This window comes from Nocardiopsis prasina DSM 43845, assembly GCF_000341265.1.
Classification (GTDB): domain Bacteria; phylum Actinomycetota; class Actinomycetes; order Streptosporangiales; family Streptosporangiaceae; genus Nocardiopsis; species Nocardiopsis prasina.
Genome location: NZ_ANAE01000205.1, coordinates 1 through 57671 on the forward strand (window position 1 = coordinate 1; position 57671 = coordinate 57671).

The 57671-nt window shown below is 70.8% G+C and carries 47 protein-coding genes (1 of these 47 running past the window's edge); 27 read left to right on the forward strand and 20 right to left on the reverse strand.

The genetic code is table 11. The features are described from left to right. The coding region (locus D452_RS0124875; RefSeq protein ID WP_026129658.1) for a fumarate hydratase at positions 1–898 on the reverse strand (898 nt) is incomplete at its 3' end. A gap of 53 nt (positions 899–951) precedes the next feature. Beyond that, positions 952–2142: a CaiB/BaiF CoA transferase family protein gene (locus D452_RS0124880; RefSeq protein ID WP_017546845.1), complete on the reverse strand. Its 1191-nt coding sequence runs from the start codon at positions 2140–2142 to the stop codon at positions 952–954. 183 nt (positions 2143–2325) lie between these two features. Here D452_RS0124880 and D452_RS0124885 point away from each other — a divergent pair, with 183 nt between their 5' ends. Further along, positions 2326–2988: a GntR family transcriptional regulator gene (locus D452_RS0124885; protein WP_017546846.1), complete on the forward strand. Its 663-nt coding sequence runs from the start codon at positions 2326–2328 to the stop codon at positions 2986–2988. A 346-nt stretch (positions 2989–3334) separates the two neighbouring features. On the opposite strand, the gene D452_RS0124890 is transcribed toward D452_RS0124885, so the two are convergent. After that, a complete protein-coding gene (locus D452_RS0124890; protein WP_017546847.1) occupies positions 3335–5671 on the reverse strand; it encodes a molybdopterin-dependent oxidoreductase in 2337 nt (778 codons plus the stop codon). 164 nt (positions 5672–5835) lie between these two features. Here D452_RS0124890 and D452_RS0124895 point away from each other — a divergent pair, with 164 nt between their 5' ends. The 3 genes from D452_RS0124895 (at position 5836) to D452_RS28955 (ending at position 9177) form a co-directional block, all read left to right on the forward strand. Continuing rightward, complete coding sequence (locus D452_RS0124895) at positions 5836–6783, forward strand: HpcH/HpaI aldolase/citrate lyase family protein (protein ID WP_017546848.1); 948 nt, start codon at positions 5836–5838, stop codon at positions 6781–6783. A gap of 76 nt (positions 6784–6859) precedes the next feature. Then, a complete protein-coding gene (locus D452_RS0124900) occupies positions 6860–7558 on the forward strand; it encodes a response regulator transcription factor (protein ID WP_026129659.1) in 699 nt (232 codons plus the stop codon). Positions 7559–7620: 62 nt separating this feature from the next. Further along, positions 7621–9177 carry a sensor histidine kinase gene (locus D452_RS28955; RefSeq protein ID WP_017546850.1) on the forward strand — a complete coding sequence of 519 codons (1557 nt, stop codon included), beginning with the start codon at positions 7621–7623 and terminating at the stop codon, positions 9175–9177. Here the strand turns inward: D452_RS28955 and D452_RS0124910 are convergent. From D452_RS0124910 to D452_RS0124920, 3 genes are all read right to left on the reverse strand, one after another. Continuing rightward, positions 9174–9560, reverse strand: a complete 387-nt coding sequence (locus D452_RS0124910; RefSeq protein WP_017546851.1) for a hypothetical protein — start codon at positions 9558–9560, stop codon at positions 9174–9176. The two genes, D452_RS28955 and D452_RS0124910, sit on opposite strands and share 4 nt — an antisense overlap. Before the next feature lie 127 nt (positions 9561–9687). Then, on the reverse strand, positions 9688–10947 hold the full coding sequence (locus D452_RS0124915; protein ID WP_017546852.1) for a glycosyltransferase: 1260 nt from the start codon (positions 10945–10947) through the stop codon (positions 9688–9690). A 302-nt stretch (positions 10948–11249) separates the two neighbouring features. Next, a complete protein-coding gene (locus tag D452_RS0124920; RefSeq protein ID WP_017546853.1) occupies positions 11250–12983 on the reverse strand; it encodes a S1C family serine protease in 1734 nt (577 codons plus the stop codon). Between the two features lie 230 nt (positions 12984–13213). Between D452_RS0124920 and D452_RS0124925 the strand changes: the two genes are divergently transcribed. Next, positions 13214–13819 (forward strand): response regulator transcription factor, encoded by a 606-nt coding sequence (locus D452_RS0124925; RefSeq protein ID WP_017546854.1) that lies wholly within the window; start codon positions 13214–13216, stop codon positions 13817–13819. A 117-nt stretch (positions 13820–13936) separates the two neighbouring features. Here D452_RS0124925 and D452_RS0124930 read toward each other — a convergent pair whose 3' ends face one another. Further along, the gene (locus tag D452_RS0124930) at positions 13937–16102 is read right to left on the reverse strand and encodes a SpoIIE family protein phosphatase (protein ID WP_017546855.1); all 2166 of its coding nucleotides are present in this window, start codon (positions 16100–16102) and stop codon (positions 13937–13939) included. A gap of 418 nt (positions 16103–16520) precedes the next feature. On the opposite strand from D452_RS0124930, the gene D452_RS0124935 reads away from it, so the two are divergent. Both D452_RS0124935 and D452_RS0124940 read left to right on the forward strand, forming a co-directional pair. Then, the gene (locus D452_RS0124935; protein ID WP_017546856.1) at positions 16521–20945 is read left to right on the forward strand and encodes a HAMP domain-containing protein; all 4425 of its coding nucleotides are present in this window, start codon (positions 16521–16523) and stop codon (positions 20943–20945) included. Positions 20946–20951: 6 nt separating this feature from the next. After that, positions 20952–21590, forward strand: coding sequence for a response regulator (locus D452_RS0124940; RefSeq protein ID WP_017546857.1), 639 nt, complete (start codon positions 20952–20954; stop codon positions 21588–21590). Positions 21591–22222: 632 nt separating this feature from the next. On the opposite strand, the gene D452_RS0124945 is transcribed toward D452_RS0124940, so the two are convergent. Further along, positions 22223–23380, reverse strand: coding sequence for a PAS domain-containing protein (locus D452_RS0124945; protein ID WP_026129660.1), 1158 nt, complete (start codon positions 23378–23380; stop codon positions 22223–22225). A gap of 147 nt (positions 23381–23527) precedes the next feature. On the opposite strand from D452_RS0124945, the gene D452_RS0124950 reads away from it, so the two are divergent. Next, positions 23528–24295, forward strand: a complete 768-nt coding sequence (locus D452_RS0124950; RefSeq protein WP_017546859.1) for a GAF and ANTAR domain-containing protein — start codon at positions 23528–23530, stop codon at positions 24293–24295. Between the two features lie 163 nt (positions 24296–24458). After that, positions 24459–24806 (forward strand): STAS domain-containing protein, encoded by a 348-nt coding sequence (locus tag D452_RS0124955; RefSeq protein ID WP_017546860.1) that lies wholly within the window; start codon positions 24459–24461, stop codon positions 24804–24806. Here the strand turns inward: D452_RS0124955 and D452_RS0124960 are convergent. Then, positions 24796–25794: an anti-sigma factor RsbA family regulatory protein gene (locus tag D452_RS0124960; RefSeq protein WP_017546861.1), complete on the reverse strand. Its 999-nt coding sequence runs from the start codon at positions 25792–25794 to the stop codon at positions 24796–24798. The two genes, D452_RS0124955 and D452_RS0124960, sit on opposite strands and share 11 nt — an antisense overlap. A gap of 17 nt (positions 25795–25811) precedes the next feature. Further along, positions 25812–27086, reverse strand: coding sequence for a glycosyltransferase (locus D452_RS0124965; RefSeq protein ID WP_017546862.1), 1275 nt, complete (start codon positions 27084–27086; stop codon positions 25812–25814). Between the two features lie 851 nt (positions 27087–27937). Here D452_RS0124965 and D452_RS0124970 point away from each other — a divergent pair. After that, positions 27938–28699: a PP2C family protein-serine/threonine phosphatase gene (locus D452_RS0124970; protein ID WP_017590331.1), complete on the forward strand. Its 762-nt coding sequence runs from the start codon at positions 27938–27940 to the stop codon at positions 28697–28699. 63 nt (positions 28700–28762) lie between these two features. On the opposite strand, the gene D452_RS0124975 is transcribed toward D452_RS0124970, so the two are convergent. From D452_RS0124975 to D452_RS0124985, 3 genes are all read right to left on the reverse strand, one after another. Beyond that, a complete protein-coding gene (locus D452_RS0124975; RefSeq protein ID WP_017546864.1) occupies positions 28763–29359 on the reverse strand; it encodes a copper resistance CopC family protein in 597 nt (198 codons plus the stop codon). Between the two features lie 111 nt (positions 29360–29470). Next, positions 29471–30037 (reverse strand): hypothetical protein, encoded by a 567-nt coding sequence (locus tag D452_RS0124980; protein ID WP_026129661.1) that lies wholly within the window; start codon positions 30035–30037, stop codon positions 29471–29473. A gap of 138 nt (positions 30038–30175) precedes the next feature. After that, positions 30176–30439 carry a WhiB family transcriptional regulator gene (locus tag D452_RS0124985; protein ID WP_017546866.1) on the reverse strand — a complete coding sequence of 88 codons (264 nt, stop codon included), beginning with the start codon at positions 30437–30439 and terminating at the stop codon, positions 30176–30178. A gap of 780 nt (positions 30440–31219) precedes the next feature. Between D452_RS0124985 and ectA the strand changes: the two genes are divergently transcribed. The 7 genes from ectA to ehuA all read left to right on the forward strand — a co-directional run bounded on the left by ectA (position 31220) and on the right by ehuA (position 37191). Beyond that, positions 31220–31726 carry a diaminobutyrate acetyltransferase gene (gene ectA, locus D452_RS0124990; RefSeq protein WP_110052003.1) on the forward strand — a complete coding sequence of 169 codons (507 nt, stop codon included), beginning with the start codon at positions 31220–31222 and terminating at the stop codon, positions 31724–31726. A 91-nt stretch (positions 31727–31817) separates the two neighbouring features. After that, positions 31818–33086, forward strand: coding sequence for a diaminobutyrate--2-oxoglutarate transaminase (ectB, locus tag D452_RS0124995; RefSeq protein WP_017546868.1), 1269 nt, complete (start codon positions 31818–31820; stop codon positions 33084–33086). 147 nt (positions 33087–33233) lie between these two features. Further along, complete coding sequence (locus D452_RS0125000) at positions 33234–33635, forward strand: ectoine synthase (RefSeq protein ID WP_026129663.1); 402 nt, start codon at positions 33234–33236, stop codon at positions 33633–33635. A 460-nt stretch (positions 33636–34095) separates the two neighbouring features. Beyond that, positions 34096–34944 carry an ectoine/hydroxyectoine ABC transporter substrate-binding protein EhuB gene (gene ehuB, locus D452_RS0125005; protein WP_370446549.1) on the forward strand — a complete coding sequence of 283 codons (849 nt, stop codon included), beginning with the start codon at positions 34096–34098 and terminating at the stop codon, positions 34942–34944. A gap of 6 nt (positions 34945–34950) precedes the next feature. Continuing rightward, a complete protein-coding gene (gene ehuC, locus D452_RS0125010; RefSeq protein ID WP_017546871.1) occupies positions 34951–35679 on the forward strand; it encodes an ectoine/hydroxyectoine ABC transporter permease subunit EhuC in 729 nt (242 codons plus the stop codon). Between the two features lie 20 nt (positions 35680–35699). Next, complete coding sequence (ehuD, locus tag D452_RS0125015; protein WP_026129664.1) at positions 35700–36368, forward strand: ectoine/hydroxyectoine ABC transporter permease subunit EhuD; 669 nt, start codon at positions 35700–35702, stop codon at positions 36366–36368. Further along, positions 36355–37191 carry an ectoine/hydroxyectoine ABC transporter ATP-binding protein EhuA gene (ehuA, locus tag D452_RS0125020; RefSeq protein ID WP_017546873.1) on the forward strand — a complete coding sequence of 279 codons (837 nt, stop codon included), beginning with the start codon at positions 36355–36357 and terminating at the stop codon, positions 37189–37191. The genes ehuD and ehuA overlap by 14 nt, the downstream gene beginning before the upstream one ends. Before the next feature lie 94 nt (positions 37192–37285). On the opposite strand, the gene D452_RS0125025 is transcribed toward ehuA, so the two are convergent. Beyond that, a complete protein-coding gene (locus D452_RS0125025; protein WP_017546874.1) occupies positions 37286–37984 on the reverse strand; it encodes a class I SAM-dependent methyltransferase in 699 nt (232 codons plus the stop codon). A 240-nt stretch (positions 37985–38224) separates the two neighbouring features. Here D452_RS0125025 and D452_RS0125030 point away from each other — a divergent pair, with 240 nt between their 5' ends. The 5 genes from D452_RS0125030 (at position 38225) to D452_RS0125050 (ending at position 43887) form a co-directional block, all read left to right on the forward strand. Then, on the forward strand, positions 38225–39166 hold the full coding sequence (locus tag D452_RS0125030; protein ID WP_193374280.1) for a CPBP family intramembrane glutamic endopeptidase: 942 nt from the start codon (positions 38225–38227) through the stop codon (positions 39164–39166). 196 nt (positions 39167–39362) lie between these two features. After that, positions 39363–41465, forward strand: coding sequence for an RNA degradosome polyphosphate kinase (locus D452_RS0125035; protein WP_083927619.1), 2103 nt, complete (start codon positions 39363–39365; stop codon positions 41463–41465). A 74-nt stretch (positions 41466–41539) separates the two neighbouring features. Continuing rightward, entirely contained in the window at positions 41540–42484 is a 945-nt protein-coding gene (locus D452_RS0125040) for an NUDIX hydrolase (RefSeq protein ID WP_017546877.1), read from the forward strand. Positions 42485–42539: 55 nt separating this feature from the next. After that, positions 42540–42983 carry an SRPBCC family protein gene (locus D452_RS0125045; protein ID WP_017546878.1) on the forward strand — a complete coding sequence of 148 codons (444 nt, stop codon included), beginning with the start codon at positions 42540–42542 and terminating at the stop codon, positions 42981–42983. Between the two features lie 172 nt (positions 42984–43155). Continuing rightward, positions 43156–43887, forward strand: a complete 732-nt coding sequence (locus D452_RS0125050) for a M50 family metallopeptidase (protein WP_193374281.1) — start codon at positions 43156–43158, stop codon at positions 43885–43887. Between the two features lie 80 nt (positions 43888–43967). On the opposite strand, the gene D452_RS0125055 is transcribed toward D452_RS0125050, so the two are convergent. The 3 genes from D452_RS0125055 to D452_RS0125065 form a co-directional block, all read right to left on the reverse strand. After that, a complete protein-coding gene (locus D452_RS0125055; RefSeq protein ID WP_017546880.1) occupies positions 43968–44324 on the reverse strand; it encodes an STAS domain-containing protein in 357 nt (118 codons plus the stop codon). Between the two features lie 599 nt (positions 44325–44923). Then, positions 44924–47122 carry a hypothetical protein gene (locus D452_RS0125060; RefSeq protein ID WP_017546881.1) on the reverse strand — a complete coding sequence of 733 codons (2199 nt, stop codon included), beginning with the start codon at positions 47120–47122 and terminating at the stop codon, positions 44924–44926. Positions 47123–47451: 329 nt separating this feature from the next. Beyond that, positions 47452–48549, reverse strand: a complete 1098-nt coding sequence (locus D452_RS0125065; RefSeq protein ID WP_017546882.1) for a CaiB/BaiF CoA transferase family protein — start codon at positions 48547–48549, stop codon at positions 47452–47454. A gap of 268 nt (positions 48550–48817) precedes the next feature. On the opposite strand from D452_RS0125065, the gene D452_RS0125070 reads away from it, so the two are divergent. After that, complete coding sequence (locus tag D452_RS0125070) at positions 48818–49999, forward strand: resuscitation-promoting factor (RefSeq protein WP_110052004.1); 1182 nt, start codon at positions 48818–48820, stop codon at positions 49997–49999. Between the two features lie 79 nt (positions 50000–50078). After that, positions 50079–50963, forward strand: a complete 885-nt coding sequence (gene rsmA, locus D452_RS0125075; RefSeq protein ID WP_017546884.1) for a 16S rRNA (adenine(1518)-N(6)/adenine(1519)-N(6))-dimethyltransferase RsmA — start codon at positions 50079–50081, stop codon at positions 50961–50963. Positions 50964–51212: 249 nt separating this feature from the next. Here the strand turns inward: rsmA and D452_RS0125080 are convergent, their stop codons facing one another. Further along, complete coding sequence (locus D452_RS0125080) at positions 51213–51437, reverse strand: hypothetical protein (RefSeq protein ID WP_017546885.1); 225 nt, start codon at positions 51435–51437, stop codon at positions 51213–51215. Continuing rightward, positions 51418–53088, reverse strand: a complete 1671-nt coding sequence (locus D452_RS28960) for a PspC domain-containing protein (protein WP_083927620.1) — start codon at positions 53086–53088, stop codon at positions 51418–51420. The genes D452_RS0125080 and D452_RS28960 overlap by 20 nt, the downstream gene beginning before the upstream one ends. Positions 53089–53311: 223 nt before the next feature. On the opposite strand from D452_RS28960, the gene D452_RS0125090 reads away from it, so the two are divergent. Next, complete coding sequence (locus D452_RS0125090; RefSeq protein ID WP_040694852.1) at positions 53312–54517, forward strand: ATP-binding protein; 1206 nt, start codon at positions 53312–53314, stop codon at positions 54515–54517. 200 nt (positions 54518–54717) lie between these two features. Next, a complete protein-coding gene (locus tag D452_RS0125095) occupies positions 54718–55389 on the forward strand; it encodes a response regulator (protein WP_017546887.1) in 672 nt (223 codons plus the stop codon). Between the two features lie 66 nt (positions 55390–55455). Here D452_RS0125095 and D452_RS0125100 read toward each other — a convergent pair whose 3' ends face one another. Continuing rightward, entirely contained in the window at positions 55456–56385 is a 930-nt protein-coding gene (locus D452_RS0125100; RefSeq protein WP_017546888.1) for a nucleoside hydrolase, read from the reverse strand. Positions 56386–56871: 486 nt separating this feature from the next. Here D452_RS0125100 and pcrA point away from each other — a divergent pair, with 486 nt between their 5' ends. Next, positions 56872–57671 carry the beginning of a DNA helicase PcrA gene (gene pcrA / locus D452_RS0125105; RefSeq protein WP_017546889.1) on the forward strand. 1534 nt of this gene lie beyond the right edge of the window, so 800 of the gene's 2334 nt are visible here — the first part of the coding sequence; its start codon is at positions 56872–56874; its stop codon lies off the right edge, out of view.

The window sequence follows — 57671 nt, forward strand, 5'->3', positions numbered from 1 at the left end:
CGCGGACGTCGTGGCAGAAGTACTTGCCGCCGAACTGGGCTCCGTAACCGATCCGGCGGGTCAGCTCGTGCACGCGCCGCTCGAAGGCGTGGTCGCGGAAGCCGTGGCCCAGGGGCGATCCCCGTTCGGGCAGCGCGTCGAGCTGGCGCGTGGACGCGAGCTTGGCGACGGTGAGCGCCTGGTCGGCGCTCGAACCGCCGACGACGATCGCCAGGTGGTAGGGCGGGCAGGCCGCGGTGCCCAGGGAGCGGAGCCGCTCCTCCAGGAAGGCGAGCATGCGCTCCTCCTCGAGCACGGCCTTGCTCTCCTGGTACAGGAAGGTCTTGTTCGCGCTCCCGCCGCCCTTGGCCATGAACAGCAGTTCGTACCGGGGCTCGTTGCCCGGCAGGAGCTTGATGTCGATCTGCGCAGGCAGGTTGGTGCCGGTGTTGACCTCGTCCCACATGGTCAGCGGCGCCATCTGGGAGTAGCGCAGGTTGAGGCGGGAGTAGGCGTCGTACACCCCGGCCGAGATCTGACGGTGGTCGTCCCCGTCGGTCAGCACCGCGTTGCTCCGCTGCCCGATGACCACGGCCGTGCCGGTGTCCTGGCACATCGGAAGCACGCCCCCGGCGGCGACCGCCGCGTTGCGCAGCAGGTCGGAGGCGACGAAGCGGTCGTTGCCGCTGGCCTCGGGGTCGTCGACGATCGAGCGCAGCTGCGCGAGGTGGGACGGGCGCAGCAGATGGGCCATGTCCTCCATGGCCTGCCGGGTCAGGGTCCGCAGCACCCGGGGCTCGACCTCAAGGAAGGGGCGACCGGCGACGGAGCGCGACCGGAGGCCCTCGGTGCCGACGAGGCGGTACTCGGTGGTGTCCGGGCCCAGGGGGAGCGGTCCGGTGTAGGGGATCTCCGACACGGGGGTGTCCGACAGAGGTGCCTCCGAGACGCCCTCCTCGGGCAGGGGGTTCGTCACGAGGCCCTCCCGGTTCCGGCGGAACCTGCCGGAGAGGCGCCGCCGGGCGGGGACTCGGCGAGTTCGGCGCGGATGGCGTCGGTGTGTTCCCCCAGAGCCGGGACCGGTCCCATCACGGGCTCGACGCCACCCGGCGTCACCGGTGGGAGCAGCGCCCTGACGGGTCCCTGCGGTGTGTCGACCTCGCGCCAACGGTTGCGGGCCGCGAGCTGCGGGTGGTCGGCGAACTCGGCCATGGTGCGCAGGCGCGCGTTGGCGATCCCCGCAGCGTCCAGCCGTGTGGTCGCGCCGTCCGCGGTGAGGTCGGCGAAGGACGCCTCCACGGCCTCGGCGACCCGCTCCTGGTTGCGCACGCGGTCACTGTTGGTCGCCAGCTCGGGGGCGGAGGCGAGTTCGGGGCGGCCCAGCACACGCGTGCACAGGGCCTGCCACTCGCGGTCGTTCTGCACCGCGAGGAACACCTCGGCGCCGTCCCCGGTCCGGAAGGGGCCGTAGGGGGAGATGGAGGCGTGGCGGGCCCCGGTGCGCCGGGGGGCCGTACCCCCGTAGTTCGCGTAGTAGTACGGGTAGCCCATCCACTCGCCGAGGGCGTCCAGCATGGCGACGTCCACGTGGGTGCCCACACCGGTGGCCTCGCGTTCGTACAGGGCCGCCAGGATCCCGGAGTAGGCGTACATTCCGGCGGAGATGTCGGCGATCGACACCCCGGCCTTGGCGGGTTCCTCCTCGGAGCCGGTGATCGACAAGAGCCCGGCCTCGCACTGGATGAGCAGGTCGTAGGCCTTCTTGTCGCGGTAGGGGCCCTCGGTGCCGTAACCGGAGATCTGGCAGGTGATCAGCCGCGGGTTGCGCGCCCGGAGCGCGTCGGCGCCGAACCCGGCCCGCTCGGCGGCGCCGGGCGCCAGGTTCTGCACGAACACGTCGGCGCGGTCGATGAGCTTGCCGAGCAGCTCCGCGTCGTCGGGGTCCTTGATGTCCAGGGCGAGGCTCTCCTTGCCCCGGTTGATCCAGACGAAGTGGCTCGACATCCCCTGGACGGTGGTGTCGTAGCCGCGTGCGAAGTCGCCCGAGCCGGGGCGCTCCACCTTGATCACCCGGGCGCCGAGGTCGGCGAGCTGACGGGTGGCGAAGGGGGCCGCGACCGCCTGCTCGATGGAGACGACGGTGACACCGTCCAGAGAGGGCATGGGTAACTCCTTCGGCGCCTCCTGGCGGGGAGGCGCGGTTGGGGGTCGGGCGGATCGGACCACCGCTCACGGTGGCCGCGTGCGCCGCGCGTCACTGGTGGATGTGACGCGCGGCACGAACGGCGACGGAAGTGACAATAATTTATAAATGACAAAATGCCAAGGTGCGATAGTCTGATCCCCATGTCGATCGAGCGCGCGGAAGCCCCGACCAAATCCGAGGTGGCCTACCGCGCACTGCGTGACGCCATCCGCTCGGGAGAGCTGCCCCCGGGGGAGCGGCTACGGCTCCAGGACCTCGCGCGCAGGCTCGGGATGAGCTTGACCCCCGTGCGGGACGCCCTCCGGATGCTCGCGGCCCACGGCCTCATCGAGCAGAAGGCCAACCTCGGGGCAGTCGTCGCCCAGTGCACCCCCGAGCGGGCGGAGGACGTGTACCGGCTCCGCCTCGTCCTCGAACCCATGGCGGCCCGGCTGGCCGCGGAGCAGGCCACGGACGCGCAGCTGGAGGAGATGGCGGAGGCCCTGAAGGTCCTCGACCGGGCCGTCGAGGACGGGCGCAACGAGGACATCACCGGACTCAACGTCCGCTTCCACCGGACGGTCTACGGCGCGGCCCGCTCCGACTACCTCATGGACTTCATCGACCGGCTGTGGAACGGGGTCCCCTACCAGGCGATCAGCCTCGTGGGGCGTGCCCACGCGTCGTCGGAACAGCACCACGCGATCATGGCCGCGCTCCGGGACCGGGACGGCGAGCTGGCCGCCGAACTCATGCGCGCGCACATCGACGAGGCGGCCGAGCACACGATGCGCCAGCTCACCGCGGAGACCGCCGCCGACTGAGATGGTTCGCCGGTGCGACCGACGGGGCCGGGATGGTGTGCCCGAGCCCTCCGGCCCGGGTTGAACATGCCAGGTGGACCCGGGGCCCGGATTCGGGCTTGGGGAGGGTCCGACAGAGACCCCGCTGGTGGGCCGACACGGGGCCGGGACCGTGCTCGGACCCCCACGCTCCGGCCCGAGGCCGAACGCCCCAGGGAACGCGGGGCTCGGATTCCGGTCCAGTGCGTGGTCCGACTGAGAACGCTGCCAGTGGGGCCGAACCGGGGCGGCCCGGGGCGGCCCGGCGACGAACGCCCCAGGGAACGCGCGGGTCCCACCCATGGTCGGTACTCCGCCGTGCCCCCGGTCAGCCCTCGAACGGCTCCACGCCCAGCGGCGGGTCGAAGGCGCGGACGCGTGGCGGAGCACCCTCGTACGGCTCCACCCGAACCCGCACCAGCTGACCTGTGCACCCCTGGGACAGCGACGAGGTGCCCACGTCCTCGGTGAGCGCGTTCGGGTTGCCGTGCACGCAGGTGACGTCGGTCCCCGAGGGGTCGTACCAGGCGCCGGTCGAGAGCTGGACCACCCCGGGCCGCAGGGCGTCGCTCACCACCAGACCGGCAAGGCACGAACCCCGCGCACCCGACACACGCACCACGTCGCCGTCCCGGACCCCGGCCCGCTCGGCGTCGTCGGGGTGCATCCGCATCGGGTCGCGGCCGTCGACCTTCCGTGAGGCGCTGTAGGCGCCCATGTCCTGCTGACTGTGCAGCCGGGTGGCGGGTTGGTTGGCGACCAGCACCAGCGGCAGATCCGCGTCGTCGACACCGGTGACCACCGGACCGGGCAGCCAGACCGGGTGCCCGGGGCAGTCCGCGTAGCCGAAGGACGCGATGGTCTCCGAGTACAGCTCGATCCGCCCGCTCGGCGTCCGCAGCGCGTTGGCCTCAGGATCCTCGCGGAACTCGCCCAGGTGGGTCTCGTCCTCGACCCGGCCGGGCATCTCGATCCGCCCCCGCTCCCAGAACTCGTCGAAGCCGGGGATCTCCAGGTCACGGCGGGCCAGCAGCGACCGCCACCGCTCGTAGGCCACCCGCGCCCACTCGCCGCTGGTCCGCCCCTCGGTGAACTCCTCCCGCACACCCAGACGTTCGGCCAGGTCGGTGTAGGTGTCGTACTCGTCGCGGGCCTGCCCGTGCGGCGCGACCAGGCGCGGCATCGCGCGCAGCGCCAGATCACCGTGGCTGGCGGCCATGTCGTCCCGCTCCAGCACGGTGGTCGAGGGGATCACGATGTCGGCGTGCCGGGCGGTGGCGGTCCAGTGCGTCTCGTGCACCACCACGGTGTCAGGACGGCCGAAAGCCCTGGTCAGCCGGGCCAGGTCCTGATGGTGGTGGAAGGGGTTGCCGCCCGCCCAGTACACGAGCCGGATGTCCGGGAAGACGCGGCGCTCGCCGTTGAAGTCGTAGGCCTGCCCGGGACGCAGCAGCATGTCGGAGACCTGAGCGACCGGGATGAAGGCGGTCACGGCGTTGTTCCCCTGGGGCATGCGCGGCAGCCCCAACGGGGTGGCCCCGCCCCCGTAGTTGCCCATGGAGCCGTACCCCGACGCGAACCCCGCCCCGGGAAGCCCCACCTGGCCCAGGACGCAGGCCAGCGCGAACCCCGCCCACAGCGGCTGCTCGCCGTACCTCGCCCGCTGGAGCGACCAGCCCACGTTCACCAGGGTGCGCTTCTCGGCCATCCGCCGGGCCAGGGCGCGCAGGTCCGCGGCGGGCACCCCGCTCACCCGCTCGGCCCACTCGGGGGAGCGCTCCACCCCTCCGGGGTTCCCGCGCTCGTCCCGCTCACCCATGACGTAGGCGCGCACGCGGTCCGCGCCCTCCGTGTAGCGGTCGAGGAAGGCGGTGTCGGCCAGCCCCTCGGAGAACAGCACGTGCATGAGGGCCAGCATCACGGCGGTGTCCGTCCCCGGCCGGAGCGAGACCCACGCCGACTTCACCCCGGCGTCGGTGTCGTCGCGCAACGGCGACACCGAGACGAACTCCACCCCGGCGTCCGAGGCCGCGCGCATCGCCTGGGCGGCGGTCTGCGAGTCCCGTCCTCCCGAGGTCGTCCACGTGTTGCTCACCCGCAGCCCGCCGAAGCTCACCAGGAGCTCCGTGTGCTCGCGGATGCGTTTCCAGGACGGCACCCGCCGGAACAGGCGGTTGGCCGCCCGCGTGCCGATCAGGTGCGGGAACAGCACCTCCAGGGCGGCGTGGCTGTAGGTGTTCACCGACCGCGTGTAGCCGCCGATGGTGTTGAGGAACCGGTGCAGCTGGCTCTGCGCGTGGTGGACGCGGCCCGCACTGCCCCAGCCGTAGGAACCCCCGAAGATCGCCTCGTTGCCGTGCTCCGAACGCACCCTGTCCAGCTCCCCGGCCAGCAGGTCCAGGACGGTGGACCACTCCACCTCCACGTAGGAGTCCTCGGGGTCGCCCCGGAGGGAGTCGGGTCCGGGTCCGTGCTCCAGCCAGCGGCGGCGCACCGCTGGGCGGGCCACCCTGGTGCGGTGGTGCTGCGCCACGGGGGTGTTGCCGATGACCGGCGACGCCTCCGGGTCCTCTGGATTGGCGCGCACGCCGACCACCCGGTCGTCGTGGACCTCGACCTGGTAGCTGCCCCAGTGGGCGCTGGTCGGGCGAAGCGTCGCGGACATGTGCACTCCCGTGTTCCCCTGCGTGACCCCGGACGGGGATACGACCCCCTCCCAGGTCACACTCTACGCAGCGCGGGGGACGCGCCTCCTGCGGCGACCGGTCGCGGTGCGATGATGATCCGCGCAGCCAACACCAGGACACACGCGCAAGGGAGCAGGCGAAGATGGGCGAACTCAGGTCACGGCGGTCGGTACTCGCGGTCCCGGGGTCCAACCCCCGGTTCGTGGAGAAGGCCCGGGGACTGGAAACCGACGCCTTCTTCCTGGACCTGGAGGACGCCGTAGCGCCGACGGAGAAGGAGGCCGCCCGCGCCACCGTGGTCCGCGCGCTCAACGACGGCGGCTGGGAGGGCCGGGTCCGGTCGGTGCGCGTCAACGACGTCGCCACCGAGTGGGCCTACCGCGACGTCATCGCCGTCGTCGAGGGTGCCGGGGCGCACCTGGACACCCTCGTCCTGCCCAAGGTCACCGAGGCCCGGGACGTCCACTGGCTGGACACCCTCCTCACCCAGATCGAACGCGCCTCGGACCTGCCGGTCGGCCGGATCGGGATCGAGGCGCAGATCGAGGACGCCAAGGGCCTGGTCGAGGTGGACCGGATCGCCGCCGCCTCGCCCCGCCTGGAGACGCTGGTCTACGGACCCGCCGACTTCATGGCCTCGGTCAACATGAAGAGCCTGGTCGTGGGGGAGCAGCCGCCCGGCTACGACACCGGTGACGCCTACCACCACGTCCTCATGCGCATCCTCGTGGCCGCCCGCGCCCACGGCCTCCAGGCCATCGACGGCCCCTACCTCCAGATCCGCGACGTCGACGCCTTCCGCAGGGCGGCCGGGCGCACCGCCGCGCTCGGGTTCGACGGCAAGTGGGTCCTGCACCCGCTCCAGGTGGAGGCGGCCAACGAGGCCTACGCGCCGACCCAGGAGGACTACGACCACGCCGAGCTGATCCTGGACGCCTACCAGCACGCCACCACCGTCGACCGGCGCGGCGCCGTCATGCTCGGCGAGGAGATGCTCGACGAGGCCTCCCGCAAGATGGCTCTGGTCGTGGCGGGCAAGGGCCGCGCCGCCGGACTCACCCGTACCCGCGCGTTCGAACCCGGCGCCTGACCCGCGACCACCGGTCTCGCACCCTTCCGGCCCGCCTCTTACCGACCTCTCACCAAGGTGGGAGAGCATGTCCCCCATGGAAAGCACCGCCACCGTCCTGATCGCCGACGATGACCGGGCCATCAGGGAGTCCCTGGAACGCGCCCTCCAACTGGAGGGGTACACGGTGCGGACGGCGGCGGACGGCGTCCAGGCGCTGGCCGCCGTCCACGCCGACCCCGTGGACCTGCTCGTCCTGGACGTGATGATGCCCGGGGTCGACGGGCTCGGAGTGGCCCGCGTGCTGCGCGCCGAACAGGACAGGACCCCCATCCTCATGCTCACCGCCAGGGTGGAGACCCCGGAGCGGGTGGCGGGGCTGGACGCCGGGGCCGACGACTACCTCGCCAAGCCCTTCGAGCTCGACGAACTCCTGGCGCGACTGCGCGCACTGCTGCGCCGCGCCGCACCCGTGCCCGAGGAGGTCGACGGGGACGCTCCTCTGCGGGTGGGCGAGCTGCGGCTGGACGCCCGGGCCCGCCGGGTCTGGCGGGGCGAACGCGAGATCGAGCTGTCCAAGACCGAGTTCGACCTGCTCGAACTGCTCATGCGCAACTCGGGGATCGTGCTCGACCACGCCACCATCTACGACCGCATCTGGGGCTACGACTTCGGTCCGGAGTCCAAGAACCTCGCGGTCTACATCAGCTACCTGCGCCGCAAGCTGGAGGACGGCGGTCCGCCGCTGATCCAGACGGTCCGGGGCGTCGGGTACACGCTGCGTCCCCAGGGGTGAGGCCCGTGTCCGCTCCCGAACCCGCACCGACGCCCGCTTCCCCGGGGCCCTCGCGCGCCAGCATGGTCCTGCACCCGAGGGAGTGGCGCCTCGGCACCCGGTTCGCCGTGCTCTTCGCCCTGGTCGCGGCGTTCACCATCGCCCTCGTCGGCACTCTGGCCTACAGCACCGCCGCCGCGCTCATCCGGGCCGACGCCGAGAGCGAGTTCGACGAGGCCGTGCAGAACCTGTCCCGGCAGCTCGTGGTCTCCGCGCAGAACAACCAGGACGCCCCGGACGGCAACACCTTCACCTTCCTGGCGCCCGGCAGCCTGGACGCGCAGATCCTCACCCCGGACGGCACCTGGGCGCGGCTGCTCGCCAACCGGCACGAACTCTCCTCCTTCCACCCCACCTCCGCGGACCTGGAGGTGGCCCGGGCCGAGGGCGCCGGGGTCGTGGACACCAGGGAGACCCGGATCCAGGGCCAGGAGTACCGGGTGGGCACCGTGTCCCTGGGGGAGGGGCGCGGCGCGATCCAGCTCCTGCAACGGCTCTCCCCCGTGGAGCAGATGATCGGGCGGCTGGCCACCCAGATCCTGTGGGTGGGCCTGCTGGTCGCCCTGTGCGCGGCCTCGGTGGGCTGGCTGGCGGGCCACCGCATCACCGGCCGCCTGGTCCGGCTCACCAACGCCGCCGAGTACGTCAGCTCCACCGGACGCCTGGACCCGGTCACCCCGAACCGGAACGCCCACGGAGAGCAGGGCGATCCGGCCGGAGGACCCGTCGCCCCGGAGGAGCCGGGCAACGACGAGGTGGGGCGGCTGAGCACGGCGTTCAACGCCATGCTGGCCCGCCTGGCACGCTCCAAGGACGAACAGCGCCGTCTGGTGCAGGACGCCGCGCACGAGCTGCGGACCCCGCTCACCAGCCTGCACACCAACGTGCAGGTGCTGGGCCGGGTGGACCGGCTCAGCCCGGAGGGGCGCCAACGGCTCATCGACGACCTCCAGGGGGAGACCCGCGAGCTGACCGGGCTGGTCAACGAACTGGTCGGGCTGGCCACCGGCAACCACGAGGACGAGTCCCCGAGCCCGGTCGCGCTCGCCGACGTCGCCAGGCGGGTGGCGGCGCGCAGCCACCGCCGCACCGGCAGGGAGATCCTGGTGGACGCGGACGACAGCGTGGTGTGGGGACGGCCCGGCTCCCTGGAACGGGCCCTGGCCAATCCGGTGGAGAACTCCGCCAAGTTCGACCCCGAGGGGAGCGAGCCGATCGTCATCCGGGTCCGCCAGGGCGTGGTGGAGGTCCTGGACCGCGGTCCGGGCGTGGACCCGGCCGAGATCGGTCACCTCTTCGAACGCTTCTTCCGGGCCACCGTCGCGCGCGGCCTGCCCGGCTCCGGACTGGGGCTGTCCATGGTCAAGGAGATCGCGCACACGCACGGCGGTCAGGTGTTCGCCCGCAACCGGGAGGGCGGGGGCATGGTGATCGGCCTCCAGCTGCCGCTCCACCGGCCGCCGCAGGACGGACCGCCGCCCGCACCCCCGGGGCCTCCGGCCACACCGCCCGGACCTGCGGGCGCGCCTCCGGGGCCGCCGCCAGGGGTTCCGCCAGCGCCTCCGGGGCCAACCGCCTAGCCGGTCAGGGAGGGGGCGTCGGGGGCGGCCGCGACGGCCAGCCGGTCGAAGGTGCGGTGCAGCACGGCCCGGCGCTCCTCCCTGAACTCCGGGGAGGGTTCGAGCCCGTCGATGCTCCGCTCCCAGGCCGCCATGTAGATCCGGCGCCAACCGAGCACGACCTCGGGTGCGGGCAGCCGCCCGCCCGAATAGCCCTCACGCGCGAGGACGTACAGCAGTTCCAGGTGGCACGGGACGGCGTCGCCCCAGTACTCGTCGGCCTCCAGTTCGACCGGGTCGCCGGCCATCGCCGCGGCGACCTCCCCGACGAGCCGGTCGATGACGGCCGACAGGTGGTCGGCGGCCGTGTCGTTGTCGAGGTTCCCGCTGCCCCAGGTACCCATGGAGTCCTCCCGGTCATGTGTCCGACTGGGGACATCGAACCAGGCGGCACCGACACTTCCGGGTCGGAGCGGTTCCGGGGCGAACTCCGGGCCGAACCCCAGGTCGACCCCGGGCGGCTCGGGGCCCTCACCAGGGGCGGGCGCCGACCGTCGCCTCCCGGTAGATCCGCTCGAAGCGCTCCAGGGAGTCCTCCAGACGGTGCCGGGACGCCATCGACCTGCTGTGCGCGCCCATCCGCTTCCGCGTGGCCTCGTCCTCCACCACCAGGCGCATCCGTGCGGCCAACTCGATCGGGTGGCCCGGCTGGTACAGGTAGCCGTTGCGGCCCTCCTCCACCAGGTGGGGCAGGGCCATGGCGTCGGCGGCCACCAGGGGCAGTCCGCTGGCCATGGCCTCCAGAGTGGCGATGCTCTGGAGCTCGGCGGTGCCCGCGATGGTGAACACGTCCGCGCACCGGTACACGTCGGGCAGGTCCTCGTGGGCGACGAACCCGAGGAACACCACCCGGTCGGCGACCCCCTCCGCGCGGGCCAGCTCCTCCAACCTGTCCCGGTGGGCGCCGTGCCCGGCCAGCACCAGCTGGACGCCGGGCAGGAGCCCCACGGCCCGGACCAGCTCGTCGGCGTTCTTCTCCTCGTCCAGACGGCCCACGAACAGCATGGTCGTGCGGTCGGGGACGCCGAAACGCTCGCGCAGGCGCCGACGTTCGGCCGCCGGTGCCTTGGCGGGCAGCGGCTGGAACCGGGACAGATCGATGCCGCAGGAGACGGGCTCCACCGGACGGGCGAACCCCTGCTGCGTCAGGAGACCCGCGGCGGCCGGGGTCGGCGTGGTCACGTGCTCGACCTTCGACAGCACGCGGCCCAGATCCCACCAGGCCAGGCGGGCCGCGTACGGGCGCAGGGGCTCGGGTATGCGCATGGGGTCGAAGAGGTTCTCGGGCATGAAGTGATTGGTGGCCACCACCGGGATGCCGTGGGCGCGCGCGGCGTGGGTGAGGATCCTGCCGACCACGAAGTGGTTCTGGATGTGCACGGTGTCCGGGCGCAGCCGGTCCAGGAGTCGGTTCAGGTGCCCGCGCACCCCCGGCGGCAGGGCCAGGCGCACGCTCTCGTGCGCCAGGGACGGCATGGACCGCAGGCGGTGTTCCACCACTCCGTCGCGCTCGGCCACGAAGGGGCGGCCGGTGGGCGAGGGGCCCAGGACGTGCACCTCGGCGCCGCGCTCGGCCAGTCCGTGGGCCAGGCGGGCGGTGAAGTAGGCGGCGCCGTTCACGTCGGGCGGGTAGGTGTCGGTGCCGATGAGGACCCGGACGCGGCGCCCCCCGCGACCCTTCTCCGGCGACCGGGGAACGGTGGGGGACTGCGGCACGAAGGACGTGGACATACCGGTTCTCCTGGAGGCGTCGAGCGGCTGGGCCGTGCTCTGGTCCGGTGCGGTGTACGACGAGTGTGGTCCACCGGTATGGACCGTCGCCGACCTTCCGGTGACGCCGAGGCGACCGGCGACGTAGCAGAAGGCGCAGGGAAGAATACTCTCCGTGGTCGCCTTTGTGTGTCAAGGCACAATGGCCGCGTCTCGGACACCGGTTCGCAACCCCCACCCCGCGCAGCGGACGGGGGCGGACCGGCCTCCTGGCCAGTCCGCCCCCGTCCCGGGATCGGAGAAAGAAAAGGAAGACGCCCCCGTCAGTCCTCCTCGATCTCCGAGGCCTCCTCCTCAGCCGCGGCCGCGCTCTGCTCGCCCAGCGTCACCGTGACCTCCTGCTCGGTGCCGCTGCCACCGGGCAGCACGCCCAGGGTGACCTCGTCACCGGGCCGCAGGGCGCGGATGAGCGCGATCAGCTGGTCCGGAGAGGAAACGGCCTCCCCGTCCACGGACACGATCACGTCCTCGACCTTCAGGCCCGCCTCCTCGGCGGCCCCGCCCTCGGTCAGCTCCATGATCTGCGCGCCGCCGACCGGGCTGGGCGCGATGGTGGCCTGGATGGCCGGGTAGCTCGCGCTGCCGGTCTCGACCAGCTGCTCGGTGATCGGCCGGACCTGGTTGATGGGGATGGCGAAGCCCAGACCCACCGAACCGCTCTCCTGGGAGAGCCCGGCGATCGCGGTGTTGATCCCGATCACCTCACCGGCCATGTTCACCAGCGGGCCGCCGGAGTTGCCGGGGTTGATCGCGGCGTCGGTCTGGATCGCGTTGATCACCGTCGCGGTCTGGCTGCCGCCGCTCTCGGTGGCACCGGTGTTCACCGGGCGGTTGAGCGCGCTCACCACGCCCGTGGTCACCGTGCCGGACAGCCCGAGCGGCGAACCGATCGCCACCACGTCGCCGCCGACGCCGACCTGGTCGGAGTCGCCGAGTTTCGCGGGGGTGAGGTCGTTACGGCCCTGGGCCTGGAGCACGGCGATGTCGGAGACCGGGTCGGCCCCGAGCAGCTCCGCCTCCGCCGAGGTGCCGTCGTTGAACCGCACCAGCAGGGGGCCCTCACCGGCGGCCTCCACCACGTGCGCGTTGGTCAGGATCTGGCCGTCCGAGGAGATGACGACACCGCTGCCGCCGCCCGCGCTGGTCTGGATGGAGACCACGCTGGGCAGGACCTCGTCGGCGACGTCGCCGACGGCGCCCTCGGTCGCGGTCGTCCCCTGCTCGCCGGTGAGCGAACTGATCGGGGAGCTGCCCCCGCCGGGCATCAGGTAGGCGGTTCCCAGGGCGGCGGCCGGGCCGACGATCAGGCTGGTGACGAGGGCGGTAGCCGCCGCCACGCCCACGATGCGGCCGGTGCCGCGCTTCTTGCGGGCCTCCTGCGGCTGGCCGGGGAAGGGTCCCTGGCCGAACTGCGGGTAGTGGGACGGTCCGAACTGACTCGTCTGGTGCGGCCCCTGGGAGTGCGGACCACCCTGGGGGTGCGGACCCTGGGGGTGTGCTCCGCCGAAGCCACCCGGCCCCTGCGGGCCGCCGTGACCCCCGGCCATGAAGGCCGCCGTGTGCGGCCCCTGGGGCGGCGGCGCCCCTGGAGGCTGGTGGCCCGCGATCCGCGGGCCCTGGGGCGGGTCGAACGGGCCGCCGAAGCCCCCGGGCCGCTCGGGGCCGTCACCGGGCCGCGGGCCCTCCGGCGCCGGACCGGGAGCGGAGCCCGCGTGGCCGTCGGGGCCGGGGAAGACGTAGGAGGCCCGGTCGGTGTCGTTGGGGCCGGTCGCCCAGCCGGGCTGGGAGCCCTCGGGCGCGGAGAAGCGCGGGGCGGACGGACCGGGCCCGCCCGGCTGCTCGTTCGCGGCGTCGTCGGGGAGGGAACCCTCGAAGGGGCGCGCCTCACCGGTCTCGGGCTGGTCCGTGGCACCGGACCCGGTGTGACCGTGCTCGGCGTCGCCGCGCTCGGCTCCAGCACCGGTCTCCGGACCTTCACTCGGGTCGTTCGGGTGCAACTCATCCTCCGGCTGACGGGACGATGTACTGACTTGCTTCATCTTGGGGGGCGTGGGTTAGAACAGGGTGAGAGCCCCATACATCGTGGTTTCGAGTTGGCTCCGGCCCTGGTCGGCGGTGTGACCCGGTGTGTGTTTCCGTGCGAACGCATTGACTTATGCACCACAATGTCCGAAACGATACCGCGCCCCCGCTTCCGGAACCCGGTACGACAGGGAAGGCCCCACCCGTGATCAAGCTCGTTCTCGCCGACGACGAACACCTCGTGCGAGGAGCGATCGCCGCGCTCCTCGGACTGGAGGACGACCTGGAGGTCGTCGCCGAGGTGGGGCGCGGAGACCAGGTGGTCGACACCGTCCTCGAACACGGGGCCGCCGTCGCCGTCCTGGACATCGAGATGCCGGGCGCCACCGGGCTGGAGGCCGCCGCCGAACTGAAGGAGCGCGCCCCCGGCTGCGGGGTCGTCATCCTCACGAGCTTCGGCCGCCCCGGTTACCTGCGCCGCGCCCTGACCTCCGGGGCCCGGGGCTTCCTCGCCAAGGACGCCCCCGTCGAACAGCTCGCCGGGGCCATCCGCAGGGTGCACGAGGGCGGCCGCTACATCGACACCGAACTGGCCGCCGCCGCGATGGTCGGCGGGGAGAGCCCGCTCACCGACCGCGAGGCCGAGGTGCTCCGCGCCGCCGCCGACGGCGCCACCGTCGCCCGCATCGCCAAGGCCCTGCACCTCACCGAGGGCACCGTCCGCAACTACCTGTCCAACGCCATCGGCAAGACGGGCGCGGACAACCGCATGGCCGCCATTCGCACCGCCCAGGACATGGGCTGGCTCTGACCGGCTCGTGAACCCGGCCGATCCGGCCGACCCGGCCGATCCGGCGTGCCCGGTCCGGCTCGGGACCGGCAGGGCCGAGGGGACCGACGGAACCGGCGGGACGGGAGGGCGGCCGGGCTACAGGAAGCGCAGGACGAGCATCGCGGTGTCGTCGGAGTTGCCGCCCGGGGCGTACTCCTCCAGCTCACGGTCGATCCGGCTGATCACGGCCTGCGCGGTGAGCCCGGCGGCGCCGGAGAAGATCTTCATCAGACCCTCGTCGCCGAGCATGTCCGAACCGCTGCGGCGCTCGGTGACGCCGTCGGTCACCGCGAGCACCACCTCGCCCGGGCGGATGTCCACGCTCTCCGTGCTGAAGCCCACGTCCTCGAAGGCGCCCAACAGCGGCTGGGACGTGCCGAACGGCTCGACCTCGCCCTTCTGGTTCAGGCGCAGCGGCAACGGGTGCCCGGCCGAGACCATGCGCACCCGCATCCCGCCGGCCTCGTCCGTGGCCGGGGTCATCTCCCCGTAGAGCATCGTCAGGAACCGGGTCGACGTGTTCTCGTCCAGGATCGCCAGGTTCAGCCGCTGCATGATGTGCGCCGGGGTGAACCCCTCCCGGGCCAGGGCGCGCAGCGTGTGCCGGGCCAGGCCCGTGACCGCCGCCGCCTCCGGTCCGGTGCCGCACACGTCACCGATGGCGAAGCACCAGCGGCCGCTCGCGGAGAACACGTCGTAGAAGTCCCCGCCCACCTCGCTGCGCTCGTCCGAGGGCCGGTAGTAGACCGCGTGGTCCACGCCGGGGATCACCGGCTCCTTGTCCTTGGGCGGCAGCAGACTGCGCTGGAGCGCGGTGCTCATGGCCGTGTGCCGCTCGTGCAGACGCGCGTTCTCCATCGCCGACGCCACCCGGCGGCTGAGGTCGTCCGCGACGTCGGCCTCCTCGCGGGTGAAGTCGTCCGAATCGTTCTTGCCGATGGTCATCCGGCCGAGCGCGCGCCCGTGGGCCACCAGCGGGATGCTGATCGCCGGACCGCGCGCGATCGCCCCGGTCATCTGCTCGTCCAGACCCTCGTCGGCCAGGTCCTTGTTCGACCACAGCGGGCCCGGCTCGCGCTGTTCGCGCGGCGGCAGCGCGGTCAGCAGGGACCGCAGGACGTCGTTGAGGTTCTCGTCCCCGTGCACCACGTGGGTGAGCCGGGAGATCCCCAGCTCGTTGATGGTGTGGATGGCGCACCACCGGCCCAGCCGCGAGGTGATCAGCTGCGCGGCCAGTGCCCCCGTCATCCGCTCGTCCAGTGTGCCCGCGAGCAGGTCGCTGGCCTCGGCCAGGAAGCTCAGCGAGGCACGGCGGCTCAGCTCGACCTCGGCCAGCCGGGACCGCTCCACCGGCAGGGCGATCAGGTCCGCGCCCTCCTGGAGCCGCTTGGCCGCCGCCGGACCGAAGTGCCGGGCCCGTGTGGAGGCCACGCCGAGCAGTCCGGTCACCCGGCCGTCGACGATCAGCGGAGCCGTCACCAGCGAACGCATCCCGGCCCTGGCCAGGGCGCCCCGGGTGGTGCGGGCGATCATCAGGTCGTCGTTGATCACCGGGCCGGGTTCGGGCGCGGCGGACGGGAAGATCTCCTCTGAGCGCACCCGCAGCGGACGCCACGGCGCACCGCCGGTGAGCCCCACCGCCGAGCGCACCTCCCACATGGTCTCGTCCGAGGTGGCCAGCGCGACGTAGGCGGCGTCCCCGCTCAACGCCGTGGTCGAGTACTCCACGGTGCGTTCCAGCAGCTGGGGCAGGGACAGCCGGGAGCCCAGCGCCGAGTCCAGCGCCGACCACGCGGGCGGGCGCACCGGACGGGTCGGCCCCCTGCGCACCGGAGGGGACTCCAGCGACGGGTGGTCCCCGGGCCGGTCCTCGATCCGGAACCACACGGCCTTGTCGTTGCGCCCGTAGCTCACGCCCCAGCTGGAGGCGATCGCCGACGCCAGGGCCAGCCCCAGACCGCCGCTGCGCTCGTCACCGGTGGAGGGAGAGGTGTCCACGGCCAGCGGCCCGGCCTGCGGGACGGCGCGCTCGGGCGCGGAGTCGGTGACCATCACCTCGGTCGACCCCTCCGCGCGGCGCACCGTCACCTCCAGCGCCGAGTCCGCGTGGATGACGGCGTTGGTGACCAGTTCGCTCACCAGCAGGATGATGTCGTCGAAGGGATCGGGCACGCCCCAACTGAGCAGGGTGTCGTGCACGAACTCTCGGGCGGCCGCCGCGGTCTCGGGAGCAGGGGGGAACTCTCGTCGTGCGACCTTCAACGCGTCTTGTGCTGCCAAGCCGTCGGTGTCCTTCGTCACTGGGCGCGGGTGTGGGAGGGGTGGCCACTGCCACGATACGCGTGCCGTCCTCCCTGGGAACCCCGAACCACCCCGAACCTCACGCGACCCCGCGCGGGAACGGCTCTCACGGACGGGAACCCGAGGCGGGTCAGCCACGAGCGAAAGGGGAACATGCCCAACACTCCTGTGCGCTTTGGCTCCGCCAGTTAGTGTAAGACGACACATCCGCTTCTTTCGGGTGGTATTCCGCGACGATAACGTGACGGGGTGTCACCAGGGGTGCTCGTGAGGCACGTGCACCTCCGTGTCCCGTGCGTGCGATTCGTGCGGGGCCCGTTCACCGTGGGCCGATACGCGGTCGGTGGCCGAGAAGACGTGCGGGATTGAGGAGGGGTTCATGCCCGAGGCGGTCACGGAACTGGCCGACGACCAGCTCGACGAGATCCTGAGTGCCCTGTACCGGATGCGTGACGGCGACTTCAGTGTCCGGCTCAGGTCGCGCGGCAGCGGCAAACTCCGCGAGATCACCTCCGTCTTCAACGAGGTGATCGACCACAGCGAGCAGCTCAGCACCGAACTCCAGCGGGTCGGCGACGTCGTGCGCGACGAGGGCCGGCTCAACGAGCGGGTCAACGTCCACCCGGCACGCGGCGCTTGGGGCAACAGCGCCCGCGCCCTCAACGTCCTCCTCGACGAGGTCGCCGAACCCGTCACCGACGTCGCGCGGGTCCTGGACTCGGTCGCCGAGGGCGAACTGAACCGCCGGGCGTCCACCGAGGGCCGCCGGGGCGAGCTCAAGGGCGACCTCCTGCGCCTGGCCAACACCGTGAACCGGATGGCCGACCAGATGAGCGGCTTCACCGAGGAGGTCACCCGGGTCGCCCGCGAGGTGGGCACCGAGGGCAAGCTCGGCGGCAGCGCTCGCGTCGAGGACGTCTCCGGCGCCTGGCGCGAGGTCACCGAGTCGGTCAACCAGATGGCCTCCCGCCTCACCCTCCAGGTCCGTGACATCTCCACCGTCACGACCGCCGTCGCCCGAGGTGACCTCAGCAAGAAGATCACCATCGACGTCCAGGGCGAGATGCTGGAGCTCAAGGACACCTTCAACACGATGGTGGACCAGCTCTCCACGTTCGCCGACGAGGTCACCCGAGTCGCGCGCGAGGTGGGCACCGAGGGCAAGCTCGGCGGCCGCGCCAACGTCCGAGGGGTCCAGGGCATCTGGAAGAACCTCACGGACAACGTGAACTCCATGGCGGACAACCTGACCAACCAGGTCCGCGACATCTCCAAGGTGACCACCGCGGTGGCCCGGGGCGACCTCACCCGCAAGGTCGAGGTGGACGTCCAGGGCGAGATGCTGGCCCTGAAGAACACCGTGAACACCATGGTCGACCAGCTCGACTCCCTGGCGGACGAGGTCACGAGGGTGGCCCGCGAGGTGGGTACCGAGGGCAAGCTGGGCGGTCGCGCCAACGTCAAGGGCGTGTCGGGCATCTGGAAGGACCTGACCGACAACGTCAACTCGATGGCCAACAGCCTCACCTACCAGGTCCGCAACATCTCCCAGGTGACGACGGCGGTCGCCAAGGGCGACCTGAGCAAGAAGATCACCGTCGACGCCCAGGGCGAGATGCTCGACATGAAGGACACCATCAACAAGATGGTGGACCAGCTGTCGACATTCGCCGACGAGGTCACCAGGGTGGCCCGCGAAGTGGGCACCGAGGGCAAACTGGCCGGGCAGGCCCACGTGCGCGACGTGTCCGGGGTCTGGAAGGACCTCACGGACAACGTGAACTCCATGGCCAACAACCTGACCTACCAGGTGCGGCAGATCTCCATGGTCACGCGGGCGGTCGCCGCCGGTGACCTGACCAAGAAGGTCACCGTCAACGCCAAGGGCGAGATGCTGGAGCTGAAGGACACCATCAACGTGATGGTGGACCAGCTGTCCGCGTTCGCCGACGAGGTGACACGCGTGGCCCGTGAGGTGGGCACCGAGGGCAAGCTGGGCGGCCGCGCCAGCGTCAGGGGCGTCTCCGGCATCTGGAACGACCTCACCGAGAACGTGAACTCGATGTCGCACAACCTCACCACCCAGGTGCGCAACATCTCCGAGGTCACGACCGCCGTCGCCGCCGGTGACCTCACCAAGAAGATCGACGTCAACGCCCAGGGCGAGATCCTGGAGGTGAAGACGACGGTGAACACGATGGTCGACCAGCTGTCGGCCTTCGCCACCGAGGTCACCCGGGTGGCGCACGAGGTGGGCAGCCAGGGGCAGCTGGGCGGCCAGGCCAAGGTCGAGGGCGTCACCGGCACGTGGAAGCAGCTGACCGACAGCGTGAACGGGCTGGCGGGCAACCTCACCACACAGGTGCGCGCGATCGCCGAGGTCGCCAACGCCGTCGCCAAGGGCGACCTGACCCGCAACATCCAGGTCGACACCCGCGGCGAGATGGAACAGCTCAAGGACAACATCAACCTGATGGTGTCCAACCTGCGCGAGACCACCGCCGACCAGGCCGACGCGGACTGGCTCAAGTCCAACCTGGCCCGCATCTCCGGTCACATCCAGGGCCACCGCGACCTCAACGAGCTCGCCCGCCTGATCATGACCGAGGTGACGCCGCTGATCGGGGCCCAGCACGGCGCCTGCTACCTGCCCGAGGACCAGGACAACGAGGGGGTCTTCCGCCTCTACGCCGGGTTCGGCTTCGACCCGCCCGAGGGGCGCCAGCGCATCCGCAAGGGCATCGGACTGGCCGGTGAGGCGCTGTCCCAGCAGGTCGAACAGCAGATCTCCAACATCCCGCCCGGTTACGTGCAGGTCGAGTCCGGGCTGGGCGGCGCGCAGCCGCGCAACCTGTACATCCTCCCGATCGTCACCGAGGGGCGCTCGCTCGGAGTGATCGAGTTCGCGTCCTACGAAGAGTTCCGTGAGATCCACAAGAACTTCCTGCGCCAGCTGGTGGCACTGCTCGGCACCACCATCAACACCATCCTGGCCAACAACCGCACGGAGCACCTGCTCGAACAGTCCCAGCAGCTCACCAGCCAGCTGCGCGAACGCTCCAACGAGCTCCAGCGCCAGCAGGAGGAGCTGCGCGGCAAGAACGCGGAGCTGCGGCAGAAGGCCACCCAGCTGGCCAACCAGAACCGCGCGATCGAACTCCAGAACCAGCAGATCCAGCGTTCCCGCAACGCCCTGGAGGAGCGCGCGCACCAGCTCCAGGTCTCGTCCAAGTACAAGTCCGAGTTCCTGGCCAACATGTCGCACGAGCTGCGCACGCCGCTGAACAGCCTGCTGATCCTGGCCCGCCTGCTCGCGGACAACGCCGAGCAGAACCTGTCCGCCAAGCAGGTGGAGTTCGCGCAGACCATCCACAAGGCCGGCAGCGACCTGCTGCTGCTCATCGACGAGATCCTGGACCTGTCCAAGGTGGAGGCGGGCCGCGCCGAGGTGCAGCCCAGCGAGGTCTCCATCGCCCAGCTCGTCGACTACGTGGAGGCCACCTTCCGCCCGGTCACCGGTGAGCAGGGGCTGGCGTTCGCGGTGGACGTCTCACCGGACATCCCGGGCACCCTGTGGACCGACGAGCAGCGCCTCCAGCAGATCCTGCGCAACCTGCTCTCCAACGCGGTGAAGTTCACCCCGCAGGGCGAGGTACGGCTGCTGATCGAGCCCGCCTGGGCGCTGGAGGACGCCGACCTCGACATGTTCGTGGAGAACGAGGAGGTCATCGCGTTCACCGTCGCCGACACCGGCATCGGGATCGCCGAGGACAAACTCCAGGTGATCTTCGAGGCCTTCCACCAGGGTGACGGCGGCACCTCGCGGCGGTTCGGCGGCACGGGCCTGGGCCTGTCCATCAGCCGCAACTTCGCCCGTCTGCTCGGCGGCGAGATCCGCGTGCAGAGCGTGGCCAACCGGGGGTCGACCTTCACCCTGCTGCTCCCGGTCCGGTTGCCCGACGACGCCGGGGAGAACGCGGACGAGATCACCACCAGCCTGGAGCCGGTGCCCGCGATCGAACCGAGCCGGATCGAGTACGACTCCCTGCCGGACCTGTCCGACGACGACCTCAACCTGCCGGACGAGGACTTCGACGCCGTCGTGGCGGCCCTGACCGACTCCGGTGAGACGGTCGAGCCGTTGCCCATGGTGCAGGTGCTCAAGGCGCCCGAACCCGCCGAGGCGGAGTCGAGCGAGAGCTCCCAGGAGACCGTGGAGGCCCGGACCGACCCCGAGCGGCGGGCCGTGCTGGCCGGACAACGGGTGCTGATCGTCGACGACGACGTGCGCAACGTGTTCGCGCTGACCAGCGCCCTCGAAGCCCAGGGGCTGGAGGTCCTCTACGCTGACAACGGGCACACCGGCATCGAGAAGCTGGAGGCCAACGAGGAGATCTCCCTCGTCCTGATGGACGTGATGATGCCCGAGCTGGACGGCAACCAGACCACCCAGCGCATCCGCGAGATGCCGCAGTTCGAGGACCTGCCGATCATCTCCCTGACGGCCAAGGCCATGCAGGGTGACCGGGAGCGCAGCCTCGCGGCCGGGGCCACGGACTACGTGACCAAGCCGGTGGACCTGGACCACCTCCTGGACGTGATGCGACGCTGGCTCACGGCTGGCCCGGAGGAGACCAGAGCGGGCGCGGCGGGCGACGACCTGAGGGCCGGTGGAACGGACGTGACCGAAGCCGGGCACAATGGCGCCAGAGGCCACGACGGCAACAGCGACACCACGGATAACAACGACGCGAGCGGGGACACTGGCAGCACCGGTAGCACCCCGACAGAAGACTCGGAGTAGCCAGCAGTGACTCAGAAGGCCAACATCCTTCTCGTCGACGACCGAGACGAGAACCTGATCGCTTTGGAGGCGGCCCTCACCTCCCTCGACCAGAACCTGGTCAGGGCCAACTCGGGTGAGGAGGCTCTGAAGCACCTTCTGGGCACCGACTTCGCGGTCATCCTGCTCGACGTGATCATGCCGGGCATGGACGGGTACGAGACCGCCGCGCACATCAAGCAGCGCGAGAAGACCAAGGACGTGCCGATCATCTTCCTGACCGCCCAGGAAGTCGATCGGCACCAGGTCTTCCGCGGCTACTCGTCGCGCGCGGTGGACTTCCTGATCAAGCCGTTCGACCCGTGGGTGCTGCGCTCCAAGGTCGAGGTGTTCGTGGAACTGCACCAGCTCAAGGCGCAGATGCGCGAACAGGCCAGGTCACTCCAGCGGGTACTCAACCAGGAGACCGGGGAACCCGGACGGGTCCTGGCCGAGCAGCTGGCCCAGCGCTCGCGCCAGGTCCAGACCGACCTCGCCTCCCTCCGCGAGCACATCGTCGACAACTACCAGGAGGTCGACCAGCCACTGGTGGACGCCGTCCGACGAGTCGACCGCTCCGCCTCACGGCTGTCCACCCTGGTCGACACGCTGCACGGGCCCGAGTAATTCGGGGCCTTTGCTCGGCGCCTTTGCAGAGGAACCTTCGGCGCCTGCGGTGCGATGGCTCGTTCCTCGCAATCCCACCTTCACCACCTCCGGAACCCTCTCCGGCACCCTCGTCTTCTTGGGGCCTCCGCTTCGCTTCGGCCTGGGTTCGGGGCCTTTGCAGAGGGATTTGGGTTCAAGGCGACACAGCATCCTCGTCTACGCCTGGCTCGTTCCTCGCTGGCGGCTTGACTCGTCTTGCAGAACCCTCTCCGGCACCCTCATCTTCTTTGGGCCTCCGCTTCGCTTTGGCCCGTGTTCGGTGCCTTTGCAGAGGGATTCTTCATCCTCGTCTACGCCTGGCTCGTTCCTCGCTGGCGGCTTGACTCGTCTTGCAGAACCCTCTCCGGCACCGAACGAAAGCGCCCCCCCTTGTGGCTGGGGTGGACGGGCGGGACTCACGCCTGTGGCTGAGCAGCCGGTTCGGTACTTCGCCTGTGGCTGAGGGGCGACCACCTGTGTGGCAACCCTTCGCGACTGAGACATCCGGCCGCGACCATCCGCCTCTGCCACGCGCGGGAGCCGCCTGTTCACCTGAGCCACGGGTGTGAGCCCGGTCAGCGATCCCCAGCCGTAAGGGAGTGCCCTACGAATCACGGCCGCGGTGGGAGGGCCAGGCCGATGTGCTCGCCGATCTCCTCGATCAGGCCGAGATCGGCCAATCGGAAGCTGCCCCGGTTGCTGCGGCGGATCAGGGTGAGTGCGCCGCGCACCCCCCGGCTGCCCCTCAGGGGCACGGACAGCAGCGAACCCGCGCCGAGGACGGACAGGAGAGGGGCGCCGACGCGCGAGCGGCCCAGGACCGTCTCGTCCTCGATCAGGGGGAACAACAGGGACTGGCCCCGGCCCAGCACCTCGCCGGGGATGTCCGAGTCGCCCGGGGTGAGCGAGGCGACCTCCTCAAGCTGCCCCTCGGGGGCGTCGGCGGGGCCGATCACGGTCGCGCGGCGGGCCGCCCTGGGCCCCTCCGGCAGGTCGCAGACGTCGATGATCACCCAGTCCGCGTAGGAGTCGGCCAGGAGGTCGGCCGCGTCGGTCAGGGCCAGGTCCCTCGTCGGGGTGGTGCCGCGCAGCAGCAGCCGGGTCATCCGGGTGAGCACGTCCAGGCGTCGCGCGGCCAACACGACGACCTGGTCCTCCACCTCGGACTCCAGCGGGGCCGGGCCCTCCTCGTCAGCGCCGCTCATGGGCGGCGACATCGCCACCAGCACCAGCGGCTGCGCCTCGGTGGGCAGCTCCAGGCGGGTGAGCGTCAGGTGCACGTCCTCCGCCCAGCCGCGCTGGGCCAGCCGCGACTCCAGGTGCGCCGGGCCGTCCCCGCGCAGGACCGCCGCCAACCACGACTGCATCGCGGCCCGTTTGCGCAGGTCCACGAAGTGCGTGAAGGGTTTTCCGGTGAGGTATCCGGGGGCGCTGCCCAGCTGGGTGGCCCCGGCGCCGTTGATCCTTCGCACGTAGCCGTCGTGGTCGAGCAGGACCACGGGCACGCTGAGTTCGTTGAACACCGCGCGCAGCAGTGCGCGGTCGCCGTCCTCGGCTGGTCTGCGGGGTTCGGGGGGTTCGCTGTGGGCGCGGGCGAGTTCCGATCCGGCGGTCCCGAGCAGGCGCTCGGCGTACTCCAGCTCGGCCAGGGCCGCCTCGGCGGTGCCCTGGGCGTCGTCCGGGTACATGGCGTGCGTATTGCGCAGGGCAACTATCCGCTCACTCAGAGCAGCGATCTCGCGTTGCAGATCGGCGAGGTTCTCCGACACGCTCAGGGTCTCCCGGTCATCGTCGAGGGCGTCCCGCCAGCAACGGGCCTGACAGCGTTGACCCGATCTGACGACCGTCCGGTCGAGGGTCTCCCGAAGGTTACCTTTGGAGCGGTGACCCGGGAATCGTCGGAGGAGGTTCGGACAGTGTGGATCGAACACCTCGCCCGTGACATCGGCGCGTTGGGGCAGGCGGAGCACACCACCCTCGAACGGGCCCTGGACCAGATGAGCAGGGCCGCCGCCCTCGGAGTCCCCGGCTGCTCGGCCGCGCTGGTGGTGGTCTGGCGCGAGGTGGTGGGACAGGACGGCTCCATCCGCCACGTGGTCACCGACTACGGCGCCTCGCACTCCGACCTCGCCGAGGCCCTGGAACACCAGTACACGACCGACCAGGGCCCCACCGTGGAGGCCGTCCGCGAGATGACCCAGGTCCGCGTCGCCGACGTGCTGCGCGAGAGCCGCTGGCCCCGGTACACGAGCATGGCCGTCCAGTGCGGCGACCGCTCCTCCGTCACCCAGCCCAGCCAACTCTCCGGGGACGGCGACGAGGACCGCATCCTCACCTTCGGCGTGCACTCCGGCCGCGCCGACGCCTTCGACGAGGAGGTCGTCACCCAGCTCACGGCGCTGCTGGCCGAACACGCCGCGATGGCCCTGAACACCGCCGACCGCCAGGCCGACGCCGCCCGCGAGTCCGCCCACATGCGCCGCGCGATGTCCGCGCGCACGGTGATCGACCAGGCCAAGGGCATCATCATGCATGCCCGGGGCTGTGACGCCGACACCGCCTTCGCCGCACTGCGGGAGGTGGCGCAGCGTAACCGGAAGAAGGTCGTGGACGTGGCTCGGGACCTGGTCGCGGAGAACACCGGGCCGCAGCGGTCGCGCCGTCCGAGGCCAGACGGGCGCTGAGACGGCGGCTTCGCCTACGGGTCGAGGTCACTCCGAGTCCAGAGCGTGACCGTGAGCCGTCATGATGAGGGTTCGGGGCCGTCGCGGTACGCGGTGGCGGTCGGTCCGCCCGGGGGAGCGTCGAGCTCGGCCCGGTGCACGCGAACGACAAGGAGAACCGAGCGTGACGTCAGACATCTCGATCCGCCGCGAGGATGGCGTCGTCATCGTGACACCCGTGGGGGAGATGGACGCCGTCACCTCACCCGCCCTCGCGGAGGCCCTCGACGAGGTGCTGTCCGCACCCCTGCCCGTCGGGGTGGTGGTCGACCTCGCCAAGGTGGGCTTCTGCGATTCCCGCTGCATCGGGGTGCTCGTCTCGGCCTTCCGGCAGGCCCGCGACCTCGGCCTGGGCCTCGTCGTCACCGAACCGCAGCAGCAGGTGAACCGCCTGTTCGTGATAGCGGGCATCGACCAGGTCATCCCGATCGACGCGAGCACGGACAACGCCGTGGACACGCTCAAGGGATGAGCTCGACGCCCCGGCCGCCGCACCCCGCACGGGCACCGGCCGAACCGCCCTGCTGGCCGACAGGAGTCTGGTCGACGAAGTGCAGCCGGGTCAGCGACCCCTCACCGCTGCCGCAGATCTCCAGGAAGTCACAGGTCTGCCGGGTGATCCACAGCCCGTAGCCGCGTGAGCGGAGCGTGTCGGCCGGCCGGTAGCCCGCCAGCGGATCAGTGAGGTCGCCGTGTTCGTCGAGCACGTCGCACACCCACCGGTCCCGCGCACGCCACAGGTGGACGCTGCCCTTGCCCGCGCCGTGTTCGAGCACGTTCGCCGCGAGTTCGTTCACCGCCACGACCATGCTGTCCACCCGCTCCGGGGGCAGGCCGACCGCGCCCGCCAGCGCCGTGAGCTCCTCGCGCAGCCGGGGGAGCGACTGCCCGATCTCCAACCGGTGCACCGGCCCCCGTACGGCGAGCGGCTCCGGCGCCAGGGGGCGGCGGCCGAAGGCCTCGGTCCCCAGGTAGGCCGGGTTGGGTCGCGGACCCGCCTCGCCCACCAGCGTCGGGTGGGTGGCCCGGATCGCGGCGCGCACGCCTGGCCCCAGGAGGCGCTCGTCGTGCACGCACAGCATGCGCATGCGCATCGGTGCCAACGCGGTGCTCAACACCGACTCCAGCCGGTGCCACTCGCGCAGCTCCATCGTCGGCCCGTGTGCCAGCGACGCCAGGGGCGGCTCGGCCACCACGCTCACCGGCCCCGGCCCGTGGAGCAGGGCCAGCCGGTGCAGGGCGGCCAGAGTGCGCCCAGGGGCCTCGTAGAGGTCGTCCCTCCCGACGACGTTCACCCTGTCACGCTCGTGCCGGTCCAGTCCGTTCAGGAGCGGTCCGGGGTCGGCGACGGAGAGCACGACGTGGGCGTCGGCGCGGACGGCGGACCGCAGCCGCTCCAACGCCACATCGTGGAACCGTCTCTCACGGCGGAACAGGAGTCCCTGGTGTTCGAACGTCATCGGTGTGGGCGGACCGTTCAGTTGGCGGAACCGGACAGGAGGAGGTCCGCCTCATCCTCCTCGATCTCGTCGCGCGCGGCCAGATGCGGACGCGAACGTTCGTAGGCGAGCTCGGTCTCGATGGCGATGCGCTGCCACGTGAACCGGGAGCGGGCCCGGTCCACGGCGGCGATCCCGTAGGCGGTGCTCATCGTCGGGGTACCCAGGACGGCGCGAACCGAACGGGCCACCTCGTCGGGACGGCCGAAACGCATCAGGACGCCGCTGGTGCGGTGCAGGACGGCGCCGGGGACAGCGCCGGTGGCGGTGGCCACCACGGGCAGCCCGCAGGCCATGGCCTCCAGGACCGCGCCGCCGTAGGGGTCGTAGGAGGCCGCGGAGACGAAGACGTCGGCCGAACGCAGCAGGCGCGGGAGCTCCTTGCGCTCCACCGGGCCGGTCAGGTGCACGCGGTCGTCCACGCCCAGTTCCTTGGAGAGCAGCTCGATGCTCCGGGCGTTCTCGTCCAGGGCCACCTCGCGGTCCTCGGCCGTGGACACCAGCACCAGCTCGGCCTCGGGCAGACGCACCATCGCCTCCACCAGGCGGCGGGCGCCGCCCGCCTCGGTCAGGGGGGTGACGGAGACCAGCCGGGCGCGCTCCTCGCGGCGGGAGTGCCACGGCTCGGTCGAGGCGCTGCCCTCCACGCTGAAGTGGTCCGGGTCCACGCCGAACGGCACGACGCTCACGTGGTGGCGCGGCACGCGCAGGCGGGCCAGCTCCCCCTGCTGGTCGGTGGAGTTGACCAGGACGTGGTCGGCGCGGGAGGCGAGGATCGTCTCCATACGGGCGCGGTCGGGACGCTCGGGCAGGCCGGAGCGCTGCTCGCTGGCGTTGAGCGAGTGGAAGGTCTGGACGATCGGGGTCCCGCTCTGGTCCTTCTCGCTGTGCGCCTGGGCGTGCAGGGCCGCCAGCCCGCTGGTCCAGCCGATGGCGTGCAGGACGTCGGGCACGTCCTCGTCCAGGACGGCGGCGAGCGCGGTCCCGAAGGCCCCGGTGTGCTCGGCGTGCTCCTCCTCGGCGAGCGGGCGGGCCGGCCCGGCGTCCAGGTAGGCGACGGAGACGCCGCGCGCCATGCGGGTGCGGCCGTCGGGCTGGGCGGGGTCGCTGCGGCGGACGTAGACGGTCACCCGGTGCCCGCGCTTGGCGAGCTGGCGGGACAGGGCACACACGTGCAGGCTCGCGGGGCAGGCCGGCTCGCCCCGGTGGGCGGGGAGGGGGTTGGCGTGTTCGGCGACCATGGCGATCTTCACTGGGCTTCGGACTCCTTGGACACCGCCGTGGTGTCCGTCGTGGATGGGTGGCCCGGCGGGACTCCGGAGCGGGGAGTCGGAATCCTGCCGGGCGGGACTTGCGCGGTGGTCCCGCACCGGCGGCCGCAGTGGCGCCGGGCCGCTCGAGCACGGGAGCGGAGGGACCGGGGGGAGCGGGGCGGACGGGTTCAGGGAGACGCGCGTCCGGGACCTGGGTCCGGTGGAGGGGGATGGCGGGCAGCGCTGAGGACCGCGCGCACGCGGTGCGCACGGACGGTGGAGACCGGAGAGGAGAGAGGAAGGGAAGGACGCATGAGACCACACCAAACGACCGTCGAAAGGGAGTTCGAGCCACCGGGGCGCCTGAGGAAGTCAGGGCGCCGCACAGGGCGGTCGTGTGTGTCTGCGTCTTAGACACCCAACGGGACCATTCTGCCAGACCCTCAGGGAACCGACAACGTGGCATCGATCCCCTTCAGAGCGCCGCGGGGGCGGGCGGGCCCCGGCCCGGCCCCTCCGGGCGGGTGCGGCGCGGGGCCTCTGGTCTGCGGGTTGACCGAACCTGCCGGTGGGCACTGTCGGGCGGTCCCCGGCACCGCTACTGTCGGACCCGAACCGAACGACGGCACCACACACGTCCCAGGATCAACCGCGACAACACTTTTGGCGGCGAAAACCGGTGCGGGAACTGCATATCCGGGTGTTTTCCGCCATGATGTACGCGGATTTTGACCGACTCCGGCGGTGGCTCGGTACGGTTACTGAATCCAGACGATGTACGGGACTCGACCAAGGCCCGGCGCCAGACGCCGGGCAACCGGCCACGGCCGATGAAACGGGAGGAAGGGCGTATGGGTGTCGCTGGTGGGGAAGTCATTGTCACGGCCCTCACGCACCGGGGCGCTATTCGCCCCGCCAACGAGGACTCCGTGGTCATGGGTGCTCTCACCGTCGCCAGCGCGAACATGACCTCCCCGGTCCGCTGCGTGCTGCCGGTGAGCGAACCGGTCATCCTCGCGGTCGCGGACGGGATCGGCGGCCAGGCCGCCGGTGAGATCGCCTCCGAACACGCGGTGCACCGCATGGCCGAGATGGGGCCGCGCCTGAACGGCCCCGAGGAGATCGCCCAGCTCCTCACCAACATCGACGAGGAGATCAAGGACCACGCGCTCCAACACACCGAGTTCTCCGGCATGGGGACCACGGTCGCGGGCGTGCTGCTCAACAGCGACGGCAACTTCTGGTTCAACGTGGGCGACTCCCGCACCTACCGCCTCGAGGGCCGCCACCTGCGCCAGCTCTCCGAGGACGACTCCCCGGCCCTGCCCCCCTCCGAGGACGGCCGCCCCGTCACCACCAACTTCATCACCCAGTCCCTGGGCGGCAGCTCCGGCGGTTCGATGGTTCCCCACGTGGGACGGGACGACGCCGCGGACCCCAGCGCCTGGCTCATGTGCAGCGACGGCCTGTCGGATCTGGTGCTGCCCGAGGAGATGGAGCGGATGATCGCGGAGGCCGGCAGCGACGAGGCCGCCGTACACGCCCTCTGGCAGGCCGCCATGGAAGCCGGCGGCAAGGACAACATCAGCATCCTGCTGGCCCGCAGAAGGTAGCCGGCGGTCGCACACGGAAGGGGCCCGCACGCGTCGTCGTGCGGGCCCCTCCGTCGTGCGGTGCTACTTCTGGGAGCCCTCACCGGAGCCGGGGCGGTTGCGCGAACGCACCACCACGAGCACGACCGCGCCGATCGCGGCGACGGCCACGACGACACCGACCAGGACCATCAGCGGGGAGGTCCCGCCCTCCTCGGCGGCGGTCTCCTCGGCCGCGGGTGCCTCGGTGACGGTCTCCTCGGGGGCCTCCTCCTCGGGCTCCTCCGGGGCGGCGGCCGCGACGGCCTCCTCGGACAGCGAGAAGCTCAGGGTGTCCTGGATGGGGTGACCGTCCGAGGAGACCACCCGGTACGAGATGCCGTACTCGCCCTCTTCGGTGGGCGGCGTGAGGGCGACGGACACGTCGGTGCCGTCGAAGGTCAGCTCGCCCTCCTGGATCTCCGCGCCCTCGGGGCTGGTCACGACGATGGCGCTGCCACTGCCGCCGGCCATCGGGGCGTTGTTGAAGGTCAGCGTGACCTCCTCGGGGACGGTGTCCAGGGTGACGCCGTCCTCCGGGTCGGAGGCGATCAGCACGTCGTGGGCGAAGGCGGGGGCGGGGGCCAGCAGCAGCGCGGCGGCGAAGGGGGCGACCAGGGCCGCGGTACGGATTCTTCTCATGATCTTCTCTCAGGCCGTTCGGGTGCGGTTCGCGCCCGGCGGGCACGGGTCGGGGACCGGTGCTCGTCCGGGGCTCTTCTGGGGGACCGCCTCGACCGCCGGAGCCTGGGGCTACGGGGCCGTGCGGAACGCGGGCGAACCGGGAGGCCCGCGGGGACCGTGCGTCGACGGCTCTGGGGAAGGCGGCGCGAGGGCCGGGGGCGCGACGAACGCGACCCCGGACTCCACGGGTGTGAGGTCGGGCAGGCGCGGCGGCCGCGGGAGGGCCCGGGAGACGGCGGAGGCGAGGAACCAGAGCGCGGACTCGCCGTGGGACAGCAGCGCGGAGGCGAGCAGGGCCGCCCACAGGTGGGCGAACAGCATCCCCGGCGCCAGTCCGAGGGCGGCGGAGCCGTGCCCGGCGTGCTCGACCTGGACGGTCCCGGGTCCTGACAGCTGGAGGATCAGGTGCAGGGCGACCTGTGCGAGGGCCATCACGGCGAAGATGTCGCCGAAGCCCCGCATGATCCCGGTGAACCGCCAGAGGAGACCGAACAGGAACGCCGTGGCCAGGAGGAACCCCCAGGCCCCGGCGGGGCTGTCGGCCCCGACGTTGTGGCCCACCCAGGCAATGCCCGTGCACGCACCGGCGAGGAGCGCCGTGCGTGTGAGGCGGAGCGTGCCGTGAGCGGGTCGCACGATAGTGAACCTAGGCCGTGCCACAGGGGCCCGCAAGGCCTCCGGACGTGAGAACGCGCTCGAACGTCTCGGAGCGGGGCCCGGTGGCAGAAGTGAGCCGCCGGACGCGAACCCTCGCGTCCGGCGGCTCCACCTCGCCTAACCCGCCGGGACCAGCTCGCGACGCATGTAGCGACGCTGCTCGGGGGTGGTGCCACCCCAGACTCCGTGAGCCTCCCCGGCGCGCAGTGCCCACCGCAGACATTCCGGGCGAACAGTACAGCTGCGGCAGACGTCCAGGGCCTGCTCCGTGTCGGTGCGGCCGATCCCGGTGCTGCTCACCGGGAAGAAGATCTCGGGGTCGTACGAGCGGCAGTTCCCCTGCTCGACCCAGTCCTCGCTGTCGTGGTACAGGCGGTTCACGGACGCCTCCGATCCCTGGTCAGTGGTCCTCGCCGTGTTCCCACGGCGGGGGCGACGAAGTTCGAGTCCGCACTGCCGTCCCGGGGGTGCCGGACCCGCATGGGCTGCGGCGAAGCGGTGCGACTAATTGTAGTACTACATGAGGTCGTACTACACAGAGTCTGATGGAAAGTCGGAGATTCATCAAGGACGTACGACGGTGGTCCCGGTCTCCACCGGTCGGTCGGGGTCGGGCGGAAGGGCGGTTCGCGGGGGTTCGTCCGACGTCTGGAAACCGAAGGAAATTCCTGCGTACAAGTGGTTCCGACGGGTGTCACGCGTAACGTGTGACGTGCGTGGCGCGTCACCCAGGGCGATATGTCGCGAGCTTTCCACCGAATTGATGTGACTTAACGCACGCTTAATATTCGTCGTGGAGGCTCTATGTTTGACCCTGACGGTTGCCGACCACCCGCCCGCGAGTCACCTCCCACCTCGCGCGACGCCGGTCCGCCCTGGGGGCCGAAGCCCCTGATAGACAGGGCGTGGACGGGCGGCTCGGCCGCTACCCAGCGTCACCTGGGAGCCCCGTCCAAGGCGGAATCAAGCTGCTAAATAAACGAGCCCTACCCATTGGTAAGCCTCCCAAACATCTGCGCGGAATCTCGCCGAAACTCCTTTGACCTTCTTTCGCTAAGTTCGATCGACGTGCCACATCAACGAACGAACCTCCAAGCACGCGACCGAATCGAAGGTGGGGCTGTGAGCTCCGAGACCACGGAGGCCGCGGGCCGTGAGGACGTGCGCCTCTCGCACCCCTCTCCGGAGGACGGGCCGCACATGTGGCGGTTGGCCGGCGACACGGGGATGGACGTGAACTCCCCGTACGCCTACACGCTCTGGTGCCGGGACTTCGCCACGACCAGCGTCGTGGCACGGGACGCCGACGGCCGGATGGCGGCCTACGTCACCGGCTACGTCCGTCCCGACAGCCCGGACACGTACTTCCTCTGGCAGGTGGCCGTCGGCTCCGAGTACCGGGGTCAGCGGCTGGCCCGCCGGATGCTCGACTTCATCGGCGAACGCCTCGCCGAACAGGGCCTGCGCTACCTCGAAGCGACCGTCACCCCCGACAACGAGGCCTCACGGGCGCTCTTCTCCTCGTTCGCGCGGAGCCTGGGTGCCGAGGCCGTGTGGAGCCCGCTCTTCGGCTCGGAGCACTTCCCGAAGGACGGCGAAGGGCCCCACGACCCCGAGGATCTCGTGCGCATCGGGCCCATCGGCGCGCACTCCGACACCGACGACTGACCGTCCGTCCCGGATCGACCCCGATCCCGACCCGCCCTCGTCCCAAGCCCTGAGCCCACGAAGTTGGGGAAAGGAACCAAGGAACATCACGATGGAGACCTTCCAGCGCCTCGAGTCCGAAGTCCGCGGATACTGCCGGAACTGGCCTGTCGTCTTCGACAAGGCGGTCGGCAGCCACGTCCACGACGAGACCGGCCGCCCGTACCTGGACTTCTTCGCCGGGGCCGGATCGCTCAACTACGGGCACAACAACCCCGAGTTGAAGACCTCGCTCATCGAGTACCTGACCGACGACCGGATCGTCCACAGCCTCGACGCCTACAGCGTGGCCAAACGCGAGTTCCTGAAGACCTTCGAGGACGTCATCCTCAAACCCCGGAACCTGGACTACAAGGTCCAGTTCCCCGGCCCGGCGGGAAACAACGCGGTCGAGGCCGCGCTCAAGCTGGCCCGTAAGTACACCGGTCGCCAGACGATCATCAACTTCACCAACGGCTTCCACGGCATGACCCTGGGCGCCCTCGCTGTCACCGGTAACTCCATGAAGCGCGGCGGCGCCGGCGTGCCGCTCGACCACGTGGCCACCATGCCGTTCGACAACTACCTCGACGGGAAGACCCCGGACTTCCTGTGGCTGCGCACCCTCCTGGAGGACAGCGGAAGCGGTCTGGACGCCCCGGCGGCCGTGATCGTCGAGGCCATCCAGGGTGAGGGCGGCATCAACGTGGCCAGTGCCCCCTGGCTGCGGGGCCTGTCCGAGCTCTGCCAGGAGTACGGCATCCTGCTGATCCTGGACGACATCCAGATGGGCTGCGGCCGTACCGGCAAGTTCTTCAGCTTCGAAGAGGCCGGCATCACCCCGGACATCGTCACCCTGTCCAAGTCCATCAGCGGTTACGGCCTCCCGATGGCGCTCACGCTGTTCAAGCGCGAGCTGGACGTCTGGGAGCCGGGCGAGCACAACGGCACCTTCCGCGGCTTCAACCCGGCCATGGTCACCGGTACCGAGGCGCTGCGCCGCTTCTGGTCCGACGACACCTTCGCCCAGGCCACCCTCGCCAAGGGCGAGCTGGTCGAGGCGCGCCTCGCCGAGATGGCGGAGGAGCACTCCGACTTCGGAGCCCACGTGCGCGGTCGCGGCCTGGCCCGCGGTCTGGCCTTCGACGCCGAGGGCGGCATCGCCAAGAAGGTCGCCGCCGGGTGCTTCGACCGCGGTCTGCTCCTGGAGACCTCCGGCCCCGAGGACGAGGTCGCCAAGCTGCTCCCGCCGCTCACCACGACGGAGGAGGAGCTGACCGCGGGGCTGGACATCATGGCCGACGCCGTCCGCGAGGCGGTCAAGGTCCCCCAGACCGCCTAGTACGCGACACGCCGGTGCCGTTTCGGACCGGCGTGCCCACCGAATCCGGCGCGGGGCCGGCCAGTACCTCTACCCGGGGTGACGGTCGGCCCCGTACCGTGTACCACCAGCGCACACAGCGCGCATCAGAGCGTGAAGGAGACACAAGTGATCGTTCGCAGTATGGACGAGGTCAACGACACCGACGCTGACATCAAGACCGAGAACTGGCGCAGTCGTCGGATCGTCCTGGCCAAGGAGAAGGTCGGCTTCTCCTTCCACGAGACCGTCCTTTACGCGGGCACCGAGTCGACGTTCTGGTACGCCAACCACATCGAGCTCGTGCACTGCATCGAGGGCGAGGCCGAGCTGACCAACGAGGAGACGGGGGAGAAGCACATCATCACCCCGGGCACCCTCTACCTGCTCAACGGCCACGAGAAGCACACGGTCCGCCCGAAGACCGACTTCCGCGTGCTGTGCGTCTTCAACCCGCCGGTCACCGGCCGCGAGGTCCACGACGAGAACGGCGTCTACCCGCTGGTCGTCGAGGAGGACGTCAACGCCTAGTCCCACAGGGAAGCGTTGAGCCAACGCGGGGCGGGGTCCGGTGGTCCGGACCCCGCTCTCGTGTTTTCAGGGGTAGGAACCCCTCGGTAACGGGCATAAGAACCCATAGTCACGAACCACAGGTGGCCAGCTCGGAGGGAGTACGTCGTCGGGTCACCCGACGAACAGGGACTCATAACCAGTGCATAACGGACCAATCGGGTTCAGTTACTGCATCTCGGGCTCGGGGAGGGAGACCCCGTACCAGCGCCGTCGTCCCGAGCACCCGGGCAACGGTCACGACCGCGGCCACCGAGCCGCGGACCCCGCCCACTTGAGGCGATCCAGCATCCGAACGCGTGAGGCCTCGCCCCGTCCTTCGGGCGAAGGCTCCGCACCCGCGAGTTTTCGAGGAGCAGTCGTGAAGAATCAGGTACCAGCGCGTCGGCGGGGAACCTGGGGACGTCGAGACGCGTTCCGCCTGGCCGGAGCCGGTGTCGCGGTGGCCGCCCTGGCTCCCTCGCTCGCGTCGTGCTCCAGGGTCAGCAGCGGTGCGTCCCTGGCCGACCTGCGCGAGCAGGGGTTCGTCCGGGTCGGCCTCGCCAACGAGATCCCCTTCGGGTTCGTTGACGGCTCCGGTGAGGCCGCGGGTCAGTCGCCCGCCGTCGCCAAGGCCGTCTTCGAGGAACTGGGGATCCCGGAGATCGTCGCCACCTCCACCAGCTGGGACGGCCTGATCCCGGGCCTCCAGAACGACCAGTTCGACGTCCTCGCCGCCGGTGTGTTCATCACCCCGGACCGGTGTCAGGAGGTCGCCTTCAGCGAGCCGACCGCCACCGCCCCCGAGGCCTTCATGGTCGCCAAGGGCAACCCCAAGGGCATCCAGCACTTCGAGGACATCGCCGCGGACCCGGACATCAGGCTGGCCGTGCTGAACGCCTCCGTGGAACAGAACTACGCCGAGTACTTCGGCGTCCCCGAGGGCCAGATGGAACTCATCCCGGACCAGACGACCGGCTTCGAGATGCTGGAGAACGGCCGCGTCGACGCCATCTCCATGCTGAAGGTCTCGCACGAGTACCTGCTGATGGAGCGCGGCGGTGACTTCGACGTCACCGAACCGTTCTACCCGGTCATGGACGGCAAGGAGGAGAAGGGCTGGGGCGGCCTCTGTCTGCGCCAGGGTGACGACGAGATGCTCGACGAGGTGAACCGGGTCATCGCCGAGTTCACCGAGAGCGGCCGCCTCCTCGAGCTCGGCGAGGAGTGGGGATTCACTGAGGACGACCTGCCCGACGGCACGAGCACCGCCGAGCTCTGCGAGGGCTGATCCAGCGTGGAGTTCCTGCAAGCACAGCTACCCCGCTACCTCGACGGTGCCTGGATCACACTCCAGCTCACCTTCGGGGGGGCCGTTCTGGCCTTCGTCTTAGCCATGGTCTTCGGGATCATGGGCACCGTACGGTCCTGGCTCCTGCGCGCGATCACCACTGTCTACGTGGAGGTCTTCCGGGGGATCGCCGCTCTCGTGGTGATGTTCTGGTTCGTCTTCGCGGTCCCTGACATGACCGGTTTCGAGCTGGAGCCGATGTTCGCCGCGATCCTCGCGCTCGGCCTGAACGTCGGTGCCTACGGCGCCGAGGTCGTGCGAGCCGCGCTCAACGCGGTGCCCAGGGCCCAGGTCGAGGCCACCGTCGCGCTGAACCTCTCCTGGTTCCAGCGCATGCGCCTGGTTGTCGTGCCACAGGCGTGGGCGCAGATGCTGCCCACGTTCGGCAACCTGATCATCGAGCTGATGAAGGCGACCGCCGTGGTGTACATGGTCGGCATCCTCGACCTCACCGCCGTCGCCCGTGAGGTGCGCAGCGGTACGGGCGAGACGTTGGCCGCGTTCGCGATCGCGTTCGTCATCTACTACCTGATCGCGCAGGTGCTGATCTTCGGTATGCGACTGCTCGAGCGCCGCGCCAACCAGAAGCTGGGCCGTACCCCGCCGTCCGGCGGCGGGATCATGAGCCTGCTCCGGCCCCCGTCGGTCGGTACCCAGGTGGGGGTGGCCAAGTAATGAACAACGATTCCACGCCCATGATCTGGGACTTCGCCTTCACCTTCGAGGTCATGCCGAGCCTGCTCCAGGGCCTGCTGGTGACGATCCAGCTCACGCTGATCGGCTACAGCATCGCCCTGACCCTGGGCCTGCTGATCGCGGTCGTGCGACGGGTCCCGTACGTCGGTCCCGTCGTGCACTTCGTCATGGAGTTCATCCGGACCACACCGCTGATCATCCAGCTGGTGTTCGTCTTCTTCCTGCTGCCGGCGAGCTACGCACTGCCGGTGTTCGGCCCGGTCCCCATCACCGCGTTCACCGTCGGTGTGGTGGTCCTCGGCATCCACTACGCGGCCTACACCGCCGAGGTGTACCGCTCGGGTATCGAGGGCGTGGCCAAGGGCCAGTGGGAGGCGGCCCGGGCCCTGAGCCTGCCGACGACACGGACCTGGGGAGCGGTCGTACTGCCCCAGGCGATCCGCAAGGTCATCCCCGCTCTGGGCAACTACCTGATCTCCATGTTCAAGGACACGCCGCTGCTCTTCGCCATCGGTGTGGCGGAGCTGCTGACCAGGGCCCAGCGGGTCGGCAGCGAGAGTTTCCGGATGATGGAGGCCATCACGCTGGTCGGGCTCCTCTTCCTCCTGGTGAGCATCCCGTCCGCGATTGTGATTCGACGACTGGAGAAGCGATATGCCGCCGTCTGATACCCCTGAGAACACGACGGCACCGGGTGTCGGGGACGGCGTCGCCGACGGCCCGCTGATCGTGTTCGACCAGGTGGTGAAGCGCTTCGGCGACCTCACCGTCCTGGACCACCTCGACTTCGACGTGGCCGCCGGCGAGCGCGTCACCCTGATCGGGCCGAGCGGCTCCGGCAAGACCACCATCCTGCGCCTGCTCATGACGCTGGAGAAGGTCACCGAGGGCCGCATCAACATCGGCGGGGAGCCGTTCAGCCACATGCCGAAGGGCAGCGGCCTGGCCCCGGCCAGCGAGAGCTACCTGCGGCGCCGCCGCAAGAGCATCGGCATGGTGTTCCAGCAGTTCAACCTGTTCCCGAACATGACGGTGCGCAGGAACATCATGGAGGCGCCGGTCAACGTCCTCGGCCTGTCCAAGGACGAGGCCAGCGCCCGCGCCGAGGAACTGCTGGACCTGGTGGGTCTGGGCGACAAGATCGACGCCCACCCGACCCAGCTGTCCGGCGGTCAGCAGCAGCGCGTGGCGATCGCCCGCGCCCTGGCGATGCGGCCGGAGATCCTCCTGCTGGACGAGGTCACCTCGGCCCTGGACCCGGAGTTGGTGGCGGGCGTGCTGGACGTGCTGCGCGAGGTGGCCGAGACCACCGACATCACGATGCTGTGCGTGACCCACGAGATGGGCTTCGCGCGGGACGTGTCCCACCGGGTCATGATGTTCGACGAGGGCCGCATCGCCGAGGAGGGCCACCCGGACCAGATCTTCGGGGACCCCCAGGAGGAGCGGACCAAGACCTTCCTGAAGTCGGTCCTGGAGAACGGGCACTAGATCCCGGCTCCCGGAGACGGGGCCCGCCCGGGCGTCGCGGCACACGACCGCGACGGTCCGGGCGGGCCCCGCCCCGTGTCACCTCCTGTGCGACCTATTCGGCGACCAGGACGAAGAAGAGGAAACCGAGGAACCGGGTGCGCTCGCGGAGCCGCTCGGGCAGCAGGTGCCGGGGGGTGTCCGGCGAGAAGGACGGTTCGTCGATGTCCGCGACGCGGAAACCGGCCCCGGTGAAGTCCCGGACCATCGCGTGCAGCGGGCGGTGCCAGACGTTCAGGACCGCCCTCTTGCCCTGGAACTCCACCTCCACCGGCCAGGGAGAGACCTCGAAGTAGTCGGTGTCCGGCTCCAGCAGCACGTGGGCGGCCGGATGGTCCACGGAGACCAGGAGGCGGCCGCCCGGCCTCAGGACCCGGCGCAGCTCCCGGAGCGGCCCCTCCCACTCCCTGAGGTAGTGCAACGACAGTGAGGAGACGACGTCGTCGAACCCGCCGTCGGGGAACGGGAGGGGCTCCGCGAGGTCGAGCACGCGCAGGTCGGCGTCGTCGCCGAGACGCTTCCTGGCCAGCCTCACCATCTCCGTGCTGGAGTCGAACCCGGTCACCTCGGCGCCCCGGTTCCGCAGTTCCAGGGAGAGGGGACCGGAGCCGCAGCCGGCGTCCAGGACGCGGCGGCCGCCGACGTCACCGGCGAGGTTCAGCATGGCGGGGCGCTCGTAGTGACCGTTCATGAGGTTGGCGTCGTTGTCGGCCGAGTACGCCTCGGCGAAGTCGTCGTAGTCGCTTGTGGTCACGTTGGTCTCGACTCCTGGTTCGGGGGGTGGTCGGGTCCGACGGTAACCGGCCGGGACCTCCCTGGGGGCGCCGTCCTCCGCCTGGGGACCACCTCGCCGGATTCCGGTCGTGGGGGACGCTCTCCGGGCGTGTCGGGACCCTGGTGACAACGGGGTAACGACATACCGTAGTCATTAAGTCGCTTTTAGTTTTCCCTGGTGCAGAATGTGTGTTCTGAGACAGGGGGGACACTTGTGACCATGGTGCGAAGATGGGGGCTCGCCTGGGCCGTCGCCCTCGCCGCCGTCCTGATCATCGGGCCGGCGCTCATCCGGCCGGGGATGCGGGATGACGTCCTCGGTGAGTCGTCCGTGCTGTACCTGGTTTCCTGGATGCCGATGTTGATCGGCATCGTCATGGCCTGGGGACTCGTCCGGGCGTTCGGGCGACGTGACGAGCTGGACCGACGGATCGCCAGCGCCATGGACGGCCACCCCGTCCTACGCGAACTCGGCTGGATGGTGCTCCTGATCGCCGGGTTCATCCTCTCGATGGTCGTGCTGTCGTGGATCTTCACCGTCTACGGGGAGGAGACCGGTGTCTCGCCGGACCTCGCGATGTCCGTGGCACTGGTCTCGCGCCTGCTGTTCCTGTTCGCCATCCCCCTGCTGATCCTGGACCGCTCGGGCCTGACCGTCGACGGCAAGGGCACCGCCATGCCCTCGATCGCCCTGAAGGTGGGGGAGCCCTGGCGCTGGCTCGGGGTGGTGCCCGTGTTCGTCACGGTGGTCCTGATGGGCTTCCTGATCACGCCGCACATCGGGCTCCCCGAGCCCTCACTCACGCTGTACGCCATGCTGGTCGCCTTCATGGTGATCGCCACCTGCGAGGAGATCTTCTTCCGGGGGATGATGCAGACCCGGCTGGAACTGCTCCTGGGGCGCTGGGGCGGCATCGTGCTGACCTCGGTGGTGTTCGCGATGACCTACGCGTTCATCCAGCCCTACGACGCCGTCTCGCAGTTGCCCGGCATCGACTTCGTGCACGACACCGGCATGGCCCTGCTCACCTACGGCGCCGCGGGCCTGTTCTACGGCTACCTGTGGGCGTGCTTCCGCAACACCTGGATCAACGTCCTCATGCGCGTGGCAATGTTCCTGCTCATCCTGCCGCCCGACCTCCAGATCGGCATCAGCCGGTAGCTCCGCCGCCCGCGAGTCCACGCGTCCCACCAGGTCAGGTGGGGCGCGTGATCGTGTCATGAGGAAAAACCTGCCCGGTGTCCAGGGACACGAGTGGCGATATGGGTACAGATCCTCCACAGCAGTCGCGTTGCGGTCATTTTCCCCTCACGGGGACGTCACCGTGCGGTCATGCAAAAGGGGGAGTCTGCCCACTGTGAGCACGGAATCAGCGCCAACGCCAGCGGGGCCCGCCACCGCCGACCTTCCCGCCGACAGGTTCATGGACCGGGAGGAGGGATGGCTCCGGTTCAACCAACGAGTGCTCGAACTCGCGGAGGACGAGAACATCCCGCTGCTCGAACGGACGCGGTTCCTCGCGATCTTCTCCAGCAACCTGGACGAGTTCTTCATGGTGCGGGTGGCCGGGCTCAAACGCCGTCTGGCCACGGGCCTGTCCGTCGCCTCACCCAGCGGGCACCACCCCAGGGACCTGCTGGAGCGCATCTCCCTGTTCACCCACGACCAGATCCTGCGCCTGATCGCCTGTTTCGAGAACAGCGTCGCCCCCGCCCTGGCCCGGGAGGGCATCAGCATCGTCCGGTGGAGCGAGCTGGACGACCGCGAACGCGAGTACCTGCACGGCTACTTCCGCCGCGCCATCTATCCGCTGGTGACACCGTTCGCGGTCGACTCCGCGCACCCCTTCCCCTACATCTCGGGCCGTTCGCTCAACCTCGCCGTCACGGTGCGCGACTCCAACGACGACCGGCCCATGTTCGCCCGGGTCAAGGTGCCCAGCGCCCTGCCCCGGTTCATCGAACTCACCACCCACGGCGGCGGCCGCTTCGTCCCGGTCGAGGACATCATCGCCGCGCACCTGCCCCAGCTGTTCGAGGGCATGCAGGTGGTCGAACACCACGCCTTCCGGGTCACCCGCAACGCCGACCTGGAGGTCGACGAGGACGAGACCGACGACCTCGTCCAGTCCCTGGAGAACGAACTCCTGCGCCGCCGCTTCGGACCGCTCGTGCGCCTGGAGGTGGAACAGTCCATCAGCGACGGGGCGCTGTCCATCCTCCGCGAGCAGCTCGGTGCCGAGGAGGAGGAGATCTACCGGGTCCCGGGGCCGCTCAACCTGGCCGGGCTCGCCCAGATCGCCGACACCGACCGACCCGACCTGCGCTACCCGCCCATGGTCCCGGTGGAACCGCGCGCGCTCACCTCCGGCGACCTGTTCGCGACCATCCGCGAACGCGAGGTGCTCGTCCACCACCCCTACGAGTCCTTCGCCACCACCACGGAGCGGTTCCTCACCCTGGCCTCCACCGACCCCAAGGTCGTGGCGATCAAACAGACCCTGTACCGCACGAGCGGCGACTCACCCATCGTCGAGTCGCTCATCGAGGCGGCCAGGGAGGGCAAGGAGGTCGTGGTCCTGGTCGAGGTCAAGGCCCGCTTCGACGAACAGAACAACATCCAGTGGGCCCGCAAGCTGGAGGAGGCGGGCTGCCACGTCGTCTACGGAGTCGTGGGGCTCAAGACCCACTGCAAGCTGTCCATGGTCATCCGCCAGGACGACGACGGCCTGCTGCGCCGCTACTGCCATGTGGGCACGGGCAACTACAACCCGAGCACCGCACGGATCTACGAGGACTTCGGCCTGTTCAGCGCCGCCGCGGAGGTGGGTGAGGACGTCAGTGACCTCTTCAACAGCCTCACCGGGTTCTCCCGCAAGAAGCACTACCGCAGGCTCCTCGTGGCCCCCGCCGCCCTGCGCCGGGGACTCCTCAAGCAGATCGCCACCGAGGTGGAGAACAGCCTCAAGGGCGAGCCCGCCCACATCAGGATCAAGGTGAACTCCATCGTCGACGAGGAGATCATCGACGCCCTGTACCGCGCCTCGCAGTCCGGGGTCGACGTCGACCTGTGGGTGCGCGGCAGCTGCGTGCTGCGCGCCGGAGTTCCGGGCCTGTCCGAGAAGATCCGGGTGCGCAGCATCCTGGGCCGCTTCCTCGAACACTCACGCGTGTTCGTCTTCGCCAACGGCTGGCGTCCCCAGGTGTGGATCGGCAGCGCCGACCTCATGCCCCGCAACCTCGACCGGCGCGTGGAGGCACTGGTCCGGATCGCCGACCCCGAGCAGTGCCGTCGGCTGGTGGGCATCATGGAGCTGGCGATGTCCGACAGCACCTCCTCGTGGCGGCTCGAACCCGACGGTTCATGGAAGCGGGTCACCCACGACGCGGAGGGCCAACCGCTGGTCGACCTCCAGGACACCCTGAGAGGCGACCGGCACCTGAGAGTGGTGGACGGGTGAACACCCACGAGCACGGGGCAGGTCACGGGGGCCCCGACGCGGGACCCTTGAGGACGAACGTCCCCGAGATCCGCATGACCAGCGCCTTCCCGCCGCGCGACACCGCGGTGGGCGGTTACCTGGAGCCCATCCGCGCGGGCGGCGCGGTCCTCTGGCGCGACGGTCCCTCCGGTCGGGAGGTCGTCCTCATCCGGCGCCCGGACCGGGGCGACTGGACCCTGCCCAAGGGCAAGCTCAAGAACGGCGAGCACCCCATCATCGGCGCCGTCCGGGAGGTCGAGGAGGAGACCGGCCTCACCCCCGTGATGGGGCGCCGGCTCCCGCCGCAGCGCTACCTCAAGGACGGCTGGCCCAAACAGGTGGAGTGGTGGGCGGCCACCCCGGCCCAGCCCGGCGGGCGGATCGACTACGAACCCAACGAGGAGGTGGAGACGGTCGAGTGGGTCCCCGTCGAGGAGGCCCGTGCCCGTCTCACCTACGACCACGACGTGCAGGTCCTCGACAACTTCCGGGTCGGTCCCGCACAGACCTTCCCGATCGTCCTGCTGCGGCACCTGTCGGCGGGGGAGAAGCGCTCCTGGACCGACAGCGACCTGCTGCGACCGCTCGACGAGACCGGCCGCGCCGACGCCCTCGCCCTGCCCCGGGTGCTGGGCGCCTACGGGGGGCTGCGCGCGCTGACGTCGGCGGCGGCCCGTTGCACGGAGTCCCTGCTGCCGCTGACCGTCGAGTGCGACGTCCCCATGAGCACCGAGGGCGCCCTCACAGTGGGGCGCGCGGGCGGGGGCTACGACGTGGAGGAGGCCCGGGAGGTCATCGCGCGGGTCCTGGACGAGCAGCGGCCAACGGTCGTGTGCACCCACGGTGAGCTGGTCCCGCACCTGCTCACCGAGGTGCTCACACGGCTGGGCGCACCGCTGTCGCAGCAGCGCGGGCTGCGCAAGGGGTCGTTCTGGGTGGTGCACGTGTCCCCGGAGGGGGAGCTGGCCGGGGTGGAACGGCACGGGGTCCGCGAGTAGGTCCGCCCGTCGGCCCCGGTGAGGGAGTGGTCCGCGACGGTGACATGATGCCGTCATGCCCAAACACATGGTGGCCCGGAGCGTCGTGGTCGACGCTCCGGCCAAGCGGATCTTCGACATCGTCGCCACACCGTCACAGCACGCCGTGCTCGACGGCTCCGGCACCGTCCAGGGCGCGCAGTCCGGCCCGGACCGGTTGGAGCTGGGCTCCGAGTTCGGCATGGACATGAAGATGCTCGGGCTCCCCTACCGGATGACCAACCGCGTGGTGGAGTTCGAGGAGGGACGGCTCATCGCCTGGAGGCACGTGGGCTCGCACCGCTGGCGCTACGAGTTCCGGGAGCTGCCCGAGGGCGGGACCCTCGTCACCGAGACCTTCGACTACTCGCGGGGGCAGATCGCCCTCTACGTGCTGAGCGGCGCCCCGGCACGCAACGCTCGGGGCATCCTCCTGACGCTGGACCGGCTCAAGGCGGCCGCCGAGGCCGAGGAGGCCTGAGACCGCGACCGGGGCGCGATCCCCCCGGTCAGCGGTCGACCGCCACGCACGGCACTCTCCGAAATGCCCTAAAGTTCGGCAAGGGCCGCGTTCCCCCGCGCCTCCCAGCCGCCGCGGCGCAGGGTGAGCGGGCCCGCTGACAGGGAGTTTCCGGTGACAGGCGTGCCGGTCGATGCGGGAAGTCGGGAGACCAGTGGTGGGAACGAGCTTGGGCGACGTGTGGCAGGACGTGCTGACCGGCCAGCCCGATCCGGAACAGTGGATCATCGTCACGACCGCCGTGGTGGCTCTGGCGGCCGTGCTGCTGGGGCCGCCCTGGCGCGTGGCGCGCAACGTCGTCACCATCGCCCACGAGGGCGGGCACGCACTCGTGGCCCTGCTCAGCGGCCGCCAGCTGACCGGGATCCGACTGCACTCGGACACGTCCGGGGTGACGGTCTCCCGTGGCAGGCCCACCGGCATCGGCATGATCCTCACGGTCTTCGCCGGCTACATCGCCCCGAGCGTGATCGGCCTCCTCGGCATCCTCATGCTGATGGCGGGCTACATCACCGCGCTGCTGTGGCTGAGCATCGTGATCCTGGCGGCCATGCTGCTCATGATCCGCAACTTCTACGGCGTTCTGTCGGTCGTGGTCACCGGAGCGGTGGTCTTCGGCGTCAGCTGGTTCACCCCGCACGAGGTCCAGGCGGCCTTCGCCTACCTGTTCATCTGGTTCCTGCTGTTCGCCGGTGTGCGCCCGGTCATCGAGCTCCAGTCGCAGCGCGTGCGCAACCCCTCTCCGCACTCTGACGCCGACCAGCTCGCACGCCTCACCGGGCTCCCGGGCACCCTCTGGGTCGGAGTGTTCCTGCTGGTGAACGCCGCCGTCACCGCCCTGGGCGTGTGGCTGCTGTTCTTCTGAGCGGGGGACGCAGACCCGAGAGACGAAAACAGGCCCCGCGTCAGGACGCGGGGCCTTCGTCGTGCCCGGAGGCGGTGCGGCTACTGGGCGGTCTGCGGGGCGCTGAGCGCCAGGGCGACCGAGGCGAACACCGGGATGCGGGTGTCCAGCGAGGTGACGCGCAGGGTCTGCATGACGCGCGGCAGCGGGGCGGCGATCATCAGGAGGGCCTGCTGTTCCTTGGCGGCCTTGTGGGCGCGGATCAGCACGCGCAGCCCACTGGAGTCGATGAACCGCAGGTCGGCGCAGTCCAGCACGACGCGGCCGAAGGGCTGCGTGGTCAACGCCTCCGTGACCGCCTCCTGGAAGCGGTTCTCGGTGGCCATGTCGATCTCGCCGTCCAGGGCCAGCACTCTTCCGGCCTCGTGGAGGGTGGAGGAAATGGTCAGGTCGGGCATTGCGACTCCGGCGTACTCGGGCCGTGCCCGACGGGTCGGCGAGGCAGGCCGCACGTCTCCCCACTGGGGACGTGCGGAGACCGGTGCGATGGATGCGTTACCGCGTGAGCCAAGCTGATGGTTCATCAAGTTCCTTGCGTGGTGCCCCGGGCTGGGAACCGGGGAGGAAACGCCTTTCTCGCCTGGTTTGCTCGGAAAAGCACGGCACCGGGGCAACGCCTGGCCAGGGCCAGGAGTTCCTGGTGCCGTGTGTCGTCGGTGTGACTTGCGTCGGTGTGACGTGCGACGAGGGCTCGGTGCATGGTGTCCCCGTGCTCGGCCGTCCCGCCGGAGCCGGCGGCCGCGATCGGCCCTCCACTCGGGAGAACCCGCCCGCGACGGCGGGCATTCCCCGGTGGGTCGCGGCGGGGACCGTGGCTGGGCCGGTGGTCCCCGGTGGACCCGGCTCCTCCCGGCGCACTGTCAGGGCGCTGGAACGCGTTGGGGCCGGGGCCGTCCAGCCTCGGACTTTACCACAGCGCTGTGGCCGATTCGTGACGGGAGCGACGCAAGGTCGTGCCTCCGTCGATTCACCGTTTCCGGGATACCTGGTGTATGGATCACGCCTTTTGGACGCACGGGGGCTCCGTGGGGCTCTCCGCGGGTTCGCGCTCGCTCTGCTGGACCGCCCACACACACGCGGACAGGGTGAGCGGGACCGCCACGGTCAGCGCCAGCGCGGGGATGGCCACGCCCGAGTCGTTGGCCGCGAAACCCACCAGGGCCGTCACCAGGGAACCGGTCAGCCCGGCCCGGAGTGTCGGGGCGTACTCGTAGGCCCGCTGGAGCGCGCCGATCCGCCACCTGCCCGGCCGGTTCAGGACGGCGAACAGGAACACCAGGGCCCCGGCGGCCAGCAGGGTGAGGTGCCAGTTGCCCAGGGTGCCCAGCATCGCGCCCAGCTTGCGGGCCAGCACCGTCCCGGCGTCCCCGTTCACCACCAGCTCCGCGAACGCGCCGAAGTGGCTGCGGTCCTCCACCGGACGCAGGTAGTCCATCCAGGCCAGCAAGGAGATCGCCGTGACCGAGACGACGGCCACCGCGGCCATGCGCAGGGCGGTGATCCGCACCCCCGCGATCATCATCGTGGTCACCGCCAGGCCGGGGATCAGTGCGATGACGCCGCCGAAGTCCGTGCCCAGTCCCGGCCAGCCGATGATCAGCACCGAGGCGGCACCCACGACGATGGTCGTGACGACGGCGGCGCGGCGCCTGCCCCGCGAGATCAGTGAGTGGGAGACGCCCGCGACCGCCATGAGCATGCCGGTGGCGAAGGTCGCGAACGCGATGTTGCCGATCCCGTAGAACCGTCCCGCCACGATCGGGGAGTACCCCGTGGGCGAGTTCATCTGGAGGTGCGCGCCTACGCAGAGGTCGACGAAGAGCACCAGGGTGGTCGCTCCCGCCACCACGGTCATCGGCCCCAGGATGGTCCGGCGCCACGGTCCCGCCACCGCCAGGGCCACCACCAGGGCGTCCACGGCCAGGACCGAGGCGAGCAGGGCCAGCAGCGGGAACTGCGTCGCCCACCACGGAATGAGGTTGGCCAGGTAGCTCGCCACGGGGAAGGCCGCACCCGCCAGGGCCACGACCCGGGTCACCGACAGCACCACGGCCCGCTTGCCCCGCTGCCCCCACGAGTACCGGTGCATCGCGTAGGCCGCCGCCGCGTAGATGAGCAACTGGATGGCGACCAGGCCGCTGAAGAACCCGGGGATGGCCGTGCCCACGACCACGGCGGCGGTGTTGAAGTCCACCAGGCGGACGAGCGCCTCCTCGGCTGGCTGCGGGCGGTCGGTGGTCTGCCACGCCCGCCCGCCGGTGAGCCCGCCCGGGTCCATCCCCAGAGTGCGCAGCACGGTGACGGTGGTGTCGGTCAGGGCCACCAGCCCGGGACGCCGGGTCGACTCCGACGCCAGGTACGCGGAGGGGCCGACCAGCCCCTGGGCGGTCATCTCCCCGGTGAGCGCCACGGTCAGCTGGGAGGGCCCGGTGTCCATGGAGACGCCGACCACCATCAGGGTCGCGCCCGCGGGCAGGTTCCGCACCAGGGCGGACAGCCGGGAGTCGAGTGTCTCCAGGGTGTCCTCACGGACCTGCTCGGGGACGTCCTCGGGTTTGGCCTCCTGGGGTTCGTCATCCTCGTCGGACTCGGTGGGGTACAGGCTGGTCAGCTCGGGCAGCTCCACCGCCGCGAGGGAGACGCCCTGGAGACGCTCCTGGGAGAGGTCGCGCGCCGAGTCGACGTAGTGGTCGACCCGCCCCGACTCGTCCGCGGCGCCCAGGGCGGCGCCCGGACCGGCGGCCAGGGTCAGACCGCCCTGGTCACGCACGGTCTGTCCGAGCAGGCCCACCGGCGCGGAGAAGACCGACCGCGCGTTCTGGTCGACGAAGTCGCCGAAGCCCGGGACGGTCGCCCCCGACCCGTCCACGACCGGCTCCGGAGCGGGCTCGCAGACGGTGAAGCGCTCACGGTCGGAGAGGGCGCGCTGTCCGGCCGAGACCGACAGCCACCCGTCAGTGGGGCAGGTCCGCGAGGTGGCGGTGCGGATGGACACGTTGCCGATCGCCCCGGCCTCGGCCATCTCCCACAGCGCGGGCGTGTGCTCGGGGGTGACGTCCTCCCAGAGCAGGCCCGGCACGCCCACCAGCACCACCGGTCCGTCGGCCCGACCGGTGCGGTCCGGGTCGGAGTTCGCGGCCGCCCCCGAGCTCGCGGCGGCGGGCGCCGTGCAGAACAGGACCGCGGCCACCAACATGAGGGCGTACAGGCGCCTTCTGGGGCTGCTGCCCGGGCGCCCTCCTGGGAGTCCGCCCGGGCTCCCTCCAGGTCGTCGGGCACGGCCCTTGGCCGAACACCGTTCCGAGCGCAGGCCGAGCCATCGACTCGGTGACATGGCGGTCCCCCCGATCGCGATCACCTCACTGGTCGCCCACCCTAGTGATCACACGGCTCTGAGCGGGGAAAACGGCGATTCCGGACAGGGAGGAACCGGACGCGAGAAGCGGGGGAGGAGTATCAGGGGAACCGGGGAGGGGCCGGGGGGGCGGGTCCCATGGTGGGGCGCCGTTGAGGGGGCCGTGGCCCTCAGGGGGTCAGACCCCACTCCTTCAGGGTCGCGTCGGCGTCGGGCAGCGGGCGTCCCCGGGTGACCTCTCCGGGGGTGCGGCCGAACCTCGGCGCCGGACCCGCCACCAACCGGTCGCCCTCGCCCCGCACGAGCGCGCCCCGGGCCCGCACGTGCGGGTGGTCGGGTGCCTCCGCCAGGGACAGGACGGGCATCACGCAGGCGTCGGTGCCCTCGAACACCGCCCCCCACTCGTCACGACCGCGCGTGCGCAGCACCTCGGCGAAGCGCGCGCGCAGCAGGGGCCACGCGTCGGTGTCCCACTGTTCGGGCAGGTCCTCGCCGTCCAGCCCCACTCCCGCGAGGAACGCGGCGTAGAACTGCGGCTCGATGCAGGCCACGGAGACGTGGCGGCCGTCGGCGCACTCGTAGACGTCGTACCAGGGAGCGCCGGTGTCGAGGTAGTTGGTGCCGCGCTCGTCGGTCCACGCACCGCGCGCACGGTCCTCGTGCACCATCGACATCAGCAGGGCGCTGCCGTCCACCATCGCGGCGTCCACGACCTGGCCCCGGCCGGAACCCCGCCGCTCCAGGAGGGCGGCCAGGACACCGGTGACCGCGAACATCGTGCCGCCCGCGAAGTCGCCGAGCAGGTTGATCGGCGGGACCGGGGGGCCGCCCGCGCGTCCGATGGAGTGCAGGGCGCCGTTCACCGAAACGTAGTTCATGTCGTGCCCGGCCGTGTGGGCCAACGGGCCGTCCTGTCCCCAGCCGGTGACCCGCGCGTACACCAGACCCGGGTTGAGCTCCAGGCAGTCGTCGGGGCCGAGGCCCAGCCGTTCCATGACCCCCGGTCGGAAGCCCTCCAGGAGGACGTCGGCGCGGGCGACGAGTTCGCGGGCGCGGGCCATCCCCTCGGGGGTCTTGAGATCGGCGCCGACCACGGCGCGCCCTTCGCTCATGTGCGGTCCGGTGGAGCCGCCGTTCACGGCGTCGGCGGCCACGGGGCGGTCGATCCGGATCACGCTGGCGCCCATGTCGGCCAGGAGCATCCCGGCCATCGGTGCCGGGCCGAGCCCGGTGAACTCGACGACGCGGGTTCCGTTGAGGGGTCCCATGGTGCCTCCGGGGTGTTGGTCGGGAGAGGTTACTAGAACGGCGTTCGGTTCATTGTGCAGGCTGTGTCGCCCCGACGCCAGGTCGCCGCCTCCGGTCGGGGAGGGGAAAAGAATAGAGGGAAATGCGCGATTTGCCAGGGAATGGTTTTCGGGCCATGTCAAAACACCACACTCTCCTGGTGTTAATGTGACCCTGTTCGGCGCCCCCGAACGCCCCTCCACCACCGAGAACTCCACGAACCAACCCTTGAAGAAGGGCTCGGAAGTCATGCCCAGAAAACCCGGGAAGAACGGCGGCAACGGCCGTTCCGGAAGGCGTCGGCGGCGCAGGGTGTCCCTCGTCCCTCCCCTGCCGGTCATGGCGGCAGCCGTCGCCGCGGTGCTGGCCACGGTGGGCGGAGGAACGGCCCTGGCCATGGAGAAGACCGTCCTTCTGGACGCCAACGGCGAGGAGAGCGAGGTCCGTACCTTCGGCGACAGCGTCCAGGACGTCCTCGACTCCGCCGGGATCGAGCTCGGCGAACACGACGTGGTCGCCCCCTCCCCGGGTACCACCCTCAGCGCTGGCGACCACGTCGTGGTCCGCTCGCCCCGGGAGCTCACCGTCGACCTCGACGGACACGAACGCGACCACCGGGTGCACGCCGCCACGCTCGGCGAAGCCCTCGGACAGATCGGACTCGACCCCGAGGGCGTCGAACTCTCCCAGGCGCACGACGCCGTGATCCCCGAGGACGGACTCGCGGTGAGCGCGGAACGCGCCCCCCGCATGGTCGTCATGTACGACACCGTGCGCTCCGAGACCCGCACCACGGGCGCGACCGTCGCCGACGTGCTCAGCGCCGCCGGGGTCGAGACCGGCGAGCACGACATCGTCTCCCCGGAACCCGACGAGCCCGCCGAACCCGACATGGTCGTCCGCGTCCTACCCGCCCTCGGCGCACCCGAGACCGAGGAGGTCGTGATCGAGGCGGAGACGGTCGAGCGCGAGAACCCCGACCTCCCCGAAGGCGAACGCGAGGTCGTCACCGAGCCCGAGGACGGACTCAAGGAGGTCACCACGCTGCGGGTCCTGCGCCACGGCGAGGAGGTCGAGCACGAACTCTCCGAGAAGGTCGTCACCGAACCCGTCGAGGGCCTGGTGGAGATCGGCACCAAGGTCGAGGAGGAGCCCGACCCCGGCGAGGCCAGCGGCGAGGCGAGCGGCCTCAACTGGTCCGGGCTCGCCCAGTGCGAGTCCGGAGGCAACGCCTCCGCGGTGAACTCGGCCGGCGGATACTACGGGCTCTACCAGTTCAGCCCGAGCACGTGGGCCTCGGTCGGCGGCAGCGGGCTGCCCTCCGAGGCCAGCCCCGCCGAGCAGACCCAGCGCGCCCAACAGCTCTACGACACCGTCGGCGGGAACTGGCAGAGCCAGTGGCCGCACTGCGGGGTCCACCTCTTCGACTGACCGGGACGACCAGGGTTCGGTGGGAGGTGATCCCACCGGACACGGCGTGGATGAGCGGGTGGGCGGCGGCTGGCAAGATGTGTGGGTGACACAGACACCCGAACCCGACCCCGCCGACCGTTCCCGCCTGCTCACCCCCGCCGACGTGCGGGCCCTCGCCGAGCGGTTCGGTATCCGGCCCACCAAGACCCTGGGCCAGAACTTCGTCATCGACCACGGCACCGTCCGCCGCATCGTCCGTGTCGCGGGCGTCGGCGCCGACGACGTGGTCGTCGAGGTGGGGCCCGGACTCGGCTCGCTCACCCTCGCGCTGCTCCCGCACGTGAGGCAGGTCACCGCGATCGAGATCGACCCGGGGCTGGCCGAGGCGCTGCCCGGCACCGTCGCCGACCACGCCCCCGACCTCGCCGACCGCCTCACGGTGGTCCCCGGCGACGCCATGCGCGTCACCGAACTGCCCGGCCCCGCCCCCACGGCGCTCGTGGCCAACCTGCCCTACAACGTCTCCGTGCCGGTCCTGCTGCACCTGCTCGAACTCCTGCCCAGCCTGGAGCGGGTCCTGGTGATGGTGCAGGCCGAGGTCGCCGACCGGATCACCGCCACCCCGGGCGGCCGCATCTACGGGGTGCCCTCCGCGAAGGTCGCCTGGTACGCCAGCGCGCGCCGGGCCGGATCGGTCGGCCGCAACGTCTTCTGGCCCGCGCCCAACGTCGACTCCGGGCTGGTGGAGCTGATCCGCCGTCCCGAGCCCAGCACGAAGGCGCCGCGCCGGGAGGTCTTCAAGGTCATCGACGCCGCCTTCGCCCAGCGCCGCAAGACCCTGCGCGCGGCCCTGTCCGGGTGGGCGGGATCGGCCCCCGCGGCTGAGGAGGCGCTCCGGGCCGCCGGGGTCCAGCCGAGCGCGCGCGGTGAGTCCCTGGGCATCGAGGAGTTCGCGGCGATCGCGGAGCACCGCCCGGAGTAGCGGCGGAAGTTGTGCCCGGTGCGCGGGCAGGGGCACCACCGGGAGCAGCGGCCGCCGCGTTCGGTGGGCGCCCGGAGCGCGTCCGGGAGCACCGCCAGGGAGTCAGCGGCGGACGGTGACGGTTCGATGGGCTGCTTCGGGTGGGTGGGTTTCGGACAGGAACTCGCTGGCACCCGATCGGCGCGCACGACGAAGGGGCGCCCTCCGAGGAGGACGCCCCTTTCCTAATCCTGACGCCGGGGCGGCGGATCAACCCTGGTCCGGCGGGGGAGGGAGTTCCTCCGACTCCCGAGGGCGGGACCGGAACAGGGCCCGCGCCACCGCGGCCACACCCAGACCCACCGCCAGCACCGGCAGCAGCCACAGCACGTTCGGTTCCCACGCGCCGCTGCCCCGGACGACGAACGCGACCGCGAGCCCCAGGAACAGCAGTCCCGCGAGCAGTGAACCCCAGTCAGTTCTCCGCTTGGTCATACCGCACCTCCACTGTTCCGGCCCTGTTCTCGGCGTGCACGTTGATCACCGGCACACCGTCCTGTCCGTTTCCGGCCTCCCTGGCTCCGTCGGCGCGCCCGGAGCCCTCCGGCGCTCGCGTCGGCTCGAAGGTCTCCTCATGGGTGACGCCCAGTCCGGTCACGAAGTCGCCGTCGGGCTCCGCGTCCCCCACACCGACCGCCCCGGCCCAGACCTCCGACACCAGGTTGATACGGGCGTCCTCGGGGATCACCAGGACCAGGGAGCCCACGTCCACCCGCGCTCTCACGTCCACCGACTCACCGGGGTCGAGTTCCGTGGGCAGCCCCGTCAGATCCAGCGTCCCCGACCCCACGTTCAGCCACAGGTCGTCCGACCCGGCCTCGGCGACCGTGGCCGGCGCCCAGTCCCGGTCACCGATCCGCATCCTGGTGACGTCGGTCGAGGACACCAGCATCGCGCCCAGCACGGCGAGGCAGCCCAGGAACACCAGCCCCCGAGGGTTGCCCACCCAGGCCCCGACCAGTGCGTACACGCCGATCACCGCCACCACGGCGGCCATGAAGTAGACACCGAGGTCCGGCCCCAACAACAGTTGGGTGGGGCTCGCCTCGGACACGGGCGGGCCCAGGTGCGGAGCGGTGAACGCCCACGCGATCGCCATGGCGAACACGGTCCACAGCGCGTGTGAGGCCAGCGGTGAGGAACGCGGCTTCCCTCCGTGACCGGATCCGTCGCCACGGCAGCCTCCGCCGTGCCGGTCCGCCTCCTTCCTTCCCCCGCCGCCGGCGGCCTCGTCCCCGCCGCCGGCGGCCTCGTCCCCGTCGTCGCCGTCCTCGTACTCGTCCTCCTCGTCATCGTCGTCCGGGCCCAGCGACGTGCGCTCGGAGACCACCGCGAGGTCCACCGGGCCCTGCGGGGCCGAGGCCCACGGCTGGGCCGGGTTGTAGTAGGCGGGAACCGGTTGCGGCACCGGACCCGTGGGCGGCGGTTCGCGCGTGGCCAGGTCCGAGCGGAGCGCGAGCAACGAGGTCCGCAGGTCCACACCCCGGTTCCTCGCGGTCAGCAACCCCAGGACCAGCGGGATCGCCAACACGAGCGTTCCCCAGCCGAACCCGCCCACCAGGCTGAGCGCCGTGGCCCCGGCGAGGCCGACGGTCAGCAGCTTCAGCACCGCGTGCGGCGGGAAGCTCCGGTTCAGCATCTGTTCGAAGGTCGCCGGACCGCCCTCCGAGTCACGCATGAGCATCCACGCCGCGATGTACAGGAGCAGCCCCGCACCACCGGCGAACGCGGTCAGCACGAACGCGGCCCGCCACACCACGGGGTCCACCCGCGTGTAGGCGCCCAGCCCGGCGCACACCCCGGCCAGGGCCTGCCGCTGGTCGTCTCGGCGCAGTTCGGGGCCGGTCGCCCGATCCGGCGCCCCACCGGCGGCCTCGTTCTCGGTGGCGACACCCTCGGCGGCCGTGGCCCCGGAACCGGAAGCTGTGGCCCCGGCAGGTCCGGACGCGGTGGCCCCGGCGGGATCGGCGGAACCGGCGGAACCGCTCCCGGGGGAGCCGTGCCCGAAGGCCCCGTCCCCAAGGGCCCCGTTGCCCAGGGGGCCGCCCCCCGCCGACGCCCCGGCCGGCGACTGTCCGTCAGACATGGACGCTCACCACACTTTCCTCATGGAACCATCGTGACCTCTGATACGTCGCGAAGGGAATCCGGGACGACCCTGAACCCACCCTGACCAGAACACCAGGGCAGGACCAGGGCCGTGCCCCCGATGTCCCACGAGGGTCACACAGGGCATGCTGGAACCGTCCAGAACCACGCGCGAGCCACGCCAGGAGCCTCGCGCCACACACGAAAGCGGTGATCGGGCGGTGCCAACGACGGCCGTGGAGACCCCGCGGCTCACCCGCGCGGTCGACGGCAGACTCCTCGGCGGCGTCGCCTCGGGACTGGCTCGGCACCTGGGCCTGGACCCGGTCGTGGTCCGCCTCGCGTTCATGGCGCTCGCTGTCGGCGGCATCGGGGTGGCCGTCTACGTGGCCCTCTACTTCCTCGTACCCAAGGAGGAGGCCGACGGCGACGGACCCGAACCGGCGGAGGACGCCAGGCGCAAGGGCCGCGACATCTCGCAGCTCGTCGCCTACGTCGGCCTCGCGGCCGGGCTGGGATTCCTCTTCCTGATCTTCGGCGGAGTCTTCGACCCGCTTCTGTGGTTCGTCATCTTCGGTGCGCTCGGGGCCACCATCCTGTGGCAGCAGGCCAACCCCGCCGAACGCAACGAGTGGATGAACAGCACCGTCAGCCGGACGCGACCCAAGAGCATCATGCGCACCGCCGCCGGTGTCCTGCTGGTGGTGGTCGGCGTGATCGGCTTCCTGATCTTCCAACAGCAGCTCCAGGAGGCCCGCGCCGGACTCACCTTCGCGTTCACCCTCATCACCGGGATCGCGCTGATCGTCGCTCCCTGGATCATCGGGCTCATCCGAGAGCGCGACTCCGAACGCCGTGAGCGCATCCGCAACGCCGAACGCGCCGAACTCGCCGCGCACATCCACGACTCCGTCCTGCACACGCTGACCCTCATCCAGCGCCGCGCCGACGACCCCCGCGAGGTGCAGCGCCTGGCCCGCGTGCAGGAACGCGCCCTGCGCAGCTGGCTCTACCAGCGCCCCGCCGACGCCGAGACCACCGTCACACCCGGGCTGGAACGGGTGGCAGCCGAGGTCGAGGAGGAACACGGCGTGCCCATCGAGGTGGTGTGCGTCGGCGACGCGCCCATCGACGACGGCATCAGCGCGATGCTCCGCGCCGCCCGCGAAGCCATGGTCAACGCCTCCAAGTACGCCGGGACGGACAGCATCTCCGTGTTCGGGGAGGTGGACGAAGGTGAGGTCCTGGTGTTCGTGCGGGACCGGGGCGCCGGGTTCGACCTCGACGACATCCCGGAGGACAGGATGGGTGTGCGCGGGTCCATCATCGGCCGCATGGAGCGCCACGGCGGGACCGCGCGCATCCGGACCGAGCCGGGCGAGGGCACCGAGGTGCAACTCCGTATGCCGCGTATCCCCGACATGTGAACCCGGCGACTCGTGGGGCGGGCGGGTCGGGGAGATCGGGGGCCTGTGAGGCCGGGGCCGTGGGGCGGGGAGACGCATGAGTCCAGGGGCCCATGCGTCCGGCGACCAGTGGTCCGGGGAGTGGCCGCTTCGGGCCAGAGGGCGGTCGGAGCGACGCGGGCCACTACCTACCGGGTGACTTCCCTGGATAGGGTCCAGGTGTGGGAGAAGAGAGCACGAACTTCAGTGACGGAGACGCGGTCCCCCGCGTCGTGATCGTGGACGACCACCGGCTGTTCCGCAGCGGGGTGCGCGGGGAGCTCGGGGACGCCGTCAACGTCATCGGCGAGGCCGGGGACGTCGACAGCGCGGTGCACGTCATCGGTGAGACCCAGCCCGACCTCGTGCTCCTCGACGTGCACCTGCCCGGCGGCGGGGGAGTCGAGGTGCTCCGGCGGGTCCTGGCGAAGCACCCCCAGATCCGCTTCCTCGCCCTGTCGGTCTCCGACGCGGCCGAGGACGTCATCGGCGTGGTGCGCGGCGGCGCCCGCGGCTACGTCACCAAGACCATCTCCGGCAAGGACCTGGCCAACGCCATCGTCCGGGTCGCCGACGGGGACGCGGTGTTCTCACCGCGGCTGGCCGGATTCGTCCTCGACGCCTTCTCCGCGACCGACGCGCCCCCGGTCGACCCCGAGCTGGACCGCCTCACCCAGCGCGAACGCGAGGTCCTGCGGCACATCGCCCGTGGCTACGCGTACAAGGAGGTCGCCAAGGAGCTGTTCATCTCGGTCAAGACGGTCGAGACGCACGTGTCCTCGGTGCTGCGCAAGCTCCAGCTGTCCAACCGGCACGAACTCAGCCGCTGGGCCACCGCTCGCCGCCTGGTCTGAGCCCTGCGGGGACGCGCCACGAAGGGCGCGGTCCCCGCTCGCCGGTGTTCCCCGGACGGGCCCCCGTCAGCGCAGGGAGTCGAGCATGCGGTCGAGGAACTCGTCCTCCCGCACCTCGGTGATCACCCGCGCGGTCCGGCGCTCGTCCGCGCTCGGCCGCAGTCTCCGGTCGGCCACGGTCATCCCGCGGGTCAGCCCGCCGGAGAGCTCCACCCGCACCGGAGCCTCGAAGGCCCCGGTCACCAGGTGCGGGTCCACCAGCACCGCCGCGGCCAGCGGGTCGTGCATCGCGCACTGGCGCACCCCGAAGATGCCCCGGTAGAACTCGGAGTAGAAATCCAGGAACGCGGACGTGTTCTGGGCGCGCGCACCAGGGACCTCCCGGAGCCGGTCCAGCCAGGCCCCGGTCGCCACCGTCCGCATGGTGATGTCGAGCGCGATCAGGTCCAGGTCGAACCCGGCCGCGAACACCGCCTCGGCGGCCTCGGGATCGTTGGCGATGTTGGCCTCGGCGTGCGAGGACACGTTCCCGGGCACCTCCACGGCGCCGCCCATCACGACGAGGCGCCGCACCAGCTCCGGCAGGCGCGGCTCCAGGCCGAGCGCCAGCGCCAGGTTGGTCAGCGGGCCCACGGCCAGCACGTCGATCTCGCCCGGGTTCTCCCGCACCAGGCGCACGAGGAGTTCGGCGGCGGACTCCGGCACCGGCTCGCGCGCGGGTTCGGGGAGCTTCACGTCACCCAGGCCGTTCCCACCGTGCACGTGACCGGCCAGACTCGGCTCCTGTACCAGCGGGCGGCCGGCGCCCACGGCCACCGGCACGTCCGGGCGTCCGTACAGGTCGAGCAGGCGCAGGGCGTTCAGCGCGGTCACCTCGACCGTGTTGTTGCCGAACACCGCGCCGATCCCGACGATCTCCACCTCCGGCCGTGCGGCCAGGTAGGCGAGCGCGACGGCGTCGTCGATCCCCGGATCGCAGTCGACGAACACACGCATGGACTCCTGGTCAGCCAAGACCAATCTCCCCCAGAACAGGACACGGACCAGCCAGGCGAAGGACCTGGTTGGTGTTGGGGGCGTGTCCGATGGCCTTGAGCCCGGCCGCGCGTCGCAGGAGGAGCGGCGGGCGCACCGCGTCGTCGCGTGGTGTGCACGCGCGCGACCGGCGACATCCACCGAAAACGCCCCTAACAGGGTAAGCCGCCGTCCACACCGGACGTCGACGGATGACGCGGGCGGGGGATGGAAGAGGCGGAGGGGAGACGAGGAAGGAGAAGAGGGGGAGGGGAGGCAAGAGGGGAGGGAGGCCGGGGAGGAAAAGGAAGGCAGAGGAGGTGGGGGAGAGAAAGGCCGGGGAGAGCGGGGGAGGAGATGGCGAAGGAGAGAGGGTCGGGGAGGAAAGGGGAGAGGGGTTGGTCCCCGGGAGGGCGGCCCCACCTCGGGTGGACGGTCACGTCGTTGGTCGCCCGTAACCTGGTAGGCGTGTCCTCCCAAGAACAGCTTCTCGAAGGTCTGAACGGTCCCCAGCGCGACGCGGTCACCCACGCCGGGTCGCCGCTCCTGATCGTGGCGGGCGCGGGCTCGGGCAAGACCCGTGTCCTCACCCACCGCATCGCCCACCTCATGGCCGAACGCGGCGTGCGCCCGGGGGAGATCCTCGCGATCACCTTCACCAACAAGGCAGCCGCCGAGATGAAGGAGCGCATCCAGGCCCTCCTCGGCACCCGCGCCGCCAACACCATGTGGACCATGACCTTCCACTCGGCGTGCGTGCGCATCCTGCGCAGGGAGGCGCACCGGCTCGGCTACCCGAGCAGCTTCACCATCTACGACGCCGCGGACTCCCAGCGCCTCATGCAGCTGGTCTGCAAGGAGATGGACCTGGACCCCAAGCGGTTCCCGCCCAAGTCCTTCAGCTTCCAGGTGTCCAACCTCAAGAACGAGCTCGTCGACTACGACACCCACGCCGAGCAGGCCCAGACCGAGCAGGAGAAGAAGCTCGCCGAGGCCTACCAGCTCTACCAGCGCCGCCTCCACGAGGCGGGCGCCATGGACTTCGACGACCTGATCATGATCACGGTCAACCTGTTCCAGATGTTCCCGGACGTCGCCGAGTACTACCGGCGCCGTTTCCGGCACGTGATGGTCGACGAGTACCAGGACACCAACCACGCCCAGTACGCGTTCATCCGCGAACTCGTCGGCGCGGCGGAGGGCTCCGACACCAGCGTGGTCCCGCCCGCCGAACTCTGCGTGGTCGGCGACGCGGACCAGTCGATCTA

Excerpts from the sequence above, each read along its gene's own strand:
- D452_RS0125055 (WP_017546880.1), bottom strand. The coding sequence starts at position 44,324 with ATGCCCGACCTGACCATTTCCTCCACCCTCCACGAGGCCGGAAGAGTG.
- D452_RS0125060 (WP_017546881.1), bottom strand. The coding sequence starts at position 47,122 with ATGTTGGTGGCCGCGGTCCTGTTCTGCACGGCGCCCGCCGCCGCGAGC.
- D452_RS0124880 (WP_017546845.1), bottom strand. The coding sequence starts at position 2,142 with ATGCCCTCTCTGGACGGTGTCACCGTCGTCTCCATCGAGCAGGCGGTC.
- D452_RS0125045 (WP_017546878.1), top strand. The coding sequence starts at position 42,540 with ATGCCCAAACACATGGTGGCCCGGAGCGTCGTGGTCGACGCTCCGGCC.
- ectB (WP_017546868.1), top strand. The coding sequence starts at position 31,818 with ATGGAGACCTTCCAGCGCCTCGAGTCCGAAGTCCGCGGATACTGCCGG.
- D452_RS0124975 (WP_017546864.1), bottom strand. The coding sequence starts at position 29,359 with ATGAGAAGAATCCGTACCGCGGCCCTGGTCGCCCCCTTCGCCGCCGCG.
- D452_RS0124885 (WP_017546846.1), top strand. The coding sequence starts at position 2,326 with ATGTCGATCGAGCGCGCGGAAGCCCCGACCAAATCCGAGGTGGCCTAC.
- D452_RS0125065 (WP_017546882.1), bottom strand. The coding sequence starts at position 48,549 with ATGGGACCCCTCAACGGAACCCGCGTCGTCGAGTTCACCGGGCTCGGC.
- D452_RS0125080 (WP_017546885.1), bottom strand. The coding sequence starts at position 51,437 with ATGACCAAGCGGAGAACTGACTGGGGTTCACTGCTCGCGGGACTGCTG.
- D452_RS0124900 (WP_026129659.1), top strand. The coding sequence starts at position 6,860 with ATGGAAAGCACCGCCACCGTCCTGATCGCCGACGATGACCGGGCCATC.
- D452_RS0125030 (WP_193374280.1), top strand. The coding sequence starts at position 38,225 with ATGGTGCGAAGATGGGGGCTCGCCTGGGCCGTCGCCCTCGCCGCCGTC.
- D452_RS0124935 (WP_017546856.1), top strand. The coding sequence starts at position 16,521 with ATGCCCGAGGCGGTCACGGAACTGGCCGACGACCAGCTCGACGAGATC.
- D452_RS0124970 (WP_017590331.1), top strand. The coding sequence starts at position 27,938 with ATGGGTGTCGCTGGTGGGGAAGTCATTGTCACGGCCCTCACGCACCGG.
- D452_RS0124910 (WP_017546851.1), bottom strand. The coding sequence starts at position 9,560 with ATGGGTACCTGGGGCAGCGGGAACCTCGACAACGACACGGCCGCCGAC.
- D452_RS0124960 (WP_017546861.1), bottom strand. The coding sequence starts at position 25,794 with ATGACGTTCGAACACCAGGGACTCCTGTTCCGCCGTGAGAGACGGTTC.
- D452_RS0125050 (WP_193374281.1), top strand. The coding sequence starts at position 43,156 with ATGCGGGAAGTCGGGAGACCAGTGGTGGGAACGAGCTTGGGCGACGTG.
- ehuD (WP_026129664.1), top strand. The coding sequence starts at position 35,700 with ATGATCTGGGACTTCGCCTTCACCTTCGAGGTCATGCCGAGCCTGCTC.
- D452_RS0124915 (WP_017546852.1), bottom strand. The coding sequence starts at position 10,947 with ATGTCCACGTCCTTCGTGCCGCAGTCCCCCACCGTTCCCCGGTCGCCG.
- D452_RS0125040 (WP_017546877.1), top strand. The coding sequence starts at position 41,540 with ATGACCAGCGCCTTCCCGCCGCGCGACACCGCGGTGGGCGGTTACCTG.
- D452_RS0124895 (WP_017546848.1), top strand. The coding sequence starts at position 5,836 with ATGGGCGAACTCAGGTCACGGCGGTCGGTACTCGCGGTCCCGGGGTCC.
- D452_RS28955 (WP_017546850.1), top strand. The coding sequence starts at position 7,621 with ATGGTCCTGCACCCGAGGGAGTGGCGCCTCGGCACCCGGTTCGCCGTG.
- D452_RS0124890 (WP_017546847.1), bottom strand. The coding sequence starts at position 5,671 with ATGTCCGCGACGCTTCGCCCGACCAGCGCCCACTGGGGCAGCTACCAG.
- D452_RS0125100 (WP_017546888.1), bottom strand. The coding sequence starts at position 56,385 with ATGCGTGTGTTCGTCGACTGCGATCCGGGGATCGACGACGCCGTCGCG.
- D452_RS0125070 (WP_110052004.1), top strand. The coding sequence starts at position 48,818 with ATGCCCAGAAAACCCGGGAAGAACGGCGGCAACGGCCGTTCCGGAAGG.
- ehuA (WP_017546873.1), top strand. The coding sequence starts at position 36,355 with ATGCCGCCGTCTGATACCCCTGAGAACACGACGGCACCGGGTGTCGGG.
- D452_RS28960 (WP_083927620.1), bottom strand. The coding sequence starts at position 53,088 with ATGTCTGACGGACAGTCGCCGGCCGGGGCGTCGGCGGGGGGCGGCCCC.